The 52493-nt window shown below is 74.0% G+C and carries 63 protein-coding genes (2 of these 63 only partly in view); 31 read left to right on the top strand and 32 right to left on the bottom strand.

Features of this window, described 5'->3' with window-relative positions; translation table 11 throughout:
• The 3 genes in view from ACZ3YL_RS18195 to ACZ3YL_RS18185 are tightly spaced (at most 6 nt apart) and all read right to left on the bottom strand, a layout consistent with a single transcriptional unit that may run on beyond the window.
• Positions 1–332: the 5' portion of a DUF6262 family protein gene (locus ACZ3YL_RS18195; RefSeq protein ID WP_465658398.1), read on the bottom strand. 184 nt of this gene lie to the left of the window's left edge; only the first 332 of its 516 coding nucleotides appear in the window; it begins with the start codon at positions 330–332; the stop codon falls past the left edge of the window.
• Complete coding sequence (locus ACZ3YL_RS18190) at positions 329–2818, bottom strand: tyrosine-type recombinase/integrase (RefSeq protein WP_465658396.1); 2490 nt, start codon at positions 2816–2818, stop codon at positions 329–331. The genes ACZ3YL_RS18195 and ACZ3YL_RS18190 overlap by 4 nt, the downstream gene beginning before the upstream one ends.
• 6 nt (positions 2819–2824) lie before the next feature.
• On the bottom strand, positions 2825–3817 hold the full coding sequence (locus ACZ3YL_RS18185; protein WP_465658394.1) for a tyrosine-type recombinase/integrase: 993 nt from the start codon (positions 3815–3817) through the stop codon (positions 2825–2827).
• Positions 3818–4129: 312 nt separating this feature from the next.
• Between ACZ3YL_RS18185 and ACZ3YL_RS18180 the strand changes: the two genes are divergently transcribed.
• Both ACZ3YL_RS18180 and ACZ3YL_RS18175 read left to right on the top strand, forming a co-directional pair.
• Positions 4130–4438 (top strand): P-loop NTPase family protein, encoded by a 309-nt coding sequence (locus tag ACZ3YL_RS18180; protein WP_465658392.1) that lies wholly within the window; start codon positions 4130–4132, stop codon positions 4436–4438.
• 137 nt (positions 4439–4575) lie between these two features.
• Positions 4576–4998 carry a carboxymuconolactone decarboxylase family protein gene (locus tag ACZ3YL_RS18175; protein ID WP_188305636.1) on the top strand — a complete coding sequence of 141 codons (423 nt, stop codon included), beginning with the start codon at positions 4576–4578 and terminating at the stop codon, positions 4996–4998.
• Between the two features lie 21 nt (positions 4999–5019).
• Here ACZ3YL_RS18175 and ACZ3YL_RS18170 read toward each other — a convergent pair whose 3' ends face one another.
• Both ACZ3YL_RS18170 and ACZ3YL_RS18165 read right to left on the bottom strand, forming a co-directional pair.
• A complete protein-coding gene (locus tag ACZ3YL_RS18170) occupies positions 5020–5841 on the bottom strand; it encodes a hypothetical protein (RefSeq protein ID WP_465658390.1) in 822 nt (273 codons plus the stop codon).
• Between the two features lie 59 nt (positions 5842–5900).
• Positions 5901–6278 carry a hypothetical protein gene (locus tag ACZ3YL_RS18165; protein WP_465658389.1) on the bottom strand — a complete coding sequence of 126 codons (378 nt, stop codon included), beginning with the start codon at positions 6276–6278 and terminating at the stop codon, positions 5901–5903.
• Between the two features lie 74 nt (positions 6279–6352).
• Between ACZ3YL_RS18165 and ACZ3YL_RS18160 the strand changes: the two genes are divergently transcribed.
• Positions 6353–6628 (top strand): M15 family metallopeptidase, encoded by a 276-nt coding sequence (locus ACZ3YL_RS18160; protein ID WP_465658387.1) that lies wholly within the window; start codon positions 6353–6355, stop codon positions 6626–6628.
• 317 nt (positions 6629–6945) lie between these two features.
• Positions 6946–9729, top strand: a complete 2784-nt coding sequence (locus ACZ3YL_RS18155) for a M4 family metallopeptidase (protein ID WP_465658385.1) — start codon at positions 6946–6948, stop codon at positions 9727–9729.
• A 58-nt stretch (positions 9730–9787) separates the two neighbouring features.
• Here ACZ3YL_RS18155 and ACZ3YL_RS18150 read toward each other — a convergent pair whose 3' ends face one another.
• Positions 9788–10216: a hypothetical protein gene (locus tag ACZ3YL_RS18150; protein WP_188305631.1), complete on the bottom strand. Its 429-nt coding sequence runs from the start codon at positions 10214–10216 to the stop codon at positions 9788–9790.
• A complete protein-coding gene (locus tag ACZ3YL_RS18145; protein WP_465658383.1) occupies positions 10213–11388 on the bottom strand; it encodes a peptidylprolyl isomerase in 1176 nt (391 codons plus the stop codon). The genes ACZ3YL_RS18150 and ACZ3YL_RS18145 overlap by 4 nt, the downstream gene beginning before the upstream one ends.
• Before the next feature lie 189 nt (positions 11389–11577).
• On the opposite strand from ACZ3YL_RS18145, the gene ACZ3YL_RS18140 reads away from it, so the two are divergent.
• Together ACZ3YL_RS18140 and ACZ3YL_RS18135 are read left to right on the top strand one after the other, a co-directional pair.
• Entirely contained in the window at positions 11578–11802 is a 225-nt protein-coding gene (locus ACZ3YL_RS18140; protein ID WP_465658467.1) for a hypothetical protein, read from the top strand.
• Positions 11803–11840: 38 nt separating this feature from the next.
• The gene (locus tag ACZ3YL_RS18135; RefSeq protein ID WP_188305630.1) at positions 11841–12116 is read left to right on the top strand and encodes a hypothetical protein; all 276 of its coding nucleotides are present in this window, start codon (positions 11841–11843) and stop codon (positions 12114–12116) included.
• 124 nt (positions 12117–12240) lie between these two features.
• On the opposite strand, the gene ACZ3YL_RS18130 is transcribed toward ACZ3YL_RS18135, so the two are convergent.
• Complete coding sequence (locus ACZ3YL_RS18130; protein WP_465658381.1) at positions 12241–13575, bottom strand: ALF repeat-containing protein; 1335 nt, start codon at positions 13573–13575, stop codon at positions 12241–12243.
• 164 nt (positions 13576–13739) lie between these two features.
• Here ACZ3YL_RS18130 and ACZ3YL_RS18125 point away from each other — a divergent pair, with 164 nt between their 5' ends.
• Complete coding sequence (locus ACZ3YL_RS18125; RefSeq protein ID WP_465658379.1) at positions 13740–14675, top strand: NAD-dependent epimerase/dehydratase family protein; 936 nt, start codon at positions 13740–13742, stop codon at positions 14673–14675.
• Positions 14676–14690: 15 nt separating this feature from the next.
• Here the strand turns inward: ACZ3YL_RS18125 and ACZ3YL_RS18120 are convergent, their stop codons facing one another.
• Positions 14691–15020, bottom strand: coding sequence for a DUF1330 domain-containing protein (locus ACZ3YL_RS18120; protein ID WP_188305627.1), 330 nt, complete (start codon positions 15018–15020; stop codon positions 14691–14693).
• A gap of 176 nt (positions 15021–15196) precedes the next feature.
• On the opposite strand from ACZ3YL_RS18120, the gene ACZ3YL_RS18115 reads away from it, so the two are divergent.
• On the top strand, positions 15197–15790 hold the full coding sequence (locus ACZ3YL_RS18115; RefSeq protein ID WP_465658377.1) for a hypothetical protein: 594 nt from the start codon (positions 15197–15199) through the stop codon (positions 15788–15790).
• Positions 15791–15888: 98 nt separating this feature from the next.
• Here ACZ3YL_RS18115 and ACZ3YL_RS18110 read toward each other — a convergent pair whose 3' ends face one another.
• From ACZ3YL_RS18110 to ACZ3YL_RS18100, 3 genes are all read right to left on the bottom strand, one after another.
• A complete protein-coding gene (locus ACZ3YL_RS18110; RefSeq protein WP_188307741.1) occupies positions 15889–16404 on the bottom strand; it encodes a hypothetical protein in 516 nt (171 codons plus the stop codon).
• A 63-nt stretch (positions 16405–16467) separates the two neighbouring features.
• Positions 16468–16653, bottom strand: coding sequence for a DUF4253 domain-containing protein (locus ACZ3YL_RS18105; protein ID WP_465658375.1), 186 nt, complete (start codon positions 16651–16653; stop codon positions 16468–16470).
• 113 nt (positions 16654–16766) lie between these two features.
• Positions 16767–17405, bottom strand: a complete 639-nt coding sequence (locus ACZ3YL_RS18100; RefSeq protein ID WP_317621312.1) for a TetR/AcrR family transcriptional regulator — start codon at positions 17403–17405, stop codon at positions 16767–16769.
• A gap of 129 nt (positions 17406–17534) precedes the next feature.
• Between ACZ3YL_RS18100 and ACZ3YL_RS18095 the strand changes: the two genes are divergently transcribed.
• Complete coding sequence (locus ACZ3YL_RS18095; RefSeq protein WP_465658373.1) at positions 17535–18662, top strand: FAD-dependent oxidoreductase; 1128 nt, start codon at positions 17535–17537, stop codon at positions 18660–18662.
• Positions 18663–18895: 233 nt separating this feature from the next.
• Here the strand turns inward: ACZ3YL_RS18095 and ACZ3YL_RS18090 are convergent, their stop codons facing one another.
• The 3 genes from ACZ3YL_RS18090 to ACZ3YL_RS18080 form a co-directional block, all read right to left on the bottom strand.
• Complete coding sequence (locus ACZ3YL_RS18090; RefSeq protein WP_188307557.1) at positions 18896–19903, bottom strand: aldo/keto reductase; 1008 nt, start codon at positions 19901–19903, stop codon at positions 18896–18898.
• Between the two features lie 67 nt (positions 19904–19970).
• A complete protein-coding gene (locus tag ACZ3YL_RS18085) occupies positions 19971–20393 on the bottom strand; it encodes a hypothetical protein (protein WP_188307556.1) in 423 nt (140 codons plus the stop codon).
• An 81-nt stretch (positions 20394–20474) separates the two neighbouring features.
• Positions 20475–21233, bottom strand: a complete 759-nt coding sequence (locus ACZ3YL_RS18080) for a hypothetical protein (RefSeq protein ID WP_465658368.1) — start codon at positions 21231–21233, stop codon at positions 20475–20477.
• Between the two features lie 431 nt (positions 21234–21664).
• On the opposite strand from ACZ3YL_RS18080, the gene ACZ3YL_RS18075 reads away from it, so the two are divergent.
• The 5 genes from ACZ3YL_RS18075 (at position 21665) to ACZ3YL_RS18055 (ending at position 25808) form a co-directional block, all read left to right on the top strand.
• Entirely contained in the window at positions 21665–22246 is a 582-nt protein-coding gene (locus tag ACZ3YL_RS18075; protein WP_465658367.1) for an XRE family transcriptional regulator, read from the top strand.
• A gap of 184 nt (positions 22247–22430) precedes the next feature.
• Entirely contained in the window at positions 22431–23057 is a 627-nt protein-coding gene (locus ACZ3YL_RS18070) for a ParH-like protein (RefSeq protein WP_465658365.1), read from the top strand.
• A complete protein-coding gene (locus ACZ3YL_RS18065) occupies positions 23054–24376 on the top strand; it encodes an MAB_1171c family putative transporter (RefSeq protein ID WP_465658363.1) in 1323 nt (440 codons plus the stop codon). Before ACZ3YL_RS18070 ends, ACZ3YL_RS18065 begins: the two co-directional genes overlap by 4 nt.
• Before the next feature lie 180 nt (positions 24377–24556).
• Positions 24557–25381 (top strand): hypothetical protein, encoded by an 825-nt coding sequence (locus tag ACZ3YL_RS18060; protein WP_465658359.1) that lies wholly within the window; start codon positions 24557–24559, stop codon positions 25379–25381.
• 73 nt (positions 25382–25454) lie between these two features.
• Positions 25455–25808 (top strand): hypothetical protein, encoded by a 354-nt coding sequence (locus ACZ3YL_RS18055; RefSeq protein ID WP_465658358.1) that lies wholly within the window; start codon positions 25455–25457, stop codon positions 25806–25808.
• A gap of 74 nt (positions 25809–25882) precedes the next feature.
• On the opposite strand, the gene ACZ3YL_RS18050 is transcribed toward ACZ3YL_RS18055, so the two are convergent.
• Together ACZ3YL_RS18050 and ACZ3YL_RS18045 are read right to left on the bottom strand one after the other, a co-directional pair.
• Positions 25883–26197 carry a hypothetical protein gene (locus ACZ3YL_RS18050; RefSeq protein ID WP_188306884.1) on the bottom strand — a complete coding sequence of 105 codons (315 nt, stop codon included), beginning with the start codon at positions 26195–26197 and terminating at the stop codon, positions 25883–25885.
• 37 nt (positions 26198–26234) lie between these two features.
• The gene (locus tag ACZ3YL_RS18045) at positions 26235–26384 is read right to left on the bottom strand and encodes a hypothetical protein (protein WP_188306883.1); all 150 of its coding nucleotides are present in this window, start codon (positions 26382–26384) and stop codon (positions 26235–26237) included.
• 94 nt (positions 26385–26478) lie between these two features.
• On the opposite strand from ACZ3YL_RS18045, the gene ACZ3YL_RS18040 reads away from it, so the two are divergent.
• Positions 26479–26925, top strand: a complete 447-nt coding sequence (locus ACZ3YL_RS18040; protein WP_465658355.1) for a hypothetical protein — start codon at positions 26479–26481, stop codon at positions 26923–26925.
• Positions 26922–27266, top strand: a complete 345-nt coding sequence (locus tag ACZ3YL_RS18035; protein WP_188306881.1) for a winged helix-turn-helix domain-containing protein — start codon at positions 26922–26924, stop codon at positions 27264–27266. Before ACZ3YL_RS18040 ends, ACZ3YL_RS18035 begins: the two co-directional genes overlap by 4 nt.
• A 96-nt stretch (positions 27267–27362) precedes the next feature.
• On the opposite strand, the gene ACZ3YL_RS18030 is transcribed toward ACZ3YL_RS18035, so the two are convergent.
• The gene (locus ACZ3YL_RS18030; RefSeq protein WP_465658352.1) at positions 27363–27797 is read right to left on the bottom strand and encodes an ATP-binding protein; all 435 of its coding nucleotides are present in this window, start codon (positions 27795–27797) and stop codon (positions 27363–27365) included.
• Positions 27798–28036: 239 nt separating this feature from the next.
• On the opposite strand from ACZ3YL_RS18030, the gene ACZ3YL_RS18025 reads away from it, so the two are divergent.
• Positions 28037–28852, top strand: coding sequence for a helix-turn-helix domain-containing protein (locus tag ACZ3YL_RS18025; protein WP_465658351.1), 816 nt, complete (start codon positions 28037–28039; stop codon positions 28850–28852).
• A 24-nt stretch (positions 28853–28876) separates the two neighbouring features.
• Positions 28877–29089: a DUF397 domain-containing protein gene (locus ACZ3YL_RS18020; protein ID WP_465658347.1), complete on the top strand. Its 213-nt coding sequence runs from the start codon at positions 28877–28879 to the stop codon at positions 29087–29089.
• Here the strand turns inward: ACZ3YL_RS18020 and ACZ3YL_RS18015 are convergent.
• The 5 genes from ACZ3YL_RS18015 to ACZ3YL_RS17995 form a co-directional block, all read right to left on the bottom strand.
• Positions 29046–29957 carry a hypothetical protein gene (locus tag ACZ3YL_RS18015; protein WP_465658346.1) on the bottom strand — a complete coding sequence of 304 codons (912 nt, stop codon included), beginning with the start codon at positions 29955–29957 and terminating at the stop codon, positions 29046–29048. The two genes, ACZ3YL_RS18020 and ACZ3YL_RS18015, sit on opposite strands and share 44 nt — an antisense overlap.
• Before the next feature lie 63 nt (positions 29958–30020).
• Positions 30021–30506, bottom strand: coding sequence for a glycine-rich domain-containing protein (locus tag ACZ3YL_RS18010; RefSeq protein ID WP_465658344.1), 486 nt, complete (start codon positions 30504–30506; stop codon positions 30021–30023).
• A gap of 162 nt (positions 30507–30668) precedes the next feature.
• Complete coding sequence (locus ACZ3YL_RS18005) at positions 30669–31517, bottom strand: helix-turn-helix domain-containing protein (protein ID WP_465658342.1); 849 nt, start codon at positions 31515–31517, stop codon at positions 30669–30671.
• A gap of 26 nt (positions 31518–31543) precedes the next feature.
• The gene (locus tag ACZ3YL_RS18000; RefSeq protein WP_465658340.1) at positions 31544–32074 is read right to left on the bottom strand and encodes a DUF6879 family protein; all 531 of its coding nucleotides are present in this window, start codon (positions 32072–32074) and stop codon (positions 31544–31546) included.
• Positions 32049–32408 (bottom strand): hypothetical protein, encoded by a 360-nt coding sequence (locus ACZ3YL_RS17995; protein ID WP_465658339.1) that lies wholly within the window; start codon positions 32406–32408, stop codon positions 32049–32051. Before ACZ3YL_RS17995 ends, ACZ3YL_RS18000 begins: the two co-directional genes overlap by 26 nt.
• Positions 32409–32955: 547 nt before the next feature.
• Between ACZ3YL_RS17995 and ACZ3YL_RS17990 the strand changes: the two genes are divergently transcribed.
• Positions 32956–33375 carry a YciI family protein gene (locus tag ACZ3YL_RS17990; protein WP_465658337.1) on the top strand — a complete coding sequence of 140 codons (420 nt, stop codon included), beginning with the start codon at positions 32956–32958 and terminating at the stop codon, positions 33373–33375.
• Positions 33348–34688 (top strand): RNA polymerase sigma factor, encoded by a 1341-nt coding sequence (locus ACZ3YL_RS17985; protein WP_317621239.1) that lies wholly within the window; start codon positions 33348–33350, stop codon positions 34686–34688. The genes ACZ3YL_RS17990 and ACZ3YL_RS17985 overlap by 28 nt, the downstream gene beginning before the upstream one ends.
• 60 nt (positions 34689–34748) lie before the next feature.
• Here ACZ3YL_RS17985 and ACZ3YL_RS17980 read toward each other — a convergent pair whose 3' ends face one another.
• The 3 genes from ACZ3YL_RS17980 to ACZ3YL_RS17970 all read right to left on the bottom strand — a co-directional run bounded on the left by ACZ3YL_RS17980 (position 34749) and on the right by ACZ3YL_RS17970 (position 36785).
• On the bottom strand, positions 34749–34826 hold the full coding sequence (locus tag ACZ3YL_RS17980) for a hypothetical protein (RefSeq protein WP_464336931.1): 78 nt from the start codon (positions 34824–34826) through the stop codon (positions 34749–34751).
• A gap of 253 nt (positions 34827–35079) precedes the next feature.
• Positions 35080–35661 carry a DinB family protein gene (locus ACZ3YL_RS17975; RefSeq protein ID WP_465658335.1) on the bottom strand — a complete coding sequence of 194 codons (582 nt, stop codon included), beginning with the start codon at positions 35659–35661 and terminating at the stop codon, positions 35080–35082.
• A 212-nt stretch (positions 35662–35873) separates the two neighbouring features.
• Positions 35874–36785 (bottom strand): LysR family transcriptional regulator, encoded by a 912-nt coding sequence (locus ACZ3YL_RS17970; protein WP_465658333.1) that lies wholly within the window; start codon positions 36783–36785, stop codon positions 35874–35876.
• 71 nt (positions 36786–36856) lie between these two features.
• Here ACZ3YL_RS17970 and ACZ3YL_RS17965 point away from each other — a divergent pair, with 71 nt between their 5' ends.
• Positions 36857–37642: an NAD(P)-dependent oxidoreductase gene (locus ACZ3YL_RS17965; protein ID WP_465658331.1), complete on the top strand. Its 786-nt coding sequence runs from the start codon at positions 36857–36859 to the stop codon at positions 37640–37642.
• Here the strand turns inward: ACZ3YL_RS17965 and ACZ3YL_RS17960 are convergent.
• On the bottom strand, positions 37639–39285 hold the full coding sequence (locus ACZ3YL_RS17960) for a tetratricopeptide repeat protein (protein ID WP_465658330.1): 1647 nt from the start codon (positions 39283–39285) through the stop codon (positions 37639–37641). The two genes, ACZ3YL_RS17965 and ACZ3YL_RS17960, sit on opposite strands and share 4 nt — an antisense overlap.
• 59 nt (positions 39286–39344) lie before the next feature.
• Between ACZ3YL_RS17960 and ACZ3YL_RS17955 the strand changes: the two genes are divergently transcribed.
• The 8 genes from ACZ3YL_RS17955 (at position 39345) to ACZ3YL_RS17920 (ending at position 46743) form a co-directional block, all read left to right on the top strand.
• Positions 39345–39701 carry a hypothetical protein gene (locus ACZ3YL_RS17955; RefSeq protein WP_465658329.1) on the top strand — a complete coding sequence of 119 codons (357 nt, stop codon included), beginning with the start codon at positions 39345–39347 and terminating at the stop codon, positions 39699–39701.
• Between the two features lie 275 nt (positions 39702–39976).
• Positions 39977–40495, top strand: a complete 519-nt coding sequence (locus ACZ3YL_RS17950) for a hypothetical protein (RefSeq protein WP_465658327.1) — start codon at positions 39977–39979, stop codon at positions 40493–40495.
• Between the two features lie 186 nt (positions 40496–40681).
• Positions 40682–41476 carry a GntR family transcriptional regulator gene (locus ACZ3YL_RS17945; RefSeq protein WP_188306871.1) on the top strand — a complete coding sequence of 265 codons (795 nt, stop codon included), beginning with the start codon at positions 40682–40684 and terminating at the stop codon, positions 41474–41476.
• Positions 41477–41585: 109 nt separating this feature from the next.
• Entirely contained in the window at positions 41586–41732 is a 147-nt protein-coding gene (locus ACZ3YL_RS17940) for an alpha/beta hydrolase (protein WP_465658324.1), read from the top strand.
• A gap of 245 nt (positions 41733–41977) precedes the next feature.
• The gene (locus ACZ3YL_RS17935; RefSeq protein WP_465658322.1) at positions 41978–44248 is read left to right on the top strand and encodes an MFS transporter; all 2271 of its coding nucleotides are present in this window, start codon (positions 41978–41980) and stop codon (positions 44246–44248) included.
• Positions 44249–44460: 212 nt separating this feature from the next.
• Entirely contained in the window at positions 44461–45675 is a 1215-nt protein-coding gene (locus tag ACZ3YL_RS17930; protein WP_465658320.1) for an FAD-dependent monooxygenase, read from the top strand.
• A 103-nt stretch (positions 45676–45778) separates the two neighbouring features.
• Positions 45779–46549 (top strand): MerR family transcriptional regulator, encoded by a 771-nt coding sequence (locus tag ACZ3YL_RS17925; protein WP_465658318.1) that lies wholly within the window; start codon positions 45779–45781, stop codon positions 46547–46549.
• Complete coding sequence (locus ACZ3YL_RS17920; protein ID WP_188306864.1) at positions 46546–46743, top strand: hypothetical protein; 198 nt, start codon at positions 46546–46548, stop codon at positions 46741–46743. The genes ACZ3YL_RS17925 and ACZ3YL_RS17920 overlap by 4 nt, the downstream gene beginning before the upstream one ends.
• A 69-nt stretch (positions 46744–46812) precedes the next feature.
• Here ACZ3YL_RS17920 and ACZ3YL_RS17915 read toward each other — a convergent pair whose 3' ends face one another.
• Entirely contained in the window at positions 46813–47229 is a 417-nt protein-coding gene (locus ACZ3YL_RS17915) for a VOC family protein (protein WP_188306863.1), read from the bottom strand.
• A gap of 84 nt (positions 47230–47313) precedes the next feature.
• Complete coding sequence (locus ACZ3YL_RS17910; RefSeq protein WP_188306862.1) at positions 47314–47721, bottom strand: helix-turn-helix transcriptional regulator; 408 nt, start codon at positions 47719–47721, stop codon at positions 47314–47316.
• Positions 47722–47809: 88 nt separating this feature from the next.
• Between ACZ3YL_RS17910 and ACZ3YL_RS17905 the strand changes: the two genes are divergently transcribed.
• A complete protein-coding gene (locus ACZ3YL_RS17905; protein WP_188306861.1) occupies positions 47810–48442 on the top strand; it encodes a carbonic anhydrase in 633 nt (210 codons plus the stop codon).
• Between the two features lie 133 nt (positions 48443–48575).
• Complete coding sequence (locus tag ACZ3YL_RS17900) at positions 48576–49211, top strand: flavin reductase family protein (RefSeq protein ID WP_188306860.1); 636 nt, start codon at positions 48576–48578, stop codon at positions 49209–49211.
• A gap of 37 nt (positions 49212–49248) precedes the next feature.
• On the opposite strand, the gene ACZ3YL_RS17895 is transcribed toward ACZ3YL_RS17900, so the two are convergent.
• The 3 genes from ACZ3YL_RS17895 to ACZ3YL_RS17885 all read right to left on the bottom strand — a co-directional run.
• The gene (locus ACZ3YL_RS17895) at positions 49249–49872 is read right to left on the bottom strand and encodes a hypothetical protein (protein ID WP_465658315.1); all 624 of its coding nucleotides are present in this window, start codon (positions 49870–49872) and stop codon (positions 49249–49251) included.
• Between the two features lie 356 nt (positions 49873–50228).
• Complete coding sequence (locus ACZ3YL_RS17890) at positions 50229–50423, bottom strand: DUF4287 domain-containing protein (protein ID WP_188306888.1); 195 nt, start codon at positions 50421–50423, stop codon at positions 50229–50231.
• Between the two features lie 197 nt (positions 50424–50620).
• Positions 50621–52493: the 3' end of a Pls/PosA family non-ribosomal peptide synthetase gene (locus tag ACZ3YL_RS17885; protein WP_465658313.1), read on the bottom strand. It continues 2123 nt past the right edge of the window; the window shows 1873 of its 3996 coding nt (coding positions 2124–3996); its start codon lies beyond the right edge, outside the window — the gene reads right to left on this strand; it ends in the stop codon at positions 50621–50623.

The following is a 52493-nucleotide window of genomic DNA, read 5'->3' as shown; positions in this document are numbered from 1 at the left end:
TCGCCCAACGCCTCGGACAGACGACGCTGCAATCGCTGGACCTCAGCGGACAGGCGAACGTTCCGATCCTGCGCGTGCGCGAGATCCGCCTGGAGCGAGGCCCGGGTGACCCCGGACGCCTGCGGTCCCGTGGGTTCCCGCTCGGCGGCGTGGACCAGGGCGAGGAGGTCCTTGTGTCGATAGAGGTAGGTGCGATCGACCCCCGCCTGGCGGGCGATCGCGGAGACGCTAACCGTGTTGCCGGCCTTTCGCATGGCGTCGATGGCCTTGAGTACTCGCTGGCGCCGACGGGCCGAGTCGGCCTGCCGGCCGTCGAGCATGGAGTTGGTCATGCAGGCCGCCCCGGCCGGACGTCGGGCAGCGGCTGGCTGATCCGAGTGGGCATGCCCAGCATGACCGGGCGCCCGCGGCGGACGTTGGCGACCGCGGCTTCGATCTGTGCGCGTTCCTCGGGGCTGAGGTCGTCCAGGTCGGCCTTGACCCGCTCGATCAAACGGCGCACTCGGGCGATCTCCTCCTCGGAGGGCATGGCCTCACTCCTGGCCCAGTCGTCGGCTTCGAAGGCAGACCTGAGCCGTTCGCGGCTCCGCAGCAGGTCTGCGAGGTAGGCGTGCAGGTCGGGGAGGTAGGAGACGTCGGTGCGGAAGTGATCGCAGCCGACACAGCGGAAGCGGATGGGGCAGCTGTGTCCGCCGGCCGCGACGTTGGAGGGCTCCAGGCAGACGCCGTAGGGGACGGCAACCTCCCCGATCGCTCGCCGGACGTGCTCGGATTCCAGAAGCCCCTGAACCTTGCGCCAGACGCGGTTTCCGTGGCGGTCGAACTGCATCGCGGTCACCCGCTCAACGGCCGCTCGGCGCCGGTCATCGGTGATTTGGTAGTAGCCCTGTGTGGTGGACAGGAGTCGGTGATCCATAAGGACCTTGAGGACCTCGACCCTCACGCCCGCGTCTGCATGTCGCTGAGCGTAGGAGTGCCGGTGGGCGTAGGGGAAGATCCGGCTCTTGTCGAACGGGAGCATCTTGATCGTCGGTTGTCCGTTCTCGAGGACCTCGATCGGGAGCAGGAAGTCGGGCAGCGCATCGACCCAGTTTCGGTGCGCGGGAGCGATGTTCCCGATGGGTTTGCGGCCCTCTGGGTTGGCGCGGGGCGAGGGGAGGAGAGCCAGCTCGGCAACGGGGGTCGCGGGGAACCGTTCGCGGACGCGTTCTTGTTGAGCGGTGATCAGGGCTGCTGTTTCCTTCGCGATAGGCAGCCGACGTCCGGGACGGTTGGCCTTGGAGTTGTCGTAGAGCAGGATGGGGGTTCCATCGGGGTCCGTGGTGAGACAGTCCCACCGCAGCATGGCGGCCTCGTCGGGACGGCGGCCGGTGTCGATGAGAATCTCGACGCAGACCCGGACCTCTCGCGAGCTGCTGGCCTCCAACTGGTGCAGACTGGCACAGAGTTGCCGCATCACCTCGTCGGGCAGGTCCTTGCCGGCCTCGGTGTCTTCGGGGATGTCGGGGATGTCGTCCGGTGTGATGGCGAAGTCCGGTGGGAGTCCTTCCAGCGGCTGCCCAGGACGGGTCATGCCCGAGGTGCGGCACCAGTTGAGGATCTTGCGGATATGCAGGGTGGTGGTGTGGCGCATCCCCGCGCTCAGCTCGTCCTGTTGCATCAGGTAGCCGAGCCGGTTGCAGAGGTTGATCACGTCGTTGCGGCTGAAGCGGGTGTGGTCCAGGCCGTGATCCTCCCGCTGCAGCCAGAGGCACTCGGAGAGCCGCTCCATGCTGAGGACGTGACGCCGCACCGCGCCCTGGATCCCGTGGGCGCGGGCTCCACGACGGCGGCCGAGATCGTTGGCGGCCCAGAGCTTCGTGGCTTCCCGCAGCCAAGTCTGGCGGATCTCCGTGAAACTCACCGTCCCACTCAAGCCGAAGACGGTGAGGTCCCAGACGTCCTTGAGCCGCTCGGTCTCGGGGGTCGCACCGACACGGGAACAGACCCGCTGGATGCCCCGGGTCAGAGCGCGTTCGCTGACATGCAGGTCGCCGATGTCCCAGCCGAGCACTGTCGTCAGCCCCAGGGAGCGGGCGCGATCGCAGAGACGGCGCAACGTCTGGTCAAGCGTGCGGACGCACTCCTTCGTCCGCAGCTGAAACCCGTAGAGGATCTCAGCGACGAGCGGAAGGGGCAGTCCCCGGAAGCTGACCTGTCCGGACACGGGGATCGCCGACGAAGTTCGCCTCCAGCTCCCTTCATCGTCTCCAAGCGTGCCGGCACGTCGGGCCTCGTTGTAGCGGTGCCGGTGTGCCTTGCAGTAGCTGTGGCGAGAGCTGTCGCGGTCCCGGTAGCAGGCCACGACCGCGCAGGGGCCGATTCGACGGATCGGCGACAGGTCAGGACGCTGCAGGAACTCCTCCAAGGACAGCCCGCGGTGTTCCTGTTGGGCGTAGTGGGGGTCGCAGAGTCCGCACTTCTCCGTCCTGCGGGGACGCTCGCACTCCGGAACCTGGCAGGGCGACTGCCCGACGCACCTCCAGTTCCTGGCGGCCGAACCGATGAAGTCGTCCATGTCCAGGCTGGACAGCTGCCACCGGCGTCGGCAGGCCGAGCACAGACGCCCGTGATTGGCAGGGTTGGTGCACTCTGCGATGGCGCAGGCGGGCCGACTCAGGACCAAATGCTCCGCGGGGAAGAAGACGACACGCTGATCCCAGTCCCATCGAACCGAGGCAAGAAACTCATCGTCCAGGGCTTCAAGGATCAACTTCGTCCGCCGGTCCGCCAGTTCGGCGGGGGAGAGCGATGCCTCGTTAAGCGCGATCACTGTCATCGCCGATCACCGGAACCTGGGCGAGGGAACACGCTCGACGGCTTCCCGCAGACGTTCAGGTGCTGGATGCAGGTAGGGCCGGGCCGACTCGGTACTGTCCTGCCCGAGCAGGGCCTGAACCTCGTCGAGCGAGGCCCCGGCATCGGCCCAGTTGCTGCCGGCAGCGTGACGGCTCATGTGAGGTGCCACCTTCCGCGAGAGCTCAGCACGTCGGTTGAGTTCGTCGTAGAGCTCGTTGATCGCCGCAGGTGGCACCGGCTCGCCCAGCGGCTCCCGGAAGAGGTTGACCAAGAGGAAGTCGCTGCCGCCCGGACCCAGGCGAGCGTGACGCTCGTCGCTGTACTGATCGAATGCCTGAACGACCAAGAAGTCGACCGGCAGGACCCGCTCGCTCTTGGACTTCGACCAGGCGCCGTTCTTGTTCTGCCGTCGGACGACGTGCAGGTGGGCGCCCTTGTGGTCGCATCCCAGAGCACGGGAGTCCGGCAGGAGATGGCAGTCGGAGCGGTGCAGCCCAGCAGCCTGGCCCCTGCGCAATCCGACCCGTCCCAGCAGCAACACGATCAAGCGGTCGCGTGCGTTTCGGCAGTTCAGGAACATCGAGACCAGCTCTTCGTCGCTGGCCCGGTCAACCTGCGTTTCCGGCTCGCACACTCGGTGCTGTACTCCCATGCGGTAGAAGAGCCGGCTGTCTTCGCCCTGGGCCTCCTGCGGCAGGCTGCTGCTGTCGGCCAGCTCGTAGATCTGCCCGAGCACCCACTCCGGTGCCTCACCGATCGAGACCGCGTAGCGCAGCAGCCCGCGGACCGCCGTCAGGACCCTGTTGACGCGTCGCTCGCGCCGGACGACAGCCGAGCCCGGGCCGAAGACAACGTTCGAGCCGTTGATCGTCGGGGAGGACGGCGTCCACTTCAGCCAGAGGATGAACAGCCCCAGGTCCCGGGCCGCCACTCGCCAGTCACGGCCAGTGGTCAAACACCAGTAGAGGTACAACGCCACGCAGCCGGCGTAGCTCTTGGTCGTCGTCTCAGCTCGGTCTTTGCTGAGACGGAGGTACCGAAGCCACTGGTCGGCTACCGGGAAGGGCCGGAACTCATCATCGACGACACTCCAGTACCTGGCGCCCGAAGGCAGTACCACTGGGAAAGCCCTCATGTTCAACTTCCTGTCTCTGTAGCTGCTTGCAACGTCTCGCCACAGAGCCTCACCCCCCAAGAACGAGCATTAGCTCATCAACGAGGAGACCTGACACCACGTCACGCAACAGCCAGAAGACCCCGATGGAACGCGCTGGACAGCGGCTTCCACGTCGTGGTGGAGGGCATCCTCGCCGCCGAGCGCTACGGCGCGATGCTCGCGGGCCTGGTCGCCGACCACCGGGGGCGCAGCCACCTCTACTACCTGGACGTCGGCTTCGCGGAGACGGTGCGCCGGCACGCCACCCGGCCGCAGGCGGCGGAGTTCTCGCCCGGGGACATGGCCGGGTGGTACCGGGAGCGGGACCTGCTGCCGGGCGGGGTGGAGCGGGTCGTCCCGCAGAGCAGCACGCTGGCGGGGACGGTCGCCCGGATCCTGGCCGACACCGCGCTGACCCCGCCCGGGTGGACGCCCCTGCCCTGACGGCGCGACGGGGTGACGGCGTGTCGTACGGGCCAGGCTTGAGTTGGAGTGCACTCCAAGTCCTACGGTTCCTTCCGTGGCCAGGGCCGGTCGGCCGGGGCCGCGACACCAGAACGGTACGAGGAGAGGACGGGGACATGGGCGTTTCGGAGCAGGGGGCCGGGCAGCGGCAGGAGCGGTTCGACCGGGGCATGGAGATGCTCACCCGGGTCGACGGCGAGGGCGGCCGGCGCGTGGTGGACGCCCTGGCCGACATCAACCCCGAACTCGCCCACCAGGTGGTCGCCTGGGGCTTCGGCGACATCTACAGCCGCCCCGAACTCGCCCCGCGCGACCGCCAGTTGGTGACCCTGGGGATGCTCACCGCACTCGGCGGCTGCGAGCCGCAGCTGGAGGTCCACATCAACGCCTCGCTCAACGTCGGCCTCACCCCCACCGAGATCACCGAGGCCCTGCTGCACGCCGCCGCCTACTGCGGCTTCCCCAAGGCGCTGAACGCCACCTTCGTCGCCAAGAAGGTCTTCGGCGAGCGCGGCCTGCTCCCGGTCACGGCCGGCTGACGCCCCGCCACGGGCCCGGGTTCAGGACTGCGCCTCGTAGCCGAGGAGGGCCTTGCCGACGGCGTCCCGCAGCGGGCCCTCGAGGTCGACGAGCTGCTGGCGGTCGGTGGAGCGACCGTCGGACCACTGGCCGAGACTGACGAGCATCGCGCGGCCGCTGCCGCTGAAGGCCTGGACCATGCCGCTGTCCGGCGGGAGGGTCGGCAGGCCCGAGGCGGGCGGCGGGGCCTGGGCGCCGACCTCGAAGTCCTCGAAGTCCTCGGACAGCCGGGTGACCGTGTGGAGGGCGTCCAGCTTGTCCCTCATGGTGAACACGGCCAGGTTGAACTGGTCGTTCCGGGCGTCCTTGTAGAGGGCTACCTGCTCGCCCACACAGCCCTGGCCCGCCTTGATCATGGCGATCAGCCGGGAGCCGACCGAGTCCGGCTCGGTGCACGAGGGCAGGGTGGCGGAGGCGACCCTGGTGAAGACGGTGCCGGAGGGCGAGCGCACCTCGGCGGGGAAGACCTGGTCCAGCGGTATCTGCGGACGGCCCGCGGCGGCCGCCGGACCGGCGGCACCGGTGGTGGCGGTGGTGGCGACGGCCGGGACCGCCATGGTCGGGGCGGCCGGCGCGGCCGGGGCGGCACTGTCCTCGGCGGACGGCACGAGCTGCAGGCCGATGGCGACCACGGCGGCGGCGCCCACGGCCAGGGCGGCGTTGCGCGGCCAGACCCGCCGGGACGGCGGCGCACCGGCCGGGCGGTTCGCCGCCTCCTGCTCCGCGGCCACGGCCTTCACGAAGTCGTCCCACTGCTGGTCATCGGACTTGCTCCGGCGCTGGTCCGGATCGTCGTTTCGCATACCGACGTACCGTAGTGATCCCGACTGACAGATCCATCCCGTGGACGGTCACATCTTGATCAACTTGTGGCGCTCCGGGCCGGGGCGGCGGGGTGCGGGCGGTGCGAGGATGCCGGGATGACGTATTCGGCTGCACGTGACGCGCTGGAGGGCCTGGCGCTCGGGGACGGTTTCGGGGAGCGGTGGTTCCCGCTGTTCCGCGCACCGAAGGTGGCGTTCACCCAGATCCGGGCCCGGCGGGTGCCGCCGGAGACCCCGTGGCACTGGACCGACGACACGGCGATCAGCCAGCCGCCGGCCATGCCGACGGCGCTCAGCAGGGCGAGGGCGTAGCCGCTGGCGTTGAGCAGGGAGTCGAGGATCTCCTGCCGAGAGGGGGCCTCGGAGCGGTAGCGGGGGTTGGCGGAGGTCAGCGGGCAGTTGGGGACGTAGCGCATGCCGAAGTAGACGACGGCTAGGCAGAGGGTGCCGGTGGTGACGGCGAAGAGGGTGTAGCTGAGGGTCAGGCGAGATGAGCGTCACCTCCGGCTGGCGCAGCAAGGCCTACCAGCAGCGGCTGCTGGACAAGGCGGTGGAGAAGTACGGGAGCCTGGAGCGGGCCCGGCAGTTCGTGAACACGCCGGAGAAGTCGGCGCACGTGGCGGGCAAGGCGGTGGACCTCGGCCCGACGAACGCCGACTACTGGCTGATCCAGCACGGTGCCCGGTACGGGCTGTGCCAGGTGTACAGCAACGAGGTGTGGCACTTCGAGCTGCTCACCGCGCCGGGCGGGACCTGCCCGGCGTAGCTGCCGGACGCGGCGGGGTGAGGGCGGGGTGACGGCGGTGGCGGCTGGGGGCGGGGCGGTGGCGCCGGGCGGCGCGGCCCGGAGCTCCTCGGGCCTGCGCGCCCTCGGATCTGAGCATCCGTCAGCGGGCTGAACGGATCGCCCGCGGCGGGCCGTGGACGGGGTGGGGGTATCGACACGGTCTTGATAGGCCGTCAATCGACATATGTCGTCTGACTGCTTATGGTGGGTACCGCGACGCGCCACCGTGCCGTCGCACCCCCGTACCCGCACGCGAGAGGACCGCCGTGCCCCAACATTCGCGTACCGCCCGCGCGTTGGCCTTGGCCGCCGCCACCGTGGCGCTGGCCCTGACCGCGCCGCCCGCCCTGGCCGCGCCGGCCCCGGGTCCGGACACCGACCCGGTGCCCGCCCTGGTGGCCGGCCAGGACACCGCCACGCCGCAGCTGGTGACCGGCCTGGACGAACCCGCCCCCGGCGACCCGGTCCAGGCCGCCCGGGCCCACCTGGCGGCCCACCCCGAGCGCTACCGCATCGACACCGGCGAACTGACCGAACTCGCCTCCACCCCCGGCCCGGACGGCCGGCGCACCGTCAGGTTCGAGCAGCGCCACGGCGGGATCCCCGTCCTCGGCGGCCAGTACCTGGTGCACCTCGCCGGGCAGGGCGTCGGCCAGAAGGTCGAGTCGGCGGGCGGGCGCTACTTCACCGGCCTGACCGCCCCCACCACCCCCGCCGTCCCGGCCGAGGTCCTGCGCCGCACCGCGATCGACTCGCTGACCGACCCCCAGCAGCGCACCGGCGCCACCGCCGAGGACCTCGGCGCGGTCGTCCTGCCCGGCGGCCCCGGCCGCCTGACCGAGCACTACACCGTGCGCCCCGGGGCCGGCGGCACCGCCCGCGAGGTGTACGTCGACGCCACCGCCGGCACCGTCGCCCTGGCCCACGACACCCGCGCCCCCAGCCCCGCCGCCGGCCCGGCACCCGGCCAGGCCCCCGCCGCTCAAGCTCCCAAGACTCAAGCCCCCAAGGCCCAGACCCAGGCCCAGGCCCAGGCCCAGGCCCAGGCCCAGGCCCCCGAGGATCGAACTCCCGGGACCCAGGCCCCCGCCGACGGCCTCCAGCCCGCCACCGGCACCGCCCCCGACGCCCACGGACGCGCCACCGCCGTCCACATCGCCAAGCGCCCCGACGGCGGCTACCAGCTCACCGACCTCACCCGCCCCGGCACCCTCACCACCTACGACGCCGGCGGCCGCGACGAGGGCGACTTCGACGGCACCGTCCCCGCCGACGCCGCCCCCGTCTCCTCCCCCACCCCCGACTTCCCCGCCGCCACCGGGGACGACGGCGCCACCGACGCCCACGTCAACGCCGGGATCGTGGACGACTTCTACCGCGACCGGCTCGGCCGCAACGGCCTGGACGGCCAGGGCGGCCCGATCGTCTCCGTGGTCAACGTGAGCGACCACGGCAAGCCGTTCCCGAACGCCTTCTGGGACGGCCGCAAGATGGTCTACGGCTCCCTCGGCGACGCCTACTACCCCTTCTCCGCCGCCCTGGACGTCTCCGGCCACGAGATGACCCACGCCGTCATCGACCACACCGCCAACCTGGTCTACTTCGGCCAGTCCGGCGCCATGAACGAGGCGATCGCCGACTACTTCGGCAACGCCATCGAGGTCACCGCCCGCGGCCTGGCCATGGACGACCCCACCGCCCCGCTGCTGGGCGAGAGCCTGTGCCGCACCGGCACCCCGCAGGCCTGCGCCCAGCGCCGCCTGGACGACCACCGCACCACCGTGGACGACTACCTGGGCACCCTCGACGTCGACCAGGGCGGGGTGCACCTCAACTCCACCATCTTCGGCGGCGCGCTGTGGGACGTGCGGCGTGGCATCGACCCGCTCACCGCCGACCGGGTCGTCTACCACGCCCTCGCCGACTACCTCACCCCCACCGACGACTTCCTGGCCGGCCGCAACGCGGTGCTGGCCGCCGGCCGCGACCAGGGCCTGGACACCCGCCAACTGCGCGCCATCGCCGCCGCGTTCGACGCCCACGGGATCCGGGCCGGCTGGCAGCACCGGCTCGGCACGGACGCCCGCACCCTGCTGACGGACATCCCCAACAGCATGTCCAGCCCGGTCGCCGCGAACGGGCACTGGGTGATCCTGGCCAACGGGCCCGACGGCAACGGGCTGTACACCGGCACCGTCGACGGCCGCGGCAAGCCCGTACGGCTCAGCCCCCAGGACGGGCGCTTCCACAGCTGGGCCGCCACCGACGGCACCACCGCCGTCTGGGAGGCCCAGGGCGGCCCCCAGGGCCCGGGCCGAGAGATCCTGACCGCCCCACTCAGCGGCGCCGGCCCGGTGCGCAGCCTGCTGCGCACCACCCAGAGCCTCGACGGACTCCAGGTCTCCGGCCCGGACATCGCCTACGTGCTCGACGACCCCCAGGCCCACCGCACCCGGGCGTACCTCGTCCACGACGGGGCGCCGGCCGTCGAACTCCCGCTGCCCGAGGGGCACGGCCTGTCCGGCCTGACCCTGCGCGACGGCCTGCTCGGCTGGACGGAGACCTGGCAGGACGGCGGACAGCAGGTGGACGCGCCGACCGTCTACTCCGTCGCGGCGGGGAAGGTCACCGCCCAGTACACCGCACACGCCCCGGCCGGCTCCGGGCCCAGCCGCCCCTCCTCCACCCTGCTGGCGGGCGGGCGCCTGGTCTGGCTGGACACCCCCGCCGATCCGGCCGGGCGCAGCACCATCCGCTCGGGCGCGGTGGACGGTTCGGGCATCGTCGACGTGCTGCCCGCCGACTCCCCGCAGGCCCCCCGGTTCGCCACGCTGACCGCCTCCGACCAGGCCGTCAGCTACCAGCTGACGTCGCAGAAGCCGGCCGGCGGCTGGACCAACGCGGCGCTGCCCAAGCTGTGGCAGGTGCCGCTGGCGGGCGGCGAGCCGCAGCGGATCTCCTGCGACCGCGGTGGCCAGTACGCGGTGGCCGCCGACCGGGGCACCCGGGTGGTGTGGCTGGACGCCACGGCGGGCCGGGCCGACCTGGTGACCCGCGAGCGGCCGGCGGGCGGCTGCTGAGCCGGCGCCGTCCGCGCGGATACCGGAGCGATCCCCATCCGAGGTGAATGACGGATCGTCAGTTCCGTTGCCGTCGCCCGTGATCCTTCGGGCGGCGGCTCGGCGCGTCGCCGTCCAGGACGGCGAGCACCTCGCGCACCGCCACCCGGCCGGCCCTGCGGTACGCGTACTCGCTGGTGTCCGTGTCGTGCACCACGGTGCGGTGCACGACGATCGCCAACGCCGCCACCGCACCGGGCAGTTGCTCGGCCAGCTCGGCGCGCACGCCCTCCACCAGGGCGCCGTGGTAGCGGGCCAGTTCCTCCGCCGGCACCGGGCCGCCGTACACGGTGGCGTCGCGGGCGGACTCCAGGTGCACGCCCTCCTCCCACGGCTCGAAGTCGACCGTGGCGTCCGCGACGGCACTCGGGCAGCCGCTCTGGAAGACGTAGCGGGCGCGCACTCCGCGCACCGGGCGGGGCGGGAAGGCCTGCGGCCCGGACGTCATGCGTACGTGATCTCGACCGAGTCGACCACCACGTCCGCCACCGGGCGCTCGTCCTCGGTGGGGGCGGCGGCGATCGCGTCCACCACGGCCTTGGAGGCGGCGTCGGCGACCTGCCCGAAGATGATGTGCTTGCGGTTGAGGTGGGTGGGGGTGCCCACCGTGATGAAGAACTGCGAACCGTTCGTCCCCGGGCCGGAGTTGGCCATCGCCAGCAGGTACGGCTTGGTGAAGAACAGCTCCGGGTGGAACTCGTCCGCGAAGGCGTAGCCCGGGCCGCCGGCGCCGGTGCCGGTCGGGTCGCCGCCCTGGATCATGAAGCCCTTGATCACCCGGTGGAACACCGTGCCGTCGTAGTACGGGCCGCTGCCCGGCTCCCCGGTCCGCGGGTCGGTGTACTCCCGGGCGCCCTCGGCGAGTTCGACGAAGTTGCGGACCGTCTTCGGCGCGTGGAACGGGAACAGTTCCAGCCGGATCGGGCCCGCGGTGGTGTGCAGGGTGGCGAACCGGGCGTTGGCCACGGGTGACTCCTCTTGTCGTCCTTGTTCGGTATACAGAGGGGCATCCTGGCACGTGACTCCTCCCCCGGCTGAAGCCGGGGCTTCTCGCTGACCCTTGCGGGCGTCGCGACGGGCCGGCCCGACCCGTAGGACGTTGACGGCTCCCCCTGTGTCGGCGTGCGCCCGATGGCCGCAGACCACGCAGTGGAAGACTTCCTGGCTGGGCCGGCTCTCCGCCGTGACGTGCCCGACGCCTTGGAAGCGGACGCGGGTGACCGGGTCGCGCGGGGTGGAGTCCCAGCGGCAGCCGTCGCCGTCCTTGGGGAAGTCCACCGTGTCGAACCAGTTCACCCCACGGAACCGGGGGTAGCCGGGCGTCTCGCCGGACTTGGCCCGGCGGAAGAAGGCCGCGAACGCCTTGTCCAGACGGCGCAGCGTGGCCTGCTGCGAGGAGAACGACCAGCGGCCCTGCCGCTCCGGGTCGAACGTCCGGATCTCCTTGAGCTGCGCGGACTGCTGCCCGTACCTGATCGACGTCTTCGACGGATGCCGGTAGGCGTCGCGGCGTTCCTGGAGCGCGCCGTTGTAGAGCGAGCAGTGATCCCGCAGCATCTCGGCGAGCGCCTGCGCCTGGCCCACGGTGGGCCTGATGAGGAACTTGTACGCACGGATCACCCGGCCCACCCCCTTACGGCCGACGTGATCAAGCTGGTACACGCCACTGACAACGCAGAGGACTCCGCCGCTTCGCGGCTCCGGGCCAAGGATGCATTCCCTCCCCCGGCTGAAGCCGGGGATACCCTGCAAGATCAGGGACGGGAGGATGCACGGCCGAAAGCAGCGAGGGAAAAGGTGGTGACCGTGATGGTCGGAGCGGTGCTGGTCGCGGTGCTGGTGCTGGTGCTCGCCGGGTGCGGGTGCGTGGTGTGGGCCGAGCGCGGCGGGCCGCGCTGGGTGCGCGCGGTCGCGGCGGTGACGCTCGCCGCGGGCGACCTGCTGCGCAGCGCGGAGCAGCGCCGCCGGCGGCGGGAACGGCGGGAGCGGTGGCTTCTGGGCAGGAGCAACAGCGGCGAGGGCGGCGGGGACTGAGGCTGAGCGATGACGGGGACGGGGACGGGGGCTGAGCGGTGACGGACGGGGCGGAGGAGCGGCGGCTGCGGCGCGTGTTCGAGGCGGCGCTGGCCGACGCCGCGGCCGGGCGCGGGGTGGTGAGCTGCCTGGGGCTGGACTGCGAGACCGACGACGCGCTGTTGGCGGTGTACGACGCCGCGATCGGCTACCGCGCCACGGGATCCCGTGAGGAGCTGGTGGCCGCCGCCCGGCGGGCCTTCGAAGGGCAGCTGGACGGCACCAACGCGGCGCGGTGGCACGAGCAGTTGGCGCGCCGGTTCACCGAACGCTGACACCTCGGAACGCGGCGCGTCCCCGGCCGCCGTGGGGTGCACGGCGGCCGGGGACGCGACCGGGGGTCAGCACTGGAGATGCCAGCGCCGGCTGTCAGCTCTGGACGTGTCAGCTCCGGGCGGGTCAGCTCCGGGCGGAGCGGCGGCGGGAGACCGCGACCAGTGCCGCTCCCGCGGCCAGGGCCGCGGCGGCGCCGCCGGCCTCCCAGCCCAGGCCCTCGGTGCCGGTGGCGGCGAGCGAGCCGGTGGCGGTGGCGGTGGTCCCGGTGCCGGTGGTGGTGCCGGTGGTGGTGCCGTCGGTCTTGGTCAGGGCGGCCGGCTGGACGGTCTGCGGCTGCTGGGCGCCCTGGTCCTGCTGCCCGGCGGGCTGGTCGGCCGGCTTGTTCGCGGCGGCCTCGTCCGCGGCGCGGGCGGTGGCCCAGCCCTCGGCGAGGAACTTCGCGACGTCGGCGTCGCTGCCCTCGATCGCCTTGCCGGCCGCGGCGCGCACGGCCGGGCCGCCGGTCTCGATCAGCTGGGAGACCTTGACCCGGTTGTCCGTGGCGCGCAGCTTGGGCAGGTCGCGCAGGAACTGGGCGACGTCGGCCGGGGTGCCGCTGAGCGCCTTCCCGGCGGCCTCGATGGTGTGCGGGCCGGTGTTCTTGTCGGACAGGGCGACGAACACCGCGACGCGGTCGTCCGAGGCCTGGGCCTTGGGCCAGCCCTCCGCGAGCCACTTCGCGACCTCCGCGTCGCTGCCGTCCAGCGCCTTGGCGGCGCCCTCGCGCACCTCGCGCCCGCCGGTGGCCAGCAGTTGGGAGACCTTCACCCGGTTGTCGTCGCCGCGGTTCTTGGCCAGGTCGACCTGGAGGAAGTGGCGCAGCTCGGCGGCGCCGCCCTTGAGGGCCTTCTCGGCCGCCGCACGCACGCCCGGGCCGGTGTTCGGGTCGGCCAGGATCTTCTGGATCTCGGCACGGTCCGCGTCCTCGGCCTGGGCGGCCGGCAGGTCCTCCGCGAAGAACTTCAGCAGCGCCGCCTCGCCGCCGGCGTCCAGTGTCTTGTTGGCCGCCGCGCGCACGGCCGGCCCGCCCTGGTCCAGGGCCTGGCTGACCTTCACCCGCAGGTCGTCCATGCGGTTCTTGGCCAGGTCGACCTGGAGGAAGTGGCGCAGCTCGGCGGCGCCGCCCTTGAGGGCCTTCTCGGCCGCCGCACGCACGCCCGGGCCGGTGTTCGGGTCGGCGAGGATCTTCTGGATCTCGGCGCGGTCGCGCTGCTCCTGCCCCTCGGGGTCGCTCGCGTCCAGGGCGAGGTGTTCGACGCCGTCGCCGGGGGCGGCGTCCGGCACGGAGCCGGAGGCGGTGTCAGGGCCGGAGACCCCGGCGGGCTGGGGGACGTCGGCGGCGAAGGCCGACGAGGGGAACAGCACGGCGGGGGCCAGGACTGCGGCGGCGACGACAGCGGACACCCGGGGCAGCTTCATGCAGGGAAACCTGTTTTTCCTGTGGAGGTATCTTGAACGCCCGACAGCATAGATCCTCTTTTACTACCGCCATACCTTCATATTTGCCGGCCCTCCCCGGGGCCCGTCCGGACCGGTCCGACACCGCGTCACCGCTGTCGGCGGCACCCCCTAGGGTGGGGCGGGTGAGCTTCCATGTGGTCATCGGACACGGGCCCGCCGGGGCCGCCACCGCCCGCCTGCTGGCCGAACAGGGCCACGAGGTCCGGGTCGTCACCCGCACCGAACACCCCGCCGCCCCCGCCGACGGCGTCGAACACCTCGCCCTGGACGCGAGCGGCCCTGTCGCCCTGGCCCAGGCCGCGCGCGGCGCCGTCGCCATCCACGGCTGCGCCGCACCCCCGCTGCCCCAGTGGGCCGGGAAGTGGCCCGCGCTCGCCTCCTCGCTGTGCGCGGCCGCCGAGGACAGCGGCGCCGTACTGGTGATGCTCGGCAACCTGTACGGCTACGGCCCGGTCGAGGGCCCGATGACCGAGGACCTGCCGCTCGCCGCCACCGGCCCCAAGGGCCGGGTCCGGGCCGCCGCCTGGGAACAGGCCCGGGCCCTGCACGAGGCCGGGCGGATCCGCGCCGTCGAGGTGCGGGCCTCCGACTTCTTCGGCCCCGGCGTCACCGACGGCGGCCACCTCGCCTCCCGCGCTCTGCCCGCCCTGCTGACGGGCCGTCCGGTCTCCGTCCTCGGCGACCCGGACACCCCGCACAGCTGGACCTACCTGCCCGACGTCGCCCGCGCCATGGCCGAACTCGCCGGTGAGGAGAGCGCCTGGGGCCGGGCCTGGCACGTTCCCAGCGCCCCCGCCCTGCCGGCCCGCACCATGCTCGACCGCCTCGCCGCCGAGGCCGGCACCGCCCCGGTCACGGTGCGCCGCCTCTCCCCCGCCCTGCTCGCCGTGGGCGGGCTCCTCTCCCCGCTGCTGCGCGAACTGCGCGAGGTCCGCTACCAGTTCGACCGCCCGTTCGTCATGGACTCCACCGCCTACGAGGCCGCCTTCACCGTCCGCGCGACCCCGCTGGAGGAGCAGCTCGCGACCACCGTCGCCTGGTGGCGCGAGCGGTCCTGACCCCCCTCTCGGGGCTCAGTGCCCCGTGAGGCCGTCCGCACCCCGGTACCCGGCCGGCACCCCTTCCGCGATGATCACATCGGCCACCATGTGCCGGGTGCGCAGCGGCAGGATCTCCCGGTACGCGGGCGAGTCGTACCAGGCACGGGCCCGCTCGTAGTCCGGGAACTCGATCAGGATCAGCCCGAGCGGCCCCCAACTCCCCTCCGGGTTCTCGAACGTGCCCCCGTGGACGACGAACCGCCCACCGAAGTCATCGAGCGTGGCGTCGATCCGCTCCAGGTACTCGACGATGTCGGGGCACATCTCGGCGGAGTGGACCTGGGCGAGGGCGAAGGCGGACATCTGCTGCTCCCGGTGCGTGTCGGAGGGGCGCTCTGTTGACGCCTCCGACGGTAGGGCGCGGCAGGGTCCGGGCGAATCCGTCACGCATCGGTAGGTGTGACGTACGTACGCCCCTGACGGTTCGTGTAGCATCCGCCCGGCTCGAATACTTGATCGACACGAAGGGGGTGGGGCGGATGCCGGAGAGCACGGAGGACGGCCCGCAGGACGGCAGAACGACGACGCGGCGCCGACGGGCCCTCGCCGTCGCGGCGGGCGCGTGCGCCCTCGGCGCGGCCGGACTCGGCGGGGCACTGCTGCTCACGGGCTCGGCGGGCAGCGCCCCGGCGGCCACGTCGACCCCCTCCCCGGCGGCCTCGCCGTCCGCGTCGCCCACCGCCTCACCCACCGCCTCGCCGTCCGCCGAGACGCCGGCCCCGCCTGCGCTCCCCACCGACACGCCCACGGCCGCCCCGGTCGCCGACGAGACCCAGGCCGCGCCCGAACCCGCGGCCACCCGCGACGCCCCCGCCACCACGCCGCCCCCGGCCCGCCCGCGCGCCACGAACACCCCGGCGGCTCCGGCGGCGAAGCAGCCCGCCGGCAAGCAGGCCCCGGCCCCCGCCACGAACCCGCTCTTCGACCCGACGGTCCCGCCCCGGCCGACCCCGCCCGCCATCCCACCGGTCCGCACCGACACCCCCTGCCCACCCGGCCAGGCCATCACCTACGCCGGCTGCCGCCCCCTCGGCCCGGTCATCACCCTCGGCCCGACCTCCCCGCACACCTGAGCCCCGCACACCTGAGCCCCGGGCGGCCGGACCGGCTGCCCGGGGCTCAGCTCCTCGGCCCGCCGGTCCTCGGCGCTCGGCCTCGTCGGGTCGAGAACTCACCGGGTCGAGAACTCACTCCACGACCTGACGCCCGAAGCGACGTCGAAGACCTCGGACAGCGTCGAGAAGAAGGCGGCATCGCCGTTGCCGACCCAGAAGTACCGCCTGTCCGGCGATCCGTCGTCCCACACCATGAAGATCCCCGCCGTGCCGTCGCCGTTCACCGATACCGGCGCCAGCACGGCGTCCTCCGTCAGGCCTTCGTCGATGTGGACGTCGATGCCGGTGACGATCTCGCGGAAACGCAGCGCCCGGGCGAGCGCGTCCCCGGACGGCCAGTCCCGCCACCCCAGGAGGGGCATGCCGGAGCGGAAGTTGTCCATTCCGTCGGAGAACTCCAGGAATTCGCGGTAGCCCGGCTCGATCGGCTGCCGCAGCCACCCTTCGAGTTCCGAGATCCGGCTCGCATCGGCCGGCGGCCGAAGTCCCGGAGGCGCCGAGAGCACGGAGCCGGGGTCCGAACGGTGGTCGTCGGTCCTCGCGGCCACCAGTCTGTCGATCCACTCAGCCAACTCTCGCCGCTCCCATCGTGTTCGTGCACCCGCTCCAGGGTGGGTCCCCGGGGTCCGGGGCGTTCAGTCCCACCAGAAGTGCCCCTGGTGGGAGCCGGCCGACTGCTCGGCGTAGGCGGTGAGACTGCCGGCGCCCCGGTGGATCCGGTCGGGGCGGAAAGCGGCGTGTTCGGCGGCCGGCGGCAGCGCCTCGGGCGTCCACGCGGCGAGCGTGACCGTGGCCGTGGCCGGGCCGGTCGCTCCGGGCACGGCCTTCGATCCCGACGTCATCGCGGGGCACTGCCGGCGGCTGCACACCCAGCCGCGGGAGGCCTGGGAGCGCGAGGTGGTGCACACCGGCCGAACCGCGCGGCGGCCGGGGATCAGCTGCCCGGATGGGTGGCGGCCCAGCCGTGTTCGAGCAGGGCGAAGGCCTCGTCGGCGGCCCGGCGCGGGTCGGGGGCGCTCAGGATGAGGCTGCGGGCCTCCAGGGCGAAGCGGGCCAGGGCGGCGCAGCCGATGTCGTCCTGGGGTGCGCCCGTGGCTTCGGCGATGGCCTTCGCCAGGGCGGCCTCGTGGCGGGTCCACATGCGGTGGGCGTAGTCGCGCAGTGCGGGGGTGTCCTGGACGAGGCGGGTGAAGTCGGCGAACTGCGGGTGCACGGTGTGGACGGCGTACTGGGCCTGGCCCCGCAGGAGGTGTTCGCGCAGGGCCTGCGGGATCGACCGGCCCGGGGGGCGCTCGCGCACGGCGGCGACGAGGGCCGCCTCGAGGTCGTCCTCCTGGTCGAAGAGCAGGGCCTCCTTGCCGGGGAAGTGCTTGAACAGCGTGGTCACCGAGACGTCGGCGCGGTCGGCGACGTCTTTGACGCCGACCTGGTCGTAGCCGTGTTCGAGGAAGAGTTCGAGGGCGGCGTCGGCCAGGGCCTGACGGGTCTGGGCCTTCTTGCGCTCGCGGCGCCCGGGCGGTGCGGTCCGCACGGGCGGTGCGGTCGCTTCGGTCGGTGTGGTCGCTTCGGTCACCCGTCCACCATATCCCGGAGTGAAGTCACTGTGAAAGTGTAGTCATTGCACTTATTGAGCGAGTGTGCTTTCTTGGTGGTGTCGCCGTGCCGTCCCCGGCGGCCCACCCATCTCCCGGAGGGAACTCCCGTGAACCCTGCAGCCCGTGAACCCCGCATCGCGATCGTCGGGGCCGGCCTCGGCGGCCTCACCTGCGCCCGCGTCCTCCAGCGGCACGGCCGCCGCGTCACCGTCTTCGAACGCGAGGCCTCCGCCGACGCCCGGCCCCAGGGCGGCACCCTCGACATGCACGCCGACACCGGCCAGGCCGCCCTGCGCGCGGCGGGCCTGCTCGACCGCTTCCACGCCCTCGCCCGCCCCGAGGGCGACGAGTGGCGCGTGCTCGACCCCGCCACCGGCGCCCTCCTGAACCACCAGCCGCCCTCCCCGGACGACGACGGCGGCGACGGCGGCCGGCCGGAGATCGACCGGGGCCAACTGCGCGGCCTGCTCCTGGACTCGCTCACCGAAGGCACCGTGCAGTGGGACCGCGCCGTCACCGGAGTCGCCCCGCAGCCGGACGGCACCGCCCGGTTGCACTTCGCCGACGGCACCGCCGAGGACTTCGACCTGGTGGTCGGCGCCGACGGCGCCTGGTCCCGCGTACGCCCGGCCCTGTCGCACGCCGTGCCCGGCTACACCGGCGTCACCTTCGTCGAGACCGGGTTCGACCACTGCGACACCCGCCACCCCGACCTCGCCCGGCTGGTCGGCAACGGGTCACTGCTGGCCAAGGGCACCGGCCGCTCCCTCGTCGCCCAGCGCAACAGCAACGGCCACATCCGCGCCTACATCGCCTTCCGCGCCCCCCGGGACTGGCACCGGGCCGCCGGCGTCGACCTCGCCGACCGGACGGCCGTACGCGCGCACCTGCTCGGGATGTTCGAGGGCTGGGACGAGAGCCTGCGCTCCCTCCTGCGCGACGGCGACCACGGCTTCGTCAACCGCCCCCTGTTCGTCCTGCCCGCCCCGCACACCTGGCAGCACGTCCCCGGCCTCACCCTGCTCGGCGACGCCGCCCACCTGATGCCCCCGGTCGGCCTCGGCGCCAACCTCGCCATGCTCGACGGCGCCGACCTCGCCCACGCCCTCACGGCCGGCCCCGACATCGACGAGGCCGTCCGCGCCTACGAGGACGTCATGCTGCCGCGCTCGACCGAGGCCGCGACGGGCAGCGCGCGGGGGCTCGACCACCTCGTCCCCGCGACGGCGGGCTGAGACGGCGGGCTGAACCGGCCGGCCCGGGGCGGCGGCCAGGGACGAGCGCGTACCCCGTAAGCCCGGCAGGCCCGGCCGGGGCAGCACAACCGGCGTCGCCCACGGGCCCGCCCACCATCTCGACACCTCGGCTCCACGACGAACAGCACGCCCGCCTGCTCCCCGTGACGACCCACCGAGCGGCCGGCCCACCGCCCCCCCCCCCCCCCCCCCGGTGACCGGGTGGCGAGGCCTCAGGCCCAGGGCAGGGAGGAGCGGGTGCGCCAGTAGGCGTCGGCGGGTTCGGCCATCGGGGCCAGGGCGGCGAGGTCCTGCGGGGTGGGCCGGAGGCGGTCCGCGGCGAGGTTGGAGGTGAGCTGGTCGAGGGTGGCGGCGCCGGAGAGGACGACGTCGGCCCAGGGCTGGGCGGCGGCTGCGGCCAGCGCGAGGGCGTCGGGGGTGGCGGCGGTGCGGGTGGCGAGGGTGCGCAGCGGGGCGGTGTCGGGGCCGGTGGCGTTGCGGCCGGCGAGGCGGCCGTTGGCCATGCCCTCCTTGACCACGACGAGCCAGCCCGCCTGGTGGGCCTCGGCGAGGGCGGGGGCGGCGGAGGTCTCCAGCAGGTTCCAGGTGGCCTGGACGGCGGTGAACAGCGGGTGGCCGTCCACGGTGACGGCCTGGGCCCGGCGGATGGTGTCGGCCTGGGTGGGGCCGCTGGTGGACAGGCCGACCCGGACGCCCTCGGCGGCGAGCGCGGCCAGGCGCTCGTGCAGGGCGGGGTCGGTGAGGGCGGGGCTGTCGGCGGTGACCGAGTGGACCAGGTAGACGTCCAGGCGGGGGCCGAGCAGGGCGCGGGTCTCGCGGATCTGACGGTCGTACACCGCCGTCGAGTGCTCCTTGACCTCGTGCGCGCTGACGCCGGTGGTGCGCCAGTCGGCCGTGTAGGTGTAGCCCCACTTGCTGCCGACCGTGACCTCGGCGGCGGCCTCGGGGTGTTCGGCGAGCCACTGGGCGAGGAACTCCTCGGCGCGGCCGTAGGAGCGGGCGGTGTCGAGGTAGCGCACGCCGGCCGCGTAGGCGGCGTCGAGCAGGGCGTGGGTGCGCCGGCGCAGGGCCTCGACGGTGCGTTCGGCGGGCAGGTCGGCCGCGCGCCCGAGGGTGATGTAGCCGGGCCGGCCGACCGCCGCGGTGCCCAGGCCCAGGCGCGCGGGCTGCGGGCGGGCGGGGGCCTGGGGGGCGGCTGCGGTGGCGGGGTCGGTCGGCATGATGGTTCTCCTCGGGCGGCGCGATGGTGCTCACCTGCGACCCTAGGGGAGTCCTGGTGGCGGGGTGTCAGCGGCCGGCGGCGCTGCCGGTCGGTCCCGGCGGCGCGAACGGGCAGCGGGCCGCCGCCCCGGCACTACCCGGTGCGCCCGGTACAGCCGGCTCCACCGCCTGCTCCAGCCGCAGGACGAAGTTGACGTAGTCGCGCGGCTTGCCCGGCCGGTGGCGGTCGTTGCTGGTGAGCAGCCGGCTGCGGATGCCGTCGCGTTCGGTGAGCGGCCCGGGGGTGGTGCGCAGGTTGGGCTGCCAGCCGTGGCTGCGGGGGTGGTGTTCGAGGGTGAGGGTCCAGCTGTCGGCGTCGACCTCCAGGACGGCGCCGGGACGGCCGGGGAGCACCTGGGTGCCGTACGGTCCGCGGACGACCGCCCGTTGGTCGTAGTCGGTGGTGCGGCCGACCACGGTGATCCGCCAAGCGCCGTGGAACCTGAGCACGTTCGCCCTCCCGCCCTCGCGGCGCGCCGTCCGGCGGGCGCGCCCCTCGTCGGGGTCAACGGATGCGGGGCGTGCCGGGGATCAGACGGAGGGTGACCGGGGGGCGGTGGGCCCGGCGGTGGGCCCGGCGGTGTGGGCGAGCGCCGGGTAGCCGTGGGCGGTGAGGACGAGGTCCGCGTAGCGCCGGTCCTCCAGCGGGATGCCGTGGCGGCGCAGCAGGTCGAACAGTTCGGCGAGGTGGCGGGGTTCAGTGCCGCGTGGCAGTCCGTCGGCGGTGGTGCCGAGGGCGCCGATGACCGGTCCGTGGACGCGGTCCCGGCGTTCGGTACGCACTGGGGTGGCGGCGGGGGCCGCCCGGACCGTCCGGGCCGTGCGGGCGGTCCGGACGGTCCGGGCGGGGACCAGGCGCAGCAGGAGGACGAGCCGGGCGGCGCCGGAGTCGGGGTCCTCGTCGGTCTCCATGGTGAGTCCGGCGATGTCCTGCCAGCGGTAGCGGCGCGGGAGGAAGGCCCGTACCAGGGTGAGGCCTTGGGCGTCGGCGCGCAGCCAGAAGCCGTAGGGGACGGGCAGGGCGATGCCGAGGACGGCGGTGCCGGACAGCAGGAGGGCGGGGACGGCGCCGAGGCGGCCGGCGACGCCGGTCCGGGCGAGCACGATGCCCATGGCGAGGGCGAGGAGGCAGCCGAGGGGTGCGCCGGCGGCGCGCCAGAGGAAGGCCAGTCGTACGGTCTGCGGGGCGGCGGGTGGCGGCGGTTGCGGCGGTGTGCGCGGTGGTTGCGGCGGCGTGCGCGGTGACGCCTGTTCCGGCGCTGCGGTGTGCCCGCGTGGCGTGGTGTCCACGGGTGCCCCCTTCTCGCGTCGTGCCGTCGGGGGGTGCGGCCGGTCGGGCCCGTCCCCGCCGGGCGGCGGTACGGCGGTGCGGCACGGCGGGGTGGGCGTGGTGCGGGTGCCCGGGCCTGGGGCGTCAACGCCGTGCGGTCTCACGGGAGTCGGCCCTTGCGTCCGGGGCGCCGAGGTCGTTCGGGCGGTCCGGTGGAAAACGTCAAGTGCTGCCGGAACGACGGAATGTGATGGTGCGTCGGATCGCATGGGCGGCGCCTGTGGGCCTGCTCGTCCAGGATGTCAGCCGACGCTACGCGGGTCAACTGGCGTTGATTGCGGGTATCTTCGGATCCACGCCAGCTGATGCCGTTCGGCTATCGTGACCTGGCCGGCCCTGTCCGTCCGTCGAGGTCGCGGCGCGGAGGGCCCGGGCGTGAGGAAGGTGGGGCATGACGGAGTCGACGGGGGACGGCGTCCAGGTGGGACCGGAGGGTGCGCCACCGGAGCCGGACGCGCGCCCGGACGGGCGGGAGCCCGGCGACGAACCCGGACCCGGTGAAGCGGACGCCGGCGGGAACGGCGACAGGGACAGGGACGGCGGCGGCCCGGCGAGCGCCGAGGCCGGCGGCCTGGCAGCCCGGATCGAGGCGCTGTTCCACACCGTCCGCCGCCCCGACCGCGAGCAGTACACCAACGAGGAGGTGGCCCGGGCCTGCCGCGAGGCGACCGGGGAGTCCTTCTCCACCACCTACCTGTGGCAGTTGCGCACCGGGCGCCGGGACAACCCGACCAAGCGCCACCTGGAGGCGCTGGCCCAGTTCTTCCAGGTCCCGCCCGCGTACTTCTTCGACGAGCGGCAGGGCGCCGAGATCGCCAAGGAGCTGGCCCTGCTCGGCGCGCTGCGCGACGCGGGCGTGCGCAGCCTGGCGCTGCGGGTGGTGGGCCTGTCGCCGGAGGGCCTGGACACCGTCAGCGAGCTGGTCGACGTGATCGCCCGCCGGGACGCGGCGCGCAAACGCCCCACGCCCTGAACGCGGGGCCGGGGCCCGGGAAGCAGCGGGGCCGCCGGACCGCGGGGCGACAGGACCGCCGGACGCGCGTGCGGACGCGCCGGCGGGTGGAACCGTAGGGGTGGAGCGGTGAGGGGAGCTCGGCTTGTGGGGTGACTTACGGGGTGGCCGGGGCTACCGGACCACGCTGCGGCGCTGTCGCCGGATGGCCGAACAGCTGGAGCTGCCAAGCCCGTTCGACCCGGCGGTGCTGCTGGAGCGGCTGGCCGCGCGGCGCGGGCGCCCGATCGAACTGCTGCCGGTGCCGGCTCGTCCGAACGCCCCCTGCGGGCTGCTGGTCTCCACCCTGGAGGCGGACTACATCCTGTACGCGGCGGACACCGGGGCGCTGCACCAGCGGCACATCCTGGTGCACGAGATCGCGCACCTGCTGCTCGACCACGCCGGCTCCGCGCCGCTGGCCCCGGCCGCCGCACTGCTGCCCAACCTCTCCCCCGCGCTGGTGCAGCGGGTGCTGGGGCGCACCAGCTACGACGAACCGCAGGAGCGGGAGGCGGAGTTGCTGGCCTCGCTGATCCTCAGCCGGGCGGAACGGGCGGACGCCGCCGACCAGCCCGGGCCGGCGCCGGCCCACGGGTCGCTGGACGCGCTGGGCGCCCTGCTGGCGGCCGGGCAGCAGGGCGGCGCGGCGCGGCCCGCGGCGGGGCCCGGCTCCACGGACGACGACCCCGGGGCGGGGCCGAAGGCGGGGCCCGGCGCGGAGCCCGGCGCGGGGCCGAAGGCGGGGCCCGGCGCGGAGCCCGGCGCGGGGCCGAAGGCGGGCCGGGCGTGAGCGATCTCGCCCTCTACCCCGTCGGACTGTTCTTCGTGCTGAGCTCCGCCCACTTCGCCCGCAGCCGGATCGACTCCCGCGCCGCCGCCCGCTACACCTGCTACGGCACGGCCCTGCTGGGCGCCGCCCTGCTGGCGCTCGCCCCGCCGACCGTACGGGCCGTCCAGGGCACCGGGGTCCCGGCGCTGGCGGTGCTGCTGATCGTGCTCGGCGACGGGCTGCGCGACGGCGCCGCCGCGGCGATGCGGCTGCTCGCGCCGGCCCTGCGGGCGGCCGACGCGGGGCAGGCCGGGCACACCGGGACCGCCGGGAAGGGCGCCGAGCCCGTACGGCGCGAGGCCCGGGGCGGACTGGCCCTGCTGGCCGGGGTGCTGGGCCTGCGGCTGGCGCTGATCAGCGCCGCCGCGCCGGGCCTGGCGGGCGAGGACCTGACCGTCGGGCCCGAACTGTCCGCGCGCCTGGCGCTGGCCGGGTACACCGCCGTGGGCATGCTCCACACCACCGTGTGCCTCACCGCGCTGCTGCGCGAACTGGTGCGGCGCACCCGCGCGGTCGGCTCCGGGCGGCCGGGCACCGGGCTGCGGCTGCTGACCGGCGGGCTGGTGGCCGGGCTGCTGTGGAACGCCTGGAGCATGGACGACGTCCTGCGCGCGGCCGTCACCGGCAGCCAGGACGGCCCCGAGGACACGCTGTGCGCCGTCCTGGGCGGGCTGTGCGCGGCGCTGATCGCGGCGGGCCTGGGCAGCACCCTGTGGCCCGCCGCGGCCGGGGCGGTACGGGGCTGGCTGCGCGCCCACCGCCGCTACCGGGCCCTGACGCCGCTCTGGCGCGACCTGCACACCGTGCTGCCGGAGATCGCCCTCGACCCGGCCCGCCGCCTGCCGCTGCCCCCGCGCGACCCGCGGTTCGCGCTCTACCGGCGGATCATCGAGATCCACGACGCCCGGCTGATCCTGCGCCAGCACCTGGACCCGCGTGCCGCGCAGTGGCTCGACCGCGCCACCCTCCGCTTCCCGCCGTCCTCCGCCCACGCCGGCGCCACCGCCGAGGCGGCGGCGCTGGCCGCCGCCCTGGAGCTGGCGGCGGCCGGCGCCGTGCCCGTCGCGACCAGCGGGGGCACGGGGACCGCCGCCGGGGACACGACGGCGGGGCCGGACGGCACGGACACCATGGACGGCGAGGCCGACCACCTCGCCCACCTGGCCCGCGTCTACGCCACCTGCCCGGCCGTCGCCGAGGTCCGCACCCGCGCCCGCGCCGAACGGGCCCGGGCGGCCCGGGCGGCCCGGGCGGCCCGGGTCGAGGGGGCCCTGCCGTGAGCCGCCGTCAGCCGGCGCCCGGGCCGGCCCGTCGTCGCCCGGCGCGGGGTCGATCACGGCGCCCACGGTAGAAGCGCGCACCGGCGGCTCCCGCAAGCGGGAGCGCGGGGGCCGGTCCTAGCCTGGTGGGAGTTCGAAGACGGACCCCAGGGGTCTCCAGCACGTGCCTGGAGGTGGAGCATGGGTGGCGCATCCGGTGGGCGCCGGCTGAGGGCTCTGGCGGCGGCGGTGCTGTTGGGCGTGGGTGGGGCGGTGGTGCCCGGGGCGGGGGTGGCGTCCGCCGTCGGGAGTGTGCCGGTGCGGGCCTGTCCGGCGCAGGCCGGTGTTCCGGGGCCGCCGCCGGGCGCCGTGCCGGCCTCGGTGCCGGTGCCGGACGGGGTGAGCGTGCCGGCGACGGCGGCGGTGTACGGGGCCCGCTACCCGGGCGAGGCGCACTTCCTGGTCGCGCCCGCCGACTGGACCTGCGACGCGGTGTTCTTCGCCGGGGACGGCGGCCAGCAGGCCTACGTCCACCCCGGCGCCCCGGCCGCCGACCCGGCGGGCACCCGCTTCGACGCGGTGGTGCAGGCCGTCTTCGTCAGCGGCGGCGCGCAGACCGAGGTCGACCTGGCCTGCGGCCTGCTCCCCGCGGCCGGGGCCGCCCCGAACACCTGCAACGCCCCGGCCCGGCTGCCGGCCACCCTGGTGCACCCCGTCCCCACCCGGACCCCGGGCCTGCTGCCGGCCGCCGTCGGCGTCCCGGCGAACACCCGTGAACCCAACCTGGCGACCACCGGCGGCCCGAACCGCACGGTCGCCCTGGTCACCTTCCAGTCCCCCGCAGGCCCCGCCCAGGAGATCAGCTGCACCCTCCCGGCGTCCGCCTCCCCCGTCGCCACCTGCCAGGCCGCCCTGGGCCACCTGCTGGCCACCGGCGCCGCCGCCAAGCAGCTCTCCAGCGCCGACCTCGCGGCCGCCCTCACCGACCTGGACGCCTTCGTCGCCGGCTACCTCGCCCAGCCGTGAGCGGCTGCCGCCGGGCCCGGGCCGCCGGGAAATCCGGTTGGCCCGCCGGGCGGCACCCGGCAGGATCCGGCGCATGGAACGCGAGGACCTCGCCCGGATGCTCACCGACCAGACGCCGGCCTGCGCCCCCGCACGCGAAGCCCTCCTCGCCGGAGGCACCTTCGACGTCTGGGACCGTCCGCTCCCCGCCAGGCATCACTTCGGCGTCTACGCACGCCGGCTCCGGAACGCCCGCAGACGCGGGGTCCCGACCCTCGGCGTCACCGAGGCCCTCCGGATCCTCGAACGGGCAGGAGACGAACCCGTGCGCCCCGGCAGGATCGTGACGGCGGATGGAGCTTGGGCGTTCGTGCTCTTCCTCGACGCCTCGGCCACCGCGGTGCTGGCCTGCGCCCGCGGCGGCCCGGTCCGCTCCGAGGGCGGGTGACGGCGCGCCCGCGTACGGGCTGGGCCTTGGCCGCAGCCGTCTGCGGTCGGTCGCCGGCCGTCAGCCGTCAGCCGTCAGCCGGAGTGCGTGACGACCAGCCGGACCAGCGCGACCGCGTCCCTGAGGCTGAGGCCGGCGTGCGCGCGGCGCAGCTCCCGGACGGCCTTGACCTCGGCGGTGCGGGGGTCGATCCCGGCGTGCGCCAGGACGGCGCGGGCCCAGTCCACCGGGGTCGGGGCGGCGGGCGGGACGAAGTCCTCGACGATCCGCAGGGCCCGGCGCAGTCCGACCTGTTCGACCTGGTCGGCGGTGTCCAGGGCGGCGCGCAGGGCGGCCTTGAGCGGTTCGAGGTCGGCCGGATTCGACGGGCCGGAGAGCGGGCTGAGCATGGTGGTTCCTCTTTTTCTTCTTTGCTTCGGTTCGGGGTCAGTAGGCGCTCTTGGCCAGGCGCTTGCGCTCGCGTTCGGAGAGGGTGGAGCCGGACTCGCGGCGGGCCGTCCGGCGCGGCAGGCCGGGTGCCGGCGCGAAACCCGCGACCGCCCGGCACAGCGGTACGCCGGCCTCCCCCTTGCACATGCCCATCACGCTAGTACTTGCCTGACGGGAAAGTAAATGCCAGGATCTCCGGTGCTGTCAGCAGCCTTCTCGGAGGGGGGAGTTGGAGCACCAGGTGACCGTTCACGACATCGCCCCCGAGGACGCCCTCGCGTCCTTGCGCACCGCGGCCCGGGCCCGGGCGGCGGCCCGGCGCCCCGACCCGTGGCCGGGCTGGTACCCGGTCACGGCCGCCGGCCTGTTCGGGGCCGGGTTCACCGCGATCGGCCTGTCGGTCCTGCTGCCGCAGCGGCTCCGGCTGCCGGCCGCGCTCCTGCAACTGGTCGCGGCGCTGCTCCTGGTGGGCCACGTCGTGGTCAGCCACCGGATCGAGCACCGGCCCGGCATCGTCCCCACCCCGGCGTACCCGGCCGCGGCGGCCCACCTGCTGCCGCCGGCCGCGGCCGGGGCGCTCGCCCTGCTGTTCGGCCCGGCCGGGTTCCTGCTCGCCCTCGGCGTCACCGGCGGCCTCACCCACCTGCTGGTACTGCACCGCGAGCGCGCGCGGGCGGACGCCTCATGACCCCCGACCCGCCGGTCCCGGCCTTCGACGAGCTGATCCACCAGCCCACCCGCCTGGCCGTCGTCGCCTTCCTCTCCGGCTGCGCCGAGGCGGAGTTCCGCGCCGTACGGGAGGGCTGCGGAGTCTCCGAGTCGGCGCTGAGCAAGGTGGCCGCCACCCTGGAGGCCGCCTCCTACCTCACAATCCGCCGCGGCTACGTGGGCAAGCGGCCCCGCACCTGGCTGCGCCTGACCCCCGAAGGCCGCCGGGCCCTGGCCTCCCACCTCGCCGAACTCCAGCGCATCGCCGCCGACGCCACCGCCCTCGGCGCCGCCCTGGATCGGGAGACGACCCAGGGCTGACCACTTACACGGGAAGTCGGCCGGTCCGACTTCCTATACCGAGGGCAGGGGCGTGGATGCCACGGCCCCGCCCTCGGGCATATCGCGTTCACGCACTCACGCCTTCACACCGAACGGCGCCGGTACACACTCGCACCAGACCACCTTGCCGACCCCGCTCGGACGCGGGAAGTGCCCCCAGGTGGTGGCGAGGGCCTCCACCAGGAGCAGGCCGCGTCCGCGCGTGGCGGTGGGGTCGGGCTGCTGGGGAACGGGCGACCGGTCGCCGGCGTCGTGCACCTCGATGCGCAGCCGGGTGGCGTTCACGTCGAAGGAGACCCAGATCAGCCTCCCGGGCAGGCCCGAGTACAGGACCGCGTTGCCCACCAGCTCCGAGGTGAGCAACTCGCCGACCTCGGAGTAGCGGTCGCCGTCCGGCATCGTGGCGAGCAGCTCGCGCAGCATCCGCCGCGCGAGAAAGGGGGAGCGGCGGGAGCGCGGGAACCAGCAGCCCCGGGCGCCGGGGCTGGCGGGCGCGTCGGTTTCAGGCATGGCGGAGTGACCTCCGATGGGGGTTGGGGATCGGGGCAAAGGAATGCCCGACGGTCGATCGCAGAGAGTGTTCACTTCATCGACCGTGAGTAGCATGCGCCCAGCGAAAGATCGTTAGCAATATTTCCCTGCGGAACATTTTCCGATCTTGATTCACGAGTAATCTGACATCAGTTCCGCTTCCCTCACCTGGAGTTGATCACATGGGCCAACCACGGCCATCGGTCCGCCGTCGCCGCGTGGCGAGCTTGCTCATCCGCCACCGGGAGGCCGCAGGCAAGACTCCGGATGAAGCTGCGCTGCGCATCGACTGCCATCGATCCAAGATCAGTCGGGTCGAGAACGCCTGGTTGCCGGTCTCCAGCAGTGAGTTGCGGGATCTGCTGACGTTCTACGGGGTGGACGATCCGGTTTACGTGGAGGAAGTGGTCGCGCTCAACCGCTCGTGCTCCGAACGCGGTTGGGCGCAGCGATTCGACATCACGCCACCGTCGTACGTCGATTACATCGACTACGAGGAGAGCGCCAGCCACATCCGCTCGTTCCAGCCGATGATGGTGGCGGGGCTGTTGCAGACGGCGGACTACGCGCGAGCCGTGTACCGGGCATCACCGTTCGACATCCCCCAGGAGCGCATCGACGAGCTCGTGGCAGTTCGCCTGGAGCGGCAGAAGGTGCTGGATCGTGCTGAACCCCCGCGGTTCAGCGTGATCCTGGGAGAAGCCGCGCTTCGAGGGCATGTGGGTGGCGTGGACGTCCTGCGGAAACAGTTGGACCATCTGCGGGAGTTGGGCAATCGCCCGAACATCGAGCTGCAGGTGCTGCCGTTCAGCGCGGGAGCCCATGCCGGGATCATGGGCTCGTTCGTACTCTTCAGCTTCTCCACGGCGGCCTTCTCCGATGTGGCGTGCGTGGAGCACCAGGCAGGCATGATCTATATGGAGGAACCTGAGGAGACATCTGCCTATACGCTCACCTTCGACTCGTTGCGTTCGAGTGTGTTGAGTTCCTCCGAGAGCCTCGACCTGCTCACCCGGGTCATACGAGAGCTGTAGCTGTGTCAACCGGAGGTACTGACGGTGTCCACTCCCGATCTCAGTGGTGCGAACTGGCGGAAGAGCTCGTTCAGCGGGGAGACCGGGGCCTGCGTCGAAGTCGCGGACGGGTACCCGGGGATGCTTCCGGTCCGCGACTCCAAGGACCCTCAGGGGCCTGCCCTCCTCTTCACCGCCGATGCCTGGACGGCGTTCATCGCCGCTGTTCGCGCGGGAGACTTCCCTGGCAATCGCTGACCGGCAGCAGCTCGGCGACCCACGTCTCGGCGGCCGTCGACAGTGCGGCCCACGCTCCCCCGTCCCGGATCGCGCGCAGCCGCCAGCGGGCGGCGACCACGGCCGCCAGGGCGGCCACGTTCGCGGGATCGGCGGCGGCGTAGGGCGGGACCGTCATCGCCCAGCGGTGCGCCCGCGCGGCGGTGTGGCCGGCGGCGATCAGGCGGGGAACCAGCGAGGCGGTGTCGACCCAGGCGGCGGCCGGAGCCGGCCATGACCAGTCGACGACCCGTACCCGGGCGCCGTCGACCAGGATGTTCGACCCGGTCATGTCGGTGTGGGCCAGTGTGTCACCCGCGACTACTTCCGACGCCCGGCTCTCCAGCACTCTGAGATCGTCCAGGTGTGCGGCCTGCCACGGCGTCAGGCCGTCGGCAGCCGCGACCTCGGGCCACAACGCCGAACCGGCCCACCGCTGCGCGAGACTGAACGTCTTCAGCGCAGGCGCCGGGGTCAGCCGGTCGGCGAGGCCGGTCAGCGTTCCGGCGATCATTGGCAGGTCGGACGACCCCGGGGACAGGTCGGCGTGCCGCCCAGGCACGTGTTCGAAGGCGGTGACCAGCCATCCGCCGGCCTCCTCCCGCCACAGCAGGGCCGCACCGATCCCCTTCACCGCCGGTGCGGCCTGGGCTTCCTTGCGGGCCATCCACAGGTTCGGACTGTCCAGCCGCGCGGCCTTCACGAACAGGCGGCCCGTGCCGGTTTCCAGGGCGGCGGCGAACTCGGCCACCTCCCCGGCGTGCGGCACCGTCACCCCGGTGACGGTGCCGCAGCGCCCGCCGATCAGGTCACGGACTTCGGCAGGCAGGTCGGCCCACTGGTGGCGCATGGCGTTTCCTAGCGGTCGGGCCGGGGGCGGACGACGCTCTCGCCGTCCGCCCCCGGCCGGTGGTCAGTTGGAGTTGTGGCAACCCTGGTGGCACTGCGAACAGTTGCCGCTTCCGCTGCTGTCGGAGCCGTCACCCCCGCTGCCTTCGGAGCAGTCGGCGGACATGGCCCACAGCTCGGCGTCCACCTGGTAGCCGGCCGCCGTGAGCGCCGCCATGGTGGCGGCGACGCCCGTACTCTTCAGCGGGCCGTCGCCGTCCTCCGGGTTGTGGTGGAGGAACCTGCCCGCGACGCGGTCACAGAACGCGGCGTACTCACGGGTGTACGCCAGGAAGGCGTGCCAGCCGTGGTCGACCAGCCGGGACGGCGTCAGCCGGGCACCGGGGTTCGCGGCACAGGTACCGAGGAACGCGAGCGCCTGGTCCACGATCCGCTCCCCGAGCCTCGACTCCAAGTCCTGGTCGTGAGCAACCCGGTGGGCCAAGCGCCCGAACAGGGCGTCGCCGACCAGGGTTCGTCCGGTGATCCGTTCCGTACTCACGGGGCTCATGCTGTGCTCCCTCGATCGATTCGGCCGGTCGCGCGGAGGGATGTACGACCGGGGATCGCCGCCCGGCTCCGGAGAGTCGCGAGTGCGGCACGCCGGGCGATGATTCGACGGTAGGGAGTGAGCGCTCGGACACTCAACGCGATTGCGGCTGATTGCGGGCCATCAGCCGAGCGCGGCGATCGCGGAGGTGATCAGCGCACGGGCCGAGGCTCCATAGACCGCCATCCCGGTCAGCTCGGCGAAGGCCCGGTGGTAGTCCGCGAGTTCGCGCGGCTGAACGACGTTGATCTCCGCAGTCAGCGTCTCGACCGACGCCTCCTGACCATCGAACAGGTAGAACGCCTCCAACGGCCAGATGCGGCGCTGCGCGGAGAACGGGATGATGCCGAGGGAGACGGACGGCAGCGGTATCACCGCGAGCAGGTGGCCGAGTTGGCCGGCCATGGTCTCCGGGTCGCCGATGCGGTAGCGCAGGACCGCCTCTTCGGCCAGGACGACGAAGCGGTGGTTGCCCTCGCGCAACAGCCGGCCGCGCTCCAACCGGGCCGCCACCGCGTCGGCGACGTCGTCCGGCGTGCCCTGAAAGGTGGTGATGCTGCGCAGGAGGGCGGTCGCGTACGCCTCGGTCTGGAGGAAGCCGGGCACGACGTTCGAGACGTAGGCCCGGCACGTCGCAGTAGTCGTGTACTGGGCCAGGGACTCTTCCTGGACCTGGCGCATTCCGTTGCGGTGGAGCTTGCGCCACTCCTGGTACATCGACTCCACCGCACGCGAGGCGGCGATCAGGTCCGCGGCCTGGTCGTCAGCGCCGCACGCCGCACACCATGAGCGGATGTCGTCCTCGGCGGGCGTGGACTTTCCGCTCAGGATGCGCGAGGTCTTCGACGGGTGCCACTGGCACCGGGCGGAGAGTTCCTTGCCGTCGATCCGGGCGTCCAGCATCAGGTCGCGCAGACGGGTGGCCACGGCGGCCCGGGCCGCCTGGGCGCTGGACGAGGGGGACACGGCCATGGGCTGTCTGCTCGGCGCCTCGACGCTCAGACGGTGTAGCGGTCGTGCGGGGTCGCGCGCTCCCACACCGCTTCGAACGCGGCGACGCAGAGCTTCGCCACGTCGGCGTCCTCGGTGTAGGTGGTGCGCGGCTCGGCCCAATCGCCGTCACCGGTGAAGTGGTTGAAGCGGACGGCATGACCGTCGAACACCCAGAAGTCATTGCCGGGCAGCGCCAAGTCGGAAGCGCGGTGGCGAGGAAGCCAACGGACGTCTTCACCGGCCTCGATGTTGACCGGGGTGATGGCGTGCAGGTAGCGGGTGTAGAGGGTGACCGGCTCGGAGACGATCCGGGCCCGACGGACGACGACGCCCCGCATCGTCGCCCCGCGCACCATGGCTGTCCACTCGTGCCAGTACTCCGAGTCCGGGTCCAGGTCGGACTCCCCCGTCGCCCGGAACCGTTCGACGGCCGACGTCTCGTCCGGAACTCCGTAGACGTCGCGCATCTCCAGATGGAGCGCCGAGTGCTGCGCGGAGTGCAGGAGTTGATCAAAGTCCGGCACGTTCGACCACATCGCAGGCCTCCCTCAGGATCGGCACCATCCGCGCCGGGATCCGGTTCACGATCTCACCCTCGGGAACGCCCGGAGTGTGGCCGGGCGCCCATGAGGTCCCACGGATCGTGGCCAACAGCTCTTCCAGGGCCTGCCAGCCCTGGATCACGATCTCTCGCCGCGCGTGGTCCACCCACACGGTCGGCGAGCCGTCCTTGCCGGTCTCGGGATCGATCCCGATGAAATCCAACTCCATGGTGTCCTCCCGCATCAAGCCGGTTGCGCACAGTTGCACCCGAACCCTTGCGGAGGGCAGGCGAACCGTCAAGAGCTCACCGTAGTCGGACAGATACATAACGTCGTGGACGGTGCCGGCTTCCAAGGACTCTCGAAAGCCGACCTTCTGCGCAGAGAACCGCCCTGGCGCCCTGTCATTGCTTCGGCGGCCCCGGCCAACCTTGGCCGGGGCCGCCGCTGTCTTGCGCTTCCTGGACGAAGAGGGGGTGGGTGGGTGTTCTAGGCGGGCCCGCGACCCCGGGCGCGGGGCGCGGGGCGCGGGGCCCGCCCCTCTTGATCATTGATCGGTTCTTGCATCAATCCCCTCGCTGCTTCCCCGGGCGGCTGGGCCGTTCCAGGCCGGGCCGCCCGCACGTTGGTGGGGTGTTCGGGGGCGGGCCCGCAGCCCTGGGCGCGGGCCCGCAGCCCTGGGCGCGGGCCCGCCGCCCGCTGGCCGGCCCGCCCGCAGCGCGCGCGGGGTGTCCGGGGGCCGGCGGCGGGGCGGCCGGGGGGTGTCGGCGGGAGGGAATATCGTCCGTCTTCGTTCACCGTGTCGATCCGGCGCCGCGCCGTTCGACCTTGGGTTGGAGAGGGTCGGCAGGCGGCCCCCCGTGGAGGAGGTTGAGATGGCGAAGTACATGCTGATCATGCGGGGCACGGACGAGTCCATGGCGAAGATGATGGAGACGCCGTTCGAGGAGATGCTCGAGACCGTGGGCCGCTTCAACGAGGAGCTGATCCGGGCGGGCGTGCTGGTGGCCGCCGAGGGGCTGGACGACCCGTCGCAGGGCGTGGTGGTCGACTTCGACGGGGAGACGCCGGTGGTCACCGACGGCCCGTACGGGGAGACGAAGGAGCTGTTCGGCGGCTTCTACCTGATCGACGTCGCCTCGAAGGAGGAGGCCGTGGAGTGGGCCAAGCGGCTGCCGGCGCTGCCCGGTTCCAAGTGCGAGGTGCGCCGGGTACCGGGCATCGAGGAGTTCCCGCAGGACAACGAGTGGATCGTCAAGGAGCGGGCGTGGCGCGAGCGGACCGGCCAGCTCTGATGCCCGCAGCCACCGACGGTCCGCCGGGCGCCGAGGCCGCCCGGCGGGCCGTCGAGGCCGTCTGGCGGATCGAGTCCGCGCGGATCGTGGGCGCGCTGGCCCGCTACACCGGGGACTTCGCCCTCGCCGAGGACGTCGCCCAGGAGGCGCTGGCGGAGGCCCTGGTCGGTTGGGCGCGCGACGGCGCCCCGGCCAGCCCGGTGGGCTGGCTGCTGACCACCGCCCGGCGCCGGGCCGTCGACGCCTTCCGCCGCGCCTCGGCGCTGGACGAGCGCTACACCGCGCTCGCGGGCCCGCTCGCCGAGGGCGAGTTCAGCACCGGCGCGGCGGGCACCCCGGCGCCGCAGCCGGACCTGCCGTTCGATCCGGACCGGGTCGACGACGACGTCCTCGCCCTGATGTTCACCGCCTGCCACCCGGTGCTCTCCCCCGAGGCCCGGGTGGCGCTCACCCTGCGCGTGGTGGGCGGCCTGTCCAGCGAGGAGATCGCCCGGGCGTTCCTGGTGCCGGTGCCCACCGTGCAGGCCCGGATCACCCGCGCCAAGAAGACCATCGCCGCCGCGCACGTCCCGTTCGAGCTGCCGCCCCCGCAGGAGCGGCGCACCCGGCTGGGCGCCGTCCTGAGCGTGCTGTACGTGATCTTCACGGAGGGCTCGACGGCGACGGCCGGCGAGGACCTGCTGCGCCCCGACCTCGCCTACGAGGCCGTCCGGCTGGCCCGGATGCTGGCCGCCCTGCTGCCCGACGAACCGGAGGTGCACGGGCAGCTCGCCCTGTTCGAGCTGACCGCCTCGCGCTTCCCGGCCCGCACCGGGCCGGACGGGGAGGCGGTGCTCCTGGAGGACCAGGACCGGCGCCGCTGGGACCACTCCGCGATCCGCCGCGCCCTGGCCGCCCTGGGCCGGGCCGCGGCCCTGGGGCGGGGCCTGGGCCCGTACGGCCTGCAGGCCGCGATCGGCGCCTGCCACGCGGCGGCGCCCTCGGTGGCGGACACCGACTGGGAGCGGATCGTGCTGCTGTACGAGGCGCTGGGCCGGGTGGCGCCGTCCCCGGTGGTCGAGCTCAACCGGGCGGTGGCCGTCGCGATGGCCGAGGGGCCGCTGCCGGCGCTGTCCCTGGTCGACGATCTGGCCGTCTCCGGCCGCCTGTCCGGCTCGCACCTGCTGCCGGGGGTGCGCGGCGAACTGCTGGCCCGGCTCGGCCGCAGCACCGAGGCCCGGGCCGAGCTGGAACTGGCCGCCCGACTGTGCCGCAACGCCCGGGAGCGGGCGGTGCTGCTGCGCAAGGCGGCCGCGCTCGACAACGCAGGGTGACCGTACGGCCCCGCCTCCGACGCTCGGACGCGGGGCCGTACGGCCCGGCCGTTCAGCCGCTCAGCACTGGGGGCGGCGGCCGTGGTTGGCCCCGCGCCTGGCCCGGGCCTTCTTCTTGCGGCGGCGCTTCGACGACATGGCGACTCCTCTCGCAACCGGCCCCCGGCTCTCCCCCGGTCTTCCACCGTTCCACACCCTGCCCGCACCGGCCCGTCGAGCACCGACCCCGCGGCCCCCCGTACCCCCGGCCGGGTCCACACGGTCCACCTCGACGGCTACAGCACCTTCGCCCGACAGGCCGTCGACGCCTACCTGTCGACCGGCGCCCTGCCACCGGCCGACGCCACCTGCCGGGCGACCGTCCGGGCGCCGGCACCGGCACCGGCACCCGTCACTGGCCGACCCGGCCGTCCACGCACTCGCGCAGCAGGTCGGCGTGGCCGCAGTGACGGGCGTACTCCTCGACGCGGTGCACCCACAGCTCGCGGACCGCGACGCCCTGCTTGCCGAGCCGCGTCCCCAGATCCGGGTGGGCGGCCAACTCGGTGTCCAGTGCGGCCTGTTCGCGCTCCAGGTCCCGCCAGGCGGCCGCCACCACGGCCGGGTCGGCGACCGCGCCGTCGAAGTCGGCGTCGCGCGCGCCGTACAGCTTGGGCAGCGGCTCGCCGTCGCGGATCCAGCCCCGCCAGTCGCGTTCCACCTCGGCCAGGTGCCGCACCAGGCCGAGCAGTGACATGGTCGACGGCGGCACCGAGCGCCGGGCCAGCTGTTCGGCGTCCAGTCCCTCGCACTTCATCCGCAGGGTGAGGCGGTAGTTGGTCAGGTAGTCCTCCAGGGTGGCCAGTTCGCCGTCCGGGGAGGGCCCTTCGCTGTTGCGCGGGTCCTCGTCCGGGTCCGCCCACATGTCGGGGTAGACGCTCGCCTGGGTCCATCGCTCAGGTCGCTCGGGTCGCTCGGGTCGCTCGGTTGCCATCCGCGCATCATCACCCGCAACATCTCTCCCCCGCCAGCGAGTTACCGCCCGGCCAGGGGTTCGAGCGCCGTCGGGCCACGCCTCGGTCAGGGCAGGAGCGGGCCGCGGCCGGCGCTGGGGTGGAGTACCACCGGGGAGCGGCCTGGGGTGGGGCCGATGACGATCGCGGTGCTGCCGGCCCAGGCGGTGGAGGCGGCGGCGCGGCAGCTCGGTCAACGCTCCGCCCCGGACACCCGGTTCGCCCCCGCCCGCAGGAAGGCGGTGAAGCCCTCGGCCGCGGGCGGGGTCCGCTGTCCGCGGCGGGTGGCGGTGCACACGTGCCGGACGGGGGTGTCCTGGGGGTGGAGGGGGATCAGGGCGATGTCGGGGCGGACGGCGCGGGCGGCCAGGGAGGGGATGAGGGTGGGGCCCAGGCCGGCGGCGACCAGGCCGAGTTTGGCGGTCCAGGCGCCGACGGCGTACTCGATCCGGGGCTGGAAGCCGCTGCGCAGGCAGGCGGCGAGGAGGGTGGATTCGGGGTGGCGGCGGGCGGCGATCCAGGGTTCGTCGGCGAGTTCGGCCAGTCGCAGGCGGCGTCGGCCGGCGAGCCGGTGGCCGCGGGGCAGGGCGACCAGGACGGGGTCGTCCAGCAGCGGATGAAGGTCGAACTGGTCGGTGTCGTAGGCGTCTTGTGGGTTCTCGGCGTAGGAGGCGACCACGGCGAGGTCGATGGCGCCCTCGGCGAGCCGGTCCAGCAGGTGGGCGGTGAGGCCTTCGGTGAGGGTGATCTCGACCTGCGGGTGGGCGGCGCGGAAGGCGGCGAGGGCGCTGGGGACGAGTTCGGCGTTGGCACTGTCGAAGGCGCCCACCCGCAGGCGTCCGGCATCCAGTTCGGTGAGGGCGACGAGGTCGCGCCGGGTGGTGTCGAGGCGTTCCAGCAGGGCTTCGGCGTGCGGGAGCAGGGCGCGTCCGTGGTCGGTCAGCCGCACCCCGCGGGCCAGCCGGTCGAACAGCGGCACGCCCAACTCGCCTTCCAGGGTGGCGATCTGGCGGGATATCGCGGACTGGGTGAAGCCCAGCCGCTCCCCGGCGGCGGTGAAGGAGCCGAGGTGCGCGACGGTGCGGAAGACGTCCAGCCAAGCCATGTCCATTCCGCATGACTACCATGCGAGACATTCGCTGGTCGCCTGGCTCGATGCTGCCTAGCGTGGCGGCCATGGAAAAGATCGCCTTTCTGGGCCTGGGCCGGATGGGGCTGCCGATGGCCCGCCGCCTCGCCGCCGCCGGCCACCCGCTGACCGTCTGGAACCGCACCCCCGGCCGCGCCGGGGGCCTCACCGAGGCCGCGAGCCCGGCCGATGCCGTGGCGGGGGCCGGCGTCGTCGTCACGATGCTGTCCGACCCGCAGGCCGCGGCCGAGGTCGCCGGGCGGTTCACCGCCCACCTGGCCCCGGGCACCCTGTGGATCGACATGTCCTCGATCGGCCCGCGGGCCGTCGCCGGCCTGCGCGCCCAACTGCCTAGCGGCGTCGCCCTGGTGGACGCCCCGGTGCTCGGCAGCGTGGGCCCGGCGGCCGGCGGCGACCTGGTCGTCTACGCGGGCGGCGAGGACGCCGACCTGGACCGCGCCGAACCCGTCCTGGCCCACCTCGGGCGGGTGCGGCGCTGCGGCGGCCCGGGTACGGGGGCGGCACTGAAGGTCGTGGTGATGGGCGCGATCGTGGCATCCGTCACCGCGCTGAGTGAAGTGGTCGCGGTGGCCGAGGAGTTGGGCGTTCCGCGGGAGGAGGCCCTGGAGGTGCTGGCGGCCGGGCCGCTCGCGGGGGTGGTGGCCCGGGCGCGCAGCACGGAGTCGGACTTCCCGGTGCGGCTGGCGGCCAAGGACCTCGCCCTGGCGGGCGGCGGCCCGGTGCTGGCGGCGGCCCGCCAGGTGCTGCTGGCGGATCCGTCGATCGCCGAGCGGGACCTGTCGGCGGTGGTGGGGGCGGTGCGGGCGGGCTAGCGTCCGCCCGGGCGGCTCAGCTCGGCCCGGTGGCGGCGGGCGGCGAGGGTCTCGGGGTGGTCGGGGCCCAGCAGTTGGACGCAGTCGAGGACGAGGGCGTCGAAGAGCCGGATGGCCTCGGCGGCGCCCTCGGCGCGAGCGACGCAGTAGGCGTGGTTGCTGCGGGTGGTGAGAGTGTCCGGGTCGTCGGGCCCCAGCACCAGCCGGCGGTCACGGAGCAGCGTTTCGAAGTAGTACGCGGCACGGCCCCAGTGGCCCGCATACCCGATGTTGAAGGCTTGGTTGTTGCGGGCGATCAGAGTCTCCGGGTGGCCCGGCCCCAGCTCCCGCGCGCAGTCGTCGATCAGGGGTTCGAGCAGCTTGGCGGCTTCCGCGTGGCGCCCGAGGTTCCCCAGATTGAGGGCGTGTCCGTTGCGGGCGACCAGGCTCTCACGGTGGTTCGGCCCCAGGACCTGTTCACAACGGTCGACCAGGTCCTCATACAGCTGGACCGCCCAGGCGTGGTCGCCGCCGGCCCCGACGGCTCCGGCATGGTTGCCGTAGACGGCCAGGGTCTCGGGGTCGTCGGGGCCGAGCATGCGGATGGCGTCCGCGACGAGCAGTTCCCACCGCCGCACGGCCGCACGGCCCGGGCCCAGGAGGGCCGCCTCTGCGGCCCTGGCCCGGATCACTGCCCGGGCGGCGTCGCCGCCGGTCGTAAGGTTGTCCCGGTAGGTCAGGTTGTCCCGGACAACCGGGACAACCCGCGGGCTCTCCTCCCCCAGCTCCTCGCTGACCCGCTCGATCGCCTCCCCGTCCGCGTCGTTGACGGCCGCCGCCTTGGCGAGCGCCTGCTCGATGTCGTCGCCGACCGGGTCGCCGGCGCCCGCGGCGGGCACCACCTCGGCCGCCTGGCGCGGTTCGTCGGCCTGCGGGTCCGGGTCGCCCGCCCGCAGCCGGTCGAGTTCGTCGGTCAGCTGCCGCACCAGGTGCTGCACCCGGGCGGCGAGTTCCTCCGCCCGGCGCTGCTTCTCCTGGGCCCGCCGTAGTTCCTCCTGGGCCCGCCGTTCCTGGTCCAGGGCGCGTTCCAACTGCCGCTGGGCCTGTTCCAGTTCATGCGCCTGGCCCTGACCGCGCAGTTCGTCGCGTTCGGCGCAGAGGCCGTCGACGCGCTGCTCCAGCTTGGTGATCATGTAGAGCAGGGCCATCACCAGCTGCGCGGAGTTGTGGGCGGTGCGTTCCAGGACGGCCTGCTGTTCCAGTGACCGGGTGAGCCGGTCGTAGGTGTCGAGCTGCTGCCGGCGGGCCTCGGCCAGTTCCACGGCGTACCCCCCGCCCGCCGGAACGTGGCCGGCCGGGGTCTGGGCGGGCTTGCGTTCGGGTGCCGGGTGTTCGGCCGCCCGCAGGCGGGTGAGCGCCTCGGTCCGGCGGCGTTCGCGCAGCCTCGGTTCCGCCACGGTGGCCGCGACCAGGGCGAGGACGAAGTCCTGCTCGGGCAGCTGACTGCCGGCCAGGTAGGAGCCGACCTGGGTCTTGGACCAGCTGATCCCCCCGGCGATCGCGGTCATCGTCAGGCCGCTGGCGTCCACCAGGGCGCGCAGGAAGCCCGCCAGCTCCCGGCCCTCGGCGCTCTGCGCCCGGATCGGCCCCCACGGCCTGCCCATGCCCCAACCCCCGCCCGCGCCCCCGGAGTTGTCCGGGACGTCCCGGACCATCCCGGCCGTTGTCCGGACCTTACCTGCCGCAACGCCCCGGACAGGGGCGGATCAACCGGACCGGTGCCAGATTCCTCCTCGCCACCCGCACCGCCACCACCGCGAGGAGACCCGCCGTGCACCTGCCCGCCCTGCCCTTCCTGTCGCCGGCCGGCCGCACCACCCAACGGGTGCTGCTGGTCGCCCTGCTGACGCCGCTGCTGCTGCTCACCGTGCTGGCCGCCGTCCCGGCCCTGGTCGTCCTGCCTTTCCTGCCCGGCGGCACCGACCGCGCGGTGCGCCTGCTGCGCGTCCACACCGCGCAGCTGCGCACCCTGCTCGACGCCTCGCGGGCCGGGGCCCGTCCGGGCGGGTCCGGCCGGTGACCGCCGGCCCCGGCGGGCCGGTCACCCTGACCGTTGGACGACGGGGCGTGGGACCTCGGCACCAGGGCGCGTATCGGGTTGCGATCAACCGCCCTTCCGGGTGAGCCTGCTGGCCCTGCCGGAGCCGCGGTCCGAGTCCCGAACTCTCCGAGCGAATCCGGCGCCGCACCAACACCAGGGGCTCCAGCAGGTGAGTAGGCCTGCTGGAGCCCCTGCCCGGTCTTCTCGGGACGCATCGTGGGCTGGAACTCCTGCAGGACGGCGAGGCCGGCGTGTTGGACGACGTCGACCGAGCCGATGCAGCCCTCGGCCGTCCCGTCGAGCACCTGGCGCACCGCCAGGGGTTTGGCGTCGACGTAGCGGCGGCCGGCGGCCGGGGCGTAGCGCTCGGCGAAGGCTCCGGTGGCGGGGTGGAGCGCGACGGTGCGCGGGGTGTGGATTCCGGGCGGGGCGGCCAGGCACATCGGCTTGGTCGGCGCCTCCCAGACGGCCGCCAACTCGACCTGGCCCAGGTGGCGGAAGTGGATGTCGACCCAGAGGTCGGACACCTCGCCGCCGGGGCGGTGGCGCTCGACGAACCCGGCGGCCACCAGGGCGTGGCAGTCGCGGGAGAGGGCTTCGCGAACGGCGAGTTCGAAGGTGTCGGTGAGCAGGACCTTCGCGAAGTGGCGGCGGGCCTCGTGGTGAGCGTCGGTGCCCTCCGGACCCAGGGTGACCACGGCATCGTGCGGGTCGGCGGTGTCACGGCGGAGCAGGTGATGGGTCGTCACGATCTGGCCTCCAGGGCCGTGTGAGGACGTTCGGATGGTGCCCCGGCGGTGATGAGCTGCACGCCGGGCGATCGGACCTACCGTGTCGAATACCTAACACACAGTTAGTCCTAGCTCTAATATCGGGCTGGTTCAAACCCCTGTCAATACGGCTAGGACTAATACGAAGAGCGCCCACGCCATCGGAACCACCGACCGGAAAAGAGCACCATGGAGAAGCCGCCCGCCCACTACCGCCAGCTCGCCGACGACCTGCGCGCCGCCATCCTCGACGGCCGCCACCCGGCCGGCACGGTGCTGCCGAGGATCACCAGCCTCGCCACCCAGTACGGCATCTCCAAGCAGACCGCCCGCCAGGCCATCGCCCTCCTCGAAGCCGAAGGCCTGGTCGAAGTCGTCCGCCGCCGCGGCACGATCGTGCGCGCCCTGCCCCAGCGCCAGAAGCTCTCCCGCGTCCGCCAGGTGCTCCGGGACGACCGCGGCTACTACTTCGACCCCACCGCCCAGCCCTGGGTCGCCCTGCGCAAGCCAACCATCACCTGGGCGCCCGCACCGCACGACATCGCCTCCCTCCTGCGCGTCGAACCCACAGGCGACGTCCTCCTGCGCGACCGCCTCATGGGCGACCCCGACACCCGCAAGCCCACCCAGCTGGCCACCAGCTACCTGCCGGCCGCCATCGCTCGCGGCACCCGCCTCGCCGAAGCCGACACCGGCCCCGGCGGCATCTACGACCGTCTGGAACGCGACCTCGGCCACGGCCCGCTGGCCTGGCACGAGACCATCACCTCCCGCATGCCCACCCCCGCCGAAGCCGCCGACCTCCAAGCCCCCAAGGGCACCCCGCTGCTGCGCATCATCCGCACCAGCACCGGCCCGGACGGCACAGTCGTGGAGGTCAACGACACCCGCATGCGGGCCGACGAGTACGAGATCGGCTACCCGATCACCCGCCACAGCACCGCCGCGTGGCCCGGGCAGAGGCCGGCCGGGCCCGGGCTGTAGGCGGCCGGCCGGGCTCTGCTCCGCGACCGCTCGCTCGGAAAGCCGTGGCTGGTCCGGTCCGAAACGGGCGCCAGGGCCGGTTCAGCTGACGGGCCCTGCACGGTGGCGGATGGTCACGGTGGCCGGCGGTGAGGGCCACGGCGTGGTGGTGGCCGGCCCGCCCTGCGCGGACGGCAGCGTCGACCGCTACCTGACCACGGGCCGGCTGCCCGCGAAGGATCTGACCTGCGGCGGCCAAGGCGCGTCCGATCATTGATCCCGTGTCCGGTCGGGGCGAGGCGAGGCGAGTGGGCGGACGCGGCACTCGTCGACCGGGTCATCCGTCGGACGCGCCTCATGCCTGCGCCCTGGGAGGAACGTCCAGCGCCCGGCCGGGAGCGCGGCGGGCAGCTTGGTAGACGGCGCCGATGGCCGGGCCCGGGCACCTGGCTGTGTCGTGGGGGCACTCCCGGGCCACCGATCACCGATCACCGATGCCGATCACCGACGAAGGGCGCCCCCTTGTCCGCTCGCAGCGCCGTGCACGGCGTCGTCCGGCCGGCCGGGCCGCGCCTGCCGGTCGTCTCCTTCCTCGCCCGGCTGCCCGCCGCGCTGTGCCCGACCGGGACGCTGCTGATGGTCACCGCGCTCGGCGGGGTCGGCCGCGCCGGCGTGGTGGCGGGCGTGCTGTGGACCGGCCAGGCGGTGGGCGGGCCGCTGCTGGGCCGGCTGGCCGACCGGCGCGGCCACCGTCCGGTGATCCTGGCCGCCTCGGTGGCCAACGCGCTGATGACCGCCGCCCTGGTGGTGGCCGTGGCCGCCGCCCTGCCGGTGCCGGTGCAGGCCGGCTGCGCGGTGCTGACCGGTTTCACGGTGCCGCAGATCGGGCCGCTGTCCCGGACCCGCTGGATCGCGCTGGCGAGCGGGCGCCGTGACGGCGCCGAACTGGTCGGCTCCGCGCTGTCGTTCGACACCGTGGTGGACGAGACGAGCTTCGTGGTGGGCCCCGCGCTGGTCGGGGTCCTGGCCTGGGCGGTGCACCCGGCGGCGGAGCTGGTCTGCGCGGCGGCGCTGACGGCGGTCTTCGGGGTGCTGTTCGCGCTGCACCCGACGGCTCCGGCGGCGGTGCCGCGCACGGTGGAGGCGGGGCGGCTGCGCCGCGGGCCGCTGCTGGTGCTGCTCGCCGTGACGGTGCTGCAGGGCGTGGTGTTCGGCGCCACCAACACCGGCGTGCAGTACCTGGCCCGGGGTGACGCGGGCGTCGGCGGCCTGGTGTGGGCGGCGATGGGGGTGAGCAGCGCGGCGGCCGGGTTCCTGCTGGCGTCCTTCTCCGGGCGGTTCGACCTGACGGTACGGCTGCGCGCGGCCGTGGCGGTGCAGGCGCTGTTGCTGCTGACGCTGCTGCCGGTGGGCGGGGTGGCGGGTGCGGCGTGGTCGGTGGGGGCGATCGGCCTGGCGGTGGCCCCGACGCTGATCGCGGTGTTCGGCCTGGCCGAGCGGGTCGCGGCGCCGGGGCGGATGGGCGAGGCGATGACGCTGCTGGGCAGTGGGCTGATCGCGGGGCAGGGTCTGGCGGGTGACGGGTGCGGGGCCGCTGGTCGGCGCTCACGGGTACCCGGCGGCGTTCGCGCTGGCCTGCGCGGCGGGGGCGCTGGCCCTGCTGCTGGTGCTGGCGCTGGTGCGGCTGCGGCGGTTCCCGCCGGCCCGGGCGGCGGCCCTCCAGGTCGAAGCGGCGGCGGCTCCGGCCGTCCGAGGGCCCCCGGGCGTCAACTACTCTCCGTATATTCACCCGATCAGGGGATCTGGTGTGCGAGTCGGGGCAGGTGGGACGTAGCGTCGTGGCGGCGTACGGGGGTCGGCGCGAAGCCCTGGAGGGCGGCGGAAGTGCAGGTCATGAGGGCTGGACGGGGCGCGGCGGCGCTGGCACTGGCGGCGGTGGTGCTGACAGCCTCGGCGTGTGGGGCGCCCGGCAGCGGTGCGAGCGCGGACACCGCGGCCGCAGCCGGGCGGACGGGCCGGGCGGGCCAGGCGGCGCCGGATCCGGACGGCCGTCCGCTGGCCCTGGTCTACCGGGGCCCGGCGGCCTGCCAGGGCTGCCCGGAGGCGGCGCACGACATGCTGGAGCAGGACGGCTTCGCGGTGCGCTACATCGGGCCCGAGGAGCAGGACCGCTTCGGCCCGGACGCGCTGTCCGGCGTCGCGCTGTACGTGCAGCCGGGGGGCACCAACGGGCAGGAGGTGTCGACCGCGTGGCGCCTGATGCAGCGCGACCCGGGTTTCTCGCCGGAGCTGGTGCGCGCGTACGTGCGCGGCGGCGGGCACTTCCTGGGGCTGTGCATGGGCGGCTACCTGGCGGGCCACGACCCCGGCTACGGCCTCCTGCCGGGCGACTCGGGGCAGTACATCAGCTCCCGGGGCGCGACCGTCACCGACGAGCAGGACCACCTGGTCGACGTCTCCTGGCGCGGGCACCCGCAGCGGATGTACTTCCAGGACGGCCCGTACTTCGACGTGAGCGGCCCGGACGCGGACGTGCTGGCCCGTTACACCAACGACCGGGCGGCGGCCGTGGTCGCCCCCTACGGCGCGGGGCGGGTGGCGGTCAGCGGCCCGCACCCGGAGGCGCCGTCGGACTGGTACCTCGACTACGACCTGCCGGACGAGTCGCAGACCGGCCTGGGCCTGGGCGAGGACCTGCTGCACACCCTGATGGGCACCTCGCCGACGGGCACCTCGCCGACGGGCACCTCGCCGACGAACCCCGCCCCGACGGGCACCGCCCCGAGGCCCTGACGCCCCGGTGCCGGGGCTGCCCGAGCCGCCGCCCCCGTCCTGAGAGCACCACCCCCGGCCGAACTAGTGCACCTGGGGCGCCGCCCGCCTGCGCAAACCCCCCGCAGCGGCCCCGGCCTCCCCCGAAGTGCCCTAGTGCACTAGTGCGTCAATCCCAAATAACCGCAGATTAAGGCTTGTTGAGCCCGAAGCGTACGGCGTACGGTACGGGCATGGAGAACACCGACATCCTCATCTCCGGCGCCGGCATCGCCGGCCCCGCCCTCGCCTACTGGCTGCGCCGCCACGGCTTCAACCCCACCGTCGTCGAACGCGCCCCCGCCCCGCGCCCCGGCGGACAGGCCGTCGACCTGCGCGGCGCCGGACGCACCGTCATCGAACGGATGGGCCTGATGGAACGGGCCCGCACCCTGTGCGTGGAGCAGCGCGGCATCGCCCTGGTCGACACCCGCGGCCGGCACACCGCCCGGGTGCCCGTCGAACTGTTCGAGGGCGAGGGCATCGTCTCCGAGCTGGAGATCCTGCGCGGCGACCTCGCCGACCTGCTCCGGGAGGCCACCGACGGCGTCGAGTACCTCTGGGACGACACCGTCACCGCCCTCGACCAGGACACCGCCGGCGTCACCGTCCGGTTCGAGCGCTCCCCCGCCCGCCGCTTCGCCCTGGTCATCGGCGCCGACGGGCTGCACTCCATGGTGCGCCGGCTGGCCTTCGGCCCCGAGCGGGACCACTACCGCCCGCTCGGCGGCTACCACTCCTGGTTCACCGTCCACGACCCGGCGCTCGCCCGTGACCTGGACAGCTGGTTCCTGATGTACAACGCCCCCGGCGGACTGGTCGCCGCCGCCCGGCCCGGCCGGCTGCCCGGCGAGGTCAAGGCCTCCCTCGGCTTCCGCTCCGGCCCGCTCGACCTCGACCGCCGCGACGACACCGCCCAGCGCCGCCTGCTCGCCGCGCGCTTCGCCGGCACCGGCTGGGAAGTCGACCGGCTGCTCACCGCCATGGCCACCGCCGACGACTTCGCCTTCGACTCCTTCGGCCAGATCCACCTCGAACGCTACAGCCGCGGCCGCGTCGCCCTGCTCGGCGACGCCGGCTACAGCCCCAGCCCGATCACCGGCCTGGGCACCAGCCTCGCCCTGGTCGGCGCCTACCTGCTGGCCGGCGAACTCGCCTCCGCCGCAGGCGACTTCCGCACCGCCTACGCCCGCTACGAGGAGCTGATGCGCCCCTACGTGACCCGCGCCCAGGAACTGCCGCCCGGCGGCGTCAACGGCTACGCCCCCGACAGCGCCCTGATGATCCGCCTGCGCGCCGCCTCCATGCGCTGGATGGGCCGCTGGCCGCTGCGCCCCATCCTGGCCGCCCAGTTCGCCAAGGCGGGCGCCATCGCCCTGCCCGACTACCCGCTGCCCGCCCACGCCTGAAGCCCGGCCCGCACCGAGACCCGCACCGAGACCCGCACCGAGGCCCGCACCGGGCTTGCACCGGGCTTGCACCTCACGCGGCGTCAGGAGGAATGCTCGTGCCATGCCCTCCACCGAACAGACCTGGAAGGTCGGCCCGCTCACCGAGGCGAGCGGACTGACCGTACGCACCCTCCACCACTGGGACCGGATCGGCCTGCTCAGCCCCTCCCGGCGCACCGCCTCCGGCCACCGCGCCTACACCGAGCCGGACGTCGTACGCCTCTACCAGATCCTCGCCCTGCGCCGCCTGGGCCTGGGCCTGGAGACCATCGCGACCTGCCTGGACGCCGGCGTCGGCCCCCGGCGCCTGGTGCGCGAGCACCTGGCCGCCACCGAGGCCTCCCTCGCCGCCCTGCACACCCTGCACGACCGCCTGACCCACCTGCACACCGAACTCGACGCCGAACGCGAGCCCGGCACCGCCGACCTGCTGCGCCTGGTCCAGGCCGTCGGCGCCACCGGCCCGGCCGCCGAGGAGGCCCTGCGCCGCCACCTCGACGACGACCAGCTGCACGCCCTCGCCGACCACGCCGCCGCCCTCGGCCCCGCCGCCCACTACCTGCTGGAGGTCGAATGGCCCCAGCTCTACCGGCGCGCCGAAGCCCTGCGCGTCGCGGGCGCCGACCCCGCCGACCCCCGGGTGCGCCGCGTCGTCCAGCGCCTGGACGAGCTCTCCCGCCTCTTCAGCGGCGGCGACACCACGCTGTCCGCCGCCGTGCGCACCGCCTGGCGCGAGGACCCGGCCGCCCTCTCCGGCGACCCCGCCGCCCCCGCCGACGCCTGGGCCGACCTGCGCACCTTCCTCGACCACGCCCGCGAGGCGGCGTCATGATCCCCCGCCACACCCGCCTGCGCATCAGCCTGCTGAGCACCCTCCCCGTCCTGGCCGTCGCCGCCCTCACCCTCCCCCCGCCGGCCCTGGCCGGCCTCCTCCCCTGGTCCCTGCTCCCCACCATCGCCCTCGCCCAGGGAGTGCAGGCCTGCCTGGTCTTCCACCGCCTGGGCCGCGAACCGCACCGAACCTGACCCCCGCCCCGGCCGTACGGGGGCCGGGGCGGTCACGGGCCGGGGCGGTCACGGGCCAGGGCCCGGGCGCTACTTGGTGCGGGGCTGGTTGAAGCGGAGCATGTTGCCGGCCGGGTCGCGGAAGGCGCAGTCGCGGACGCCGTAGGGCTGGTCCATCGGTTCCTGGAGGACTTCGGCGCCGGCGGCGCGGATGCGTTCGAAGGTGGCGTCGCAGTCGTCGGTGCGGAAGATGACGCCGCGCAGCAGGCCCTTGGCCAGGAGTTCGGCGGCGGCCTGGCGGTCGTCCTCGGAGGCGTGCGGGTCGGCGAGCGGGGGTTCCAGGACGATCTCCACCCCGGGCTGGTCGGGCGAGCCGACGGTGACCCACCGCATCCCCTCGAAGCCGACGTCGTTGCGGACCTCGAAGCCGAGTACGTCGCGGTAGAAGGCGAGCGCCTTGTCGTGGTCGTCGACGGCGATGAAGCACTGGGCGAGTTCGATGTTCATGACCGTCAAACTACGGGAGGTGCCCGGCCCTTCGCCTGACGTGAGCGCTCCCGGGGGCGTCCACGGGGGCGTCCACGGGGGCGTTCAGGTGCGCCGGACCGGGCGGGTGCGGATCTTGGCGACGCAGGCGGGGATCGGCTCGCCGTCGGCGTGGTCGCGGGCCCGGTAGGCGCTGGGGCTCTCGCCGACGAGTTCGGTGAAGCGGGTGCTGAAGGAGCCCAGCGAGGTACAGCCCACGGCCATGCACACCTCGGTGACGTTGAGGTCCCCGCGGCGCAGCAGGGCCTTGGCGCGTTCGATGCGGCGGGTCATGAGGTAGCTGTACGGGGTCTCGCCGTAGGCGGTGCGGAAGCTGCGGGAGAAGTGGCCGGGGGACATCAGCGCGGTGGCGGCGAGCGCGGGGACGTCCAGGGGCTGGTCGTACTCGCGGTCCATCCGGTCGCGGGCCTGGCGCAGCCGGACGAGGTCGGCGAGGGGCACTCGGGTGGGCATACCGGCAACGGTACCGAGCGGCTCGGACAACCGGGCCTGCCCCGGCCCCCGGCTGCGGCTCCCAGCAGCGGCGATCTAGGGTGACCGCATGATTTCCTCTCCGATATCCGGCCCGATATCCGACCCCGCCGAGGCCCTGCGGGTGCTGTTGGACGGCAATGCCCGTTTCGTCGAGGGCAGTCCCGAGCACCCCAACCAGGACGCCGGGCGGCGGGCCGCGCTGGCGCCGGCGCAGAAGCCCTTCGCGGTGCTGTTCGGCTGTTCGGATTCCCGGCTGGCCGCCGAGATCATCTTCGACCGGGGCCTGGGTGACCTTTTCGTGGTGCGCACCGCCGGTCATGTGACCGGTGCGGAGGCGCTGGGCAGTGTCGAGTACGGGGTGGCGGTGCTGGACTGTCCGCTGGTGGTGGTGCTGGGGCACGACTCCTGTGGTGCGGTGGCGGCGGCCCTGGACTCCCTGGAGCAGGGGAAGCTGCCGGGCGGGTTCGTGCGGGACGTGGTGGAGCGGGTGACGCCGAGCGTGCTGTCGGCGAAGGCGGCGGGCATCGAGGACCCGGACGCGATCGTGGACGAGCACATCCGCCAGACCGTGGACCTGCTGCTGGAGCGTTCCCAGCTGCTGGCCGCCCGGGTCGCCGAGGGGCGGGCCGCGGTGGTGGGCCTGTCGTACCGGCTGACCGACGGCCAGGCCCGTACGGTCTCCGTCCGCGGCCTGGGCTGACCCCGCGGGGGTACGGGAACGTCATGTCCGATCCCCGCCAGCGCGGGGGTGCGGGCGGGGGCAGAGTCGGTGGCCGGTCACGGATCATCCGGTCCGGGCCACCGACTCACCCGATTCGAGGACGGCTCTTCCCGTGCACAAGGTCACTGATCTCAAGGTCCTGTACTTCGGCACCCCCGTGGTGCTGATCGGCTCGCGCAACGAGGACGGCGGCGCCAACCTGATGCCGATGTCCTCGGCCTGGTGGCTGGGCCAGACGTGTGTGCTGGGCCTGGGCAACACCTCGCAGACGGCGATCAACCTGCGGCGCGAGGGCGAGTGCGTGCTCAACCTGCCCAGTGCGGCGCAGGTCGACGCGGTCGACGCGCTGGCGATGCTGACCGCCAACCCGAAGATCTCCGACTACCGGCGTGCGCAGGGCTACCGCCACGAGCGGGACAAGTTCGGCGCCGCCGGGATGACGGAGCTGCCCGGGGAGCTGGTGCGGGCGCCGCGGGCGGCGGAGTGCCCGGTGCAGCTGGAGTGCCGGCTGGAGGAGGCGAGGCCGCTGGCGGGCAACGAGGGGTGCACCGCCTTCGAGGTGAGCGTGGTGCGTGCCCATGTGGACGAGCGGCTGCTGGTGCCGGGCACCGACCACTACGTGGACCCGGTCGGCTGGGACCCGCTGATCATGAAGTTCTGCGAGTTCTTCGGCGAGGGCCGGCGGCTGACCCCTTCACGGCTGGCCGAGGGCTGGCAGATGCCCGGCAGGCTGCCGGCCGCGGTCTGAGCGCCCCGCGGGCGGGGCCGGTGGCCGGGCGGCGCGCTCACGGCGCGACGGTGGCCCCGCAGGAGTCGCACACCCGGGTCGCGGGCAGTTCCAGGAAGCAGTTCGGACAGATCGCCGGCGGGCGGGGGGCGGGCGCGGTGGTGGCGGCGGGGCCGGCGGTGGTGGTGGCGGCCTTCTTGCGGGTGACCGCGGTCTTCAGCCGCGGGGCCAGCGCCGGGATGCCGCCGTCGGCGGGCAGGTCGGCGCCGAAGTGCCGGTAGCAGGCCAGCCGGGCGGCGGCGGCGTGCTGCTCGCGGTCCATCTCGTCGAGGATCGGCGGCTGTCCGGCCACTGCGAGGACGTCCTGGTAGCCGGCGCCGACCATGCCGTCGGTGGCGTTCACGACCAGGGCGGTCAGCGGCGGGTCGCCGCGCCGGTGGGCCTCGCGCACCACCAGGGCGAGCACCTTGCCGATCCAGTGCCGCTGGTTGACGCTGGTGCGCACCCCGGAGGCCTGCTGGACGGCCTCGGCCAGCTCGGCGTAGGTGATCACCGCGTGGTAGCGGTGGGCCACGTCCACCAGGGCGGGGTAGGCCGCCCTGGTCCACACGATGTGCGCCTGGCTGATGGCGACGGGCGAGCCGTCCGAGTCCCGCCAGTAGCCGCGCTGCTGCTGCGTCATCCGTCCGCCCCTTGTCCGTTCCGCCTGTCGGCCCCCGCCGGGAGCGAGGCTACCCCGCGCGGGTGTCCGCTTTCCTGTCGGGGCCTTCCCGGTCGGGCGCCTTCCGGGCGGGGCTTTTCCGGTCGGGGGCCTTTCGGGCTTGACTTCAAGTCCTGTTGAAGTCGTGGAATGGGGCCGACCGCAGCCGTACGGGCTTCCGCGGTCGATGCCCCGCCCGTACGGAACGGACCGGGGCCGGGGCCGCCTCCATCCCGATCGTGCCGTTGGCGGCCCCGGCCCTTGTCACCGGATCCACTGTCGCCGGATCCCCGGGACGGGGCAGGCTCCACCACGGTGCCGGGCCTGCGGGGGCGGTGTCAGGCCTTCTCGGCGAGGGTGTGGGCGACCAGGGCGTTGGCGTGGCCGTGGCCCAGGCCGTGCTCGGTCTTGAGCCAGGCGACGAGTTCCATGTGCCGGGTGAGCGGGGAGGCGCGGACGAGGTCCTTCCAGTGCGCGATCGGGCGGCCGTACTTCTTCTCGATGGACGGGAAGTAGCTCGCGGGGCCCTTCACGGCCGCGCCGGTGGTCTGCGCGGCGGTGGCCTTCCCGGTGGTCTGCGCGGTGGTCTGCGCGGTGGCGGCCTTCTCGGTGGCCTTCACATTTGCCGTGGTCATGTCCGGTGTCCTCCCAAGTGCGGGCAAAGCAGAAGCGGTGCGTTCACGGGTAGGACCGTGACCGCACCGCTTCCTCATCGCTCGAAAGATGTGAGCTACCTCACGGCGGCCCGCCGTCGTCCCCGGGCCGCGCGGCGCCCGGCCGGCGGGGTGGCGTCGGCGTTCCAGGCGGCGACGGGGTTGCCGAGCCAGCGGGTGGCGCCGGGGACGTTCTCGCCGCGCATCACCAGGGAGGCCGGGCCGACCGTGGCGGCGTCGCCGAGGGAGGAGTTGAGCAGCACGATCGAGTGCGGCCCGGTGGTGGAGCCGGCGCCCAGGTGGACGGGGCCCAGCCGCATCACCCGGTCGTGGAACAGGTGGGTCTGCAGCACGGTGCCGCGGTTGACGCTGGCGCCCGCCTCGACGGTGACCAGGTCGCTCTCGGGCAGCCAGTGGGTCTCGCACCACACGCCGCGCCCGATCCTGGCGCCGAGGCTGCGCAGCCACAGGTTCAGGTAGGGGGTGCCGGTCATGGCGCCGCCGCCGAAGGGCATGGCGAGTTCCTCGACGAAGGTGTCGTAGAGCTCGTTGCGCCAGACGAAGGAGGACCACAGCGGGTGCTCGGAGACCCGGAAGCGCCCGACCAGCAGCCACTTGGCGAGGGTGGTGATCGCGCAGGCCACCACGGCGGCGGCGATCAGCACCGGGCCGGCCGTCCCGAAGGCGGCGCCCAGCCCGTAGTCGTCCCGGACGGCCTGCAGGGCGGCGAAGACCAGGTCGGCCATGACGGCGGCGATGACGACGGGCAGCAGCCGGCAGACCTCGACGCCGGCGCGTGCCCACATCAGGCGCTTGGGCGGGTCGTAGGTGCGGGCCTCGCCGCCGGTGTCGGCCACCCGCGGCAGGGCGAAGGCGGGCCGGCCCAGCCAGGAGGAGCCCTCGGGGGCCTGGGCGGGGGTGTCGGAGAGGACGCCGACCAGGGAGTTGTCGGGCAGCGAGCGGCCGGGGCCGACGATGCCGGAGTTGCCGACGAAGGAGCGGCGCCCGACGTGGGCGCGGCCCAGGTGCAGCCAGCCGGCGCGCAGCTCGTAGGGGGCGACGAGGGTGTCGTCGGCGAGGAAGGCGCCGTCGTCGACCCGCATCAGGCCGGGCAGGGCCAGCACGGTGGAGGCCTCCACCCGGCTGCCGATCTTCGCGCCGAGCAGGCGCAGCCACACCGGGGTGAAGAGGCTGGCGTAGAAGGGGAACAGGGTGCGCCGGGCGCTGTCGCTGAGGTGGGACACACCCCAGGCGCAGAACGCGACCCGGCCGGTGGCCGGGTGGAAGCCCGGGCGCAGCGGGAGCGAGAAGAGCCGGATCAGCAGGGCTATCAGCGCGGCGTGGCAGAAGACGGTCAGGATGGCCAGCGGCACGGTCATCGGCACCAGCTGGAGCAGCATCGCGGCCAGGGTGCGGTCGTTGTCGACCATCGGGTAGACGGTGAACAGCGCGGGCAGGGCGGCGATGACCGGGACGAGGCCGAAGAGCGCGAAGGCGAGGCCGTAGGCGGGGTTCCAGGCCCGTGAGGCCTTGGCGGGGCCGGCCGGCCAGGGGGTGCGGGCCTCGGTGGAGGGGCGGGCCGGGGAGCCGTGCCAGTGCTCGCCGGGCGGGACGGTGCCGGTGACGCAGGAGCCGGGGGCGATCTCGGCGCCGGCGCCGACGCGGGCGCCGGGCATCAGGGTGGCGCGGTGGCCGATGCTGGCGCCTTCGCCGATGTCGATGTGGCCGAGCTGGAGGGTGTCGCCGTCGAGCCACCAGCCGACGATGTCGGCCTCGGGTTCGAGGCTGGCGCCGTTGCCGATCCGGGCCAGGCCGGTGACGGGGGGCGCGGTGTGCAGCTGGACGTCCCGGCCGACGCGGCAGCCGAGCATCCGGGCGTAGCGGGGGGCCCAGGGGGTGCCGGAGAGGTTGCCGGTGCCGAACATGGCGGTGTAGCGCTCGGCGGCCCAC

The organism is Kitasatospora sp. NPDC023176 (assembly GCF_055560495.1).
This window is presented reverse-complemented; position numbering and strand designations above follow the sequence as displayed.

What these genes read in the sequence shown, in the direction of transcription:
- ACZ3YL_RS18070 (WP_465658365.1), top strand. Translation starts at nt 22,431, where the DNA reads ATGGCCGAACAGCTGGAGCTGCCAAGCCCGTTCGACCCGGCGGTGCTG.
- ACZ3YL_RS17975 (WP_465658335.1), bottom strand. Translation starts at nt 35,661, where the DNA reads ATGGCAACCGAGCGACCCGAGCGACCCGAGCGACCTGAGCGATGGACC.
- ACZ3YL_RS18045 (WP_188306883.1), bottom strand. Translation starts at nt 26,384, where the DNA reads ATGTGCAAGGGGGAGGCCGGCGTACCGCTGTGCCGGGCGGTCGCGGGT.
- ACZ3YL_RS18130 (WP_465658381.1), bottom strand. Translation starts at nt 13,575, where the DNA reads ATGAAGCTGCCCCGGGTGTCCGCTGTCGTCGCCGCCGCAGTCCTGGCC.
- ACZ3YL_RS18005 (WP_465658342.1), bottom strand. Translation starts at nt 31,517, where the DNA reads ATGGCCGTGTCCCCCTCGTCCAGCGCCCAGGCGGCCCGGGCCGCCGTG.
- ACZ3YL_RS18115 (WP_465658377.1), top strand. Translation starts at nt 15,197, where the DNA reads ATGCCGGAGAGCACGGAGGACGGCCCGCAGGACGGCAGAACGACGACG.
- ACZ3YL_RS18120 (WP_188305627.1), bottom strand. Translation starts at nt 15,020, where the DNA reads ATGTCCGCCTTCGCCCTCGCCCAGGTCCACTCCGCCGAGATGTGCCCC.
- ACZ3YL_RS17905 (WP_188306861.1), top strand. Translation starts at nt 47,810, where the DNA reads ATGATTTCCTCTCCGATATCCGGCCCGATATCCGACCCCGCCGAGGCC.
- ACZ3YL_RS17990 (WP_465658337.1), top strand. Translation starts at nt 32,956, where the DNA reads ATGGCGAAGTACATGCTGATCATGCGGGGCACGGACGAGTCCATGGCG.
- ACZ3YL_RS18140 (WP_465658467.1), top strand. Translation starts at nt 11,578, where the DNA reads ATGGTCGGAGCGGTGCTGGTCGCGGTGCTGGTGCTGGTGCTCGCCGGG.
- ACZ3YL_RS18050 (WP_188306884.1), bottom strand. Translation starts at nt 26,197, where the DNA reads ATGCTCAGCCCGCTCTCCGGCCCGTCGAATCCGGCCGACCTCGAACCG.
- ACZ3YL_RS17995 (WP_465658339.1), bottom strand. Translation starts at nt 32,408, where the DNA reads ATGTATCTGTCCGACTACGGTGAGCTCTTGACGGTTCGCCTGCCCTCC.
- ACZ3YL_RS17965 (WP_465658331.1), top strand. Translation starts at nt 36,857, where the DNA reads ATGGAAAAGATCGCCTTTCTGGGCCTGGGCCGGATGGGGCTGCCGATG.
- ACZ3YL_RS17895 (WP_465658315.1), bottom strand. Translation starts at nt 49,872, where the DNA reads ATGACGCAGCAGCAGCGCGGCTACTGGCGGGACTCGGACGGCTCGCCC.
- ACZ3YL_RS17970 (WP_465658333.1), bottom strand. Translation starts at nt 36,785, where the DNA reads ATGGCTTGGCTGGACGTCTTCCGCACCGTCGCGCACCTCGGCTCCTTC.
- ACZ3YL_RS18160 (WP_465658387.1), top strand. Translation starts at nt 6,353, where the DNA reads ATGAGCGTCACCTCCGGCTGGCGCAGCAAGGCCTACCAGCAGCGGCTG.
- ACZ3YL_RS17980 (WP_464336931.1), bottom strand. Translation starts at nt 34,826, where the DNA reads ATGTCGTCGAAGCGCCGCCGCAAGAAGAAGGCCCGGGCCAGGCGCGGG.
- ACZ3YL_RS18165 (WP_465658389.1), bottom strand. Translation starts at nt 6,278, where the DNA reads ATGCGCTACGTCCCCAACTGCCCGCTGACCTCCGCCAACCCCCGCTAC.
- ACZ3YL_RS17915 (WP_188306863.1), bottom strand. Translation starts at nt 47,229, where the DNA reads ATGAACATCGAACTCGCCCAGTGCTTCATCGCCGTCGACGACCACGAC.
- ACZ3YL_RS18175 (WP_188305636.1), top strand. Translation starts at nt 4,576, where the DNA reads ATGGGCGTTTCGGAGCAGGGGGCCGGGCAGCGGCAGGAGCGGTTCGAC.
- ACZ3YL_RS18090 (WP_188307557.1), bottom strand. Translation starts at nt 19,903, where the DNA reads ATGCCGACCGACCCCGCCACCGCAGCCGCCCCCCAGGCCCCCGCCCGC.
- ACZ3YL_RS18150 (WP_188305631.1), bottom strand. Translation starts at nt 10,216, where the DNA reads ATGACGTCCGGGCCGCAGGCCTTCCCGCCCCGCCCGGTGCGCGGAGTG.
- ACZ3YL_RS18010 (WP_465658344.1), bottom strand. Translation starts at nt 30,506, where the DNA reads ATGAGCCCCGTGAGTACGGAACGGATCACCGGACGAACCCTGGTCGGC.
- ACZ3YL_RS17920 (WP_188306864.1), top strand. Translation starts at nt 46,546, where the DNA reads ATGATCCCCCGCCACACCCGCCTGCGCATCAGCCTGCTGAGCACCCTC.
- ACZ3YL_RS17960 (WP_465658330.1), bottom strand. Translation starts at nt 39,285, where the DNA reads ATGGGCAGGCCGTGGGGGCCGATCCGGGCGCAGAGCGCCGAGGGCCGG.
- ACZ3YL_RS17910 (WP_188306862.1), bottom strand. Translation starts at nt 47,721, where the DNA reads ATGCCCACCCGAGTGCCCCTCGCCGACCTCGTCCGGCTGCGCCAGGCC.
- ACZ3YL_RS18000 (WP_465658340.1), bottom strand. Translation starts at nt 32,074, where the DNA reads ATGTGGTCGAACGTGCCGGACTTTGATCAACTCCTGCACTCCGCGCAG.
- ACZ3YL_RS18190 (WP_465658396.1), bottom strand. Translation starts at nt 2,818, where the DNA reads ATGACAGTGATCGCGCTTAACGAGGCATCGCTCTCCCCCGCCGAACTG.
- ACZ3YL_RS17945 (WP_188306871.1), top strand. Translation starts at nt 40,682, where the DNA reads ATGGAGAAGCCGCCCGCCCACTACCGCCAGCTCGCCGACGACCTGCGC.
- ACZ3YL_RS17940 (WP_465658324.1), top strand. Translation starts at nt 41,586, where the DNA reads ATGGTCACGGTGGCCGGCGGTGAGGGCCACGGCGTGGTGGTGGCCGGC.
- ACZ3YL_RS18015 (WP_465658346.1), bottom strand. Translation starts at nt 29,957, where the DNA reads ATGCGCCACCAGTGGGCCGACCTGCCTGCCGAAGTCCGTGACCTGATC.
- ACZ3YL_RS18060 (WP_465658359.1), top strand. Translation starts at nt 24,557, where the DNA reads ATGGGTGGCGCATCCGGTGGGCGCCGGCTGAGGGCTCTGGCGGCGGCG.
- ACZ3YL_RS18170 (WP_465658390.1), bottom strand. Translation starts at nt 5,841, where the DNA reads ATGCGAAACGACGATCCGGACCAGCGCCGGAGCAAGTCCGATGACCAG.
- ACZ3YL_RS18075 (WP_465658367.1), top strand. Translation starts at nt 21,665, where the DNA reads ATGACGGAGTCGACGGGGGACGGCGTCCAGGTGGGACCGGAGGGTGCG.
- ACZ3YL_RS18030 (WP_465658352.1), bottom strand. Translation starts at nt 27,797, where the DNA reads ATGCCTGAAACCGACGCGCCCGCCAGCCCCGGCGCCCGGGGCTGCTGG.
- ACZ3YL_RS17925 (WP_465658318.1), top strand. Translation starts at nt 45,779, where the DNA reads ATGCCCTCCACCGAACAGACCTGGAAGGTCGGCCCGCTCACCGAGGCG.
- ACZ3YL_RS18035 (WP_188306881.1), top strand. Translation starts at nt 26,922, where the DNA reads ATGACCCCCGACCCGCCGGTCCCGGCCTTCGACGAGCTGATCCACCAG.
- ACZ3YL_RS18055 (WP_465658358.1), top strand. Translation starts at nt 25,455, where the DNA reads ATGGAACGCGAGGACCTCGCCCGGATGCTCACCGACCAGACGCCGGCC.
- ACZ3YL_RS17930 (WP_465658320.1), top strand. Translation starts at nt 44,461, where the DNA reads ATGGAGAACACCGACATCCTCATCTCCGGCGCCGGCATCGCCGGCCCC.